The sequence below is a fragment of the Microbacterium sp. Be9 genome, assembly GCF_011754135.1.
Lineage (GTDB): Bacteria > Actinomycetota > Actinomycetes > Actinomycetales > Microbacteriaceae > Microbacterium > Microbacterium maritypicum_A.
Genome location: NZ_WNWT01000003.1, coordinates 225,782 through 282,116, shown reverse-complemented (window position 1 = coordinate 282,116; position 56,335 = coordinate 225,782). Strand labels below are relative to the sequence as shown.

Annotated in this window: 50 protein-coding genes and 1 pseudogene (2 of these 51 cut by a window edge); 24 read left to right on the top strand and 27 right to left on the bottom strand. The window is 68.8% G+C overall.

All coding sequences use genetic code 11. The features are described from left to right. Window positions 1-258: the end of a YaeQ family protein gene (locus GLO27_RS04160; RefSeq protein WP_029259835.1), read on the top strand. It extends 282 nt beyond the left edge of the window; 258 of the gene's 540 nt are visible here — the last part of the coding sequence; its start codon lies beyond the left edge, outside the window; it ends in the stop codon at window positions 256-258. 50 nt (window positions 259-308) lie between these two features. Here the strand turns inward: GLO27_RS04160 and GLO27_RS04155 are convergent, their stop codons facing one another. Both GLO27_RS04155 and GLO27_RS04150 read right to left on the bottom strand, forming a co-directional pair. Beyond that, on the bottom strand, window positions 309-539 hold the full coding sequence (locus GLO27_RS04155) for a hypothetical protein (RefSeq protein WP_031206749.1): 231 nt from the start codon (window positions 537-539) through the stop codon (window positions 309-311). A gap of 271 nt (window positions 540-810) precedes the next feature. Then, a complete protein-coding gene (locus tag GLO27_RS04150) occupies window positions 811-3,069 on the bottom strand; it encodes a DEAD/DEAH box helicase (protein WP_167253740.1) in 2,259 nt (752 codons plus the stop codon). A 282-nt stretch (window positions 3,070-3,351) separates the two neighbouring features. On the opposite strand from GLO27_RS04150, the gene GLO27_RS04145 reads away from it, so the two are divergent. Further along, window positions 3,352-4,248 (top strand): aldose 1-epimerase family protein, encoded by an 897-nt coding sequence (locus GLO27_RS04145; protein WP_167253738.1) that lies wholly within the window; start codon window positions 3,352-3,354, stop codon window positions 4,246-4,248. Window positions 4,249-4,379: 131 nt separating this feature from the next. Here the strand turns inward: GLO27_RS04145 and GLO27_RS04140 are convergent, their stop codons facing one another. The 9 genes from GLO27_RS04140 to GLO27_RS04100 form a co-directional block, all read right to left on the bottom strand. Continuing rightward, window positions 4,380-7,592 carry an efflux RND transporter permease subunit gene (locus GLO27_RS04140; protein WP_167253736.1) on the bottom strand — a complete coding sequence of 1,071 codons (3,213 nt, stop codon included), beginning with the start codon at window positions 7,590-7,592 and terminating at the stop codon, window positions 4,380-4,382. 16 nt (window positions 7,593-7,608) lie between these two features. Continuing rightward, the gene (locus GLO27_RS04135; protein WP_167253734.1) at window positions 7,609-8,196 is read right to left on the bottom strand and encodes a TetR family transcriptional regulator; all 588 of its coding nucleotides are present in this window, start codon (window positions 8,194-8,196) and stop codon (window positions 7,609-7,611) included. Window positions 8,197-8,407: 211 nt separating this feature from the next. Next, complete coding sequence (locus GLO27_RS04130) at window positions 8,408-9,589, bottom strand: Gfo/Idh/MocA family oxidoreductase (RefSeq protein ID WP_318387009.1); 1,182 nt, start codon at window positions 9,587-9,589, stop codon at window positions 8,408-8,410. A gap of 41 nt (window positions 9,590-9,630) precedes the next feature. After that, the gene (locus GLO27_RS04125) at window positions 9,631-10,689 is read right to left on the bottom strand and encodes a LacI family DNA-binding transcriptional regulator (RefSeq protein WP_029258393.1); all 1,059 of its coding nucleotides are present in this window, start codon (window positions 10,687-10,689) and stop codon (window positions 9,631-9,633) included. 3 nt (window positions 10,690-10,692) lie between these two features. Next, window positions 10,693-11,586, bottom strand: a complete 894-nt coding sequence (locus GLO27_RS04120; protein ID WP_029258392.1) for a carbohydrate ABC transporter permease — start codon at window positions 11,584-11,586, stop codon at window positions 10,693-10,695. Beyond that, window positions 11,579-12,538: a sugar ABC transporter permease gene (locus GLO27_RS04115; RefSeq protein WP_029258391.1), complete on the bottom strand. Its 960-nt coding sequence runs from the start codon at window positions 12,536-12,538 to the stop codon at window positions 11,579-11,581. Before GLO27_RS04115 ends, GLO27_RS04120 begins: the two co-directional genes overlap by 8 nt. Window positions 12,539-12,542: 4 nt before the next feature. Beyond that, window positions 12,543-13,814: a sugar ABC transporter substrate-binding protein gene (locus GLO27_RS04110; RefSeq protein ID WP_136023797.1), complete on the bottom strand. Its 1,272-nt coding sequence runs from the start codon at window positions 13,812-13,814 to the stop codon at window positions 12,543-12,545. Between the two features lie 109 nt (window positions 13,815-13,923). After that, on the bottom strand, window positions 13,924-14,283 hold the full coding sequence (locus tag GLO27_RS04105) for a CrcB family protein (RefSeq protein ID WP_167253733.1): 360 nt from the start codon (window positions 14,281-14,283) through the stop codon (window positions 13,924-13,926). Next, the gene (locus GLO27_RS04100) at window positions 14,280-14,654 is read right to left on the bottom strand and encodes a CrcB family protein (protein WP_036331090.1); all 375 of its coding nucleotides are present in this window, start codon (window positions 14,652-14,654) and stop codon (window positions 14,280-14,282) included. Before GLO27_RS04100 ends, GLO27_RS04105 begins: the two co-directional genes overlap by 4 nt. 106 nt (window positions 14,655-14,760) lie before the next feature. Between GLO27_RS04100 and GLO27_RS04095 the strand changes: the two genes are divergently transcribed. Next, a complete protein-coding gene (locus GLO27_RS04095; RefSeq protein WP_167253731.1) occupies window positions 14,761-16,287 on the top strand; it encodes an FAD-dependent oxidoreductase in 1,527 nt (508 codons plus the stop codon). Here the strand turns inward: GLO27_RS04095 and GLO27_RS04090 are convergent. The 3 genes from GLO27_RS04090 to GLO27_RS04080 all read right to left on the bottom strand — a co-directional run bounded on the left by GLO27_RS04090 (window position 16,256) and on the right by GLO27_RS04080 (window position 18,412). Next, a complete protein-coding gene (locus GLO27_RS04090; protein ID WP_029258386.1) occupies window positions 16,256-17,095 on the bottom strand; it encodes a nitroreductase family protein in 840 nt (279 codons plus the stop codon). The genes GLO27_RS04095 and GLO27_RS04090 overlap by 32 nt on opposite strands. Before the next feature lie 5 nt (window positions 17,096-17,100). Further along, a complete protein-coding gene (locus GLO27_RS04085; RefSeq protein ID WP_021201496.1) occupies window positions 17,101-17,475 on the bottom strand; it encodes a hypothetical protein in 375 nt (124 codons plus the stop codon). 139 nt (window positions 17,476-17,614) lie between these two features. Then, window positions 17,615-18,412 (bottom strand): MerR family transcriptional regulator, encoded by a 798-nt coding sequence (locus GLO27_RS04080; protein ID WP_167253729.1) that lies wholly within the window; start codon window positions 18,410-18,412, stop codon window positions 17,615-17,617. Window positions 18,413-18,589: 177 nt separating this feature from the next. Here GLO27_RS04080 and GLO27_RS04075 point away from each other — a divergent pair, with 177 nt between their 5' ends. Further along, complete coding sequence (locus GLO27_RS04075; protein WP_029259534.1) at window positions 18,590-19,429, top strand: DUF4097 family beta strand repeat-containing protein; 840 nt, start codon at window positions 18,590-18,592, stop codon at window positions 19,427-19,429. After that, window positions 19,426-20,052, top strand: a complete 627-nt coding sequence (locus tag GLO27_RS04070; RefSeq protein WP_167253727.1) for a PadR family transcriptional regulator — start codon at window positions 19,426-19,428, stop codon at window positions 20,050-20,052. Before GLO27_RS04075 ends, GLO27_RS04070 begins: the two co-directional genes overlap by 4 nt. Window positions 20,053-20,280: 228 nt before the next feature. On the opposite strand, the gene GLO27_RS04065 is transcribed toward GLO27_RS04070, so the two are convergent. Beyond that, window positions 20,281-20,826, bottom strand: a complete 546-nt coding sequence (locus GLO27_RS04065) for a universal stress protein (protein WP_029259536.1) — start codon at window positions 20,824-20,826, stop codon at window positions 20,281-20,283. A gap of 149 nt (window positions 20,827-20,975) precedes the next feature. On the opposite strand from GLO27_RS04065, the gene GLO27_RS04060 reads away from it, so the two are divergent. After that, the gene (locus tag GLO27_RS04060; RefSeq protein ID WP_029259537.1) at window positions 20,976-21,161 is read left to right on the top strand and encodes a DUF3073 domain-containing protein; all 186 of its coding nucleotides are present in this window, start codon (window positions 20,976-20,978) and stop codon (window positions 21,159-21,161) included. 128 nt (window positions 21,162-21,289) lie between these two features. Further along, window positions 21,290-22,117, top strand: a complete 828-nt coding sequence (locus GLO27_RS04055) for an MOSC N-terminal beta barrel domain-containing protein (RefSeq protein ID WP_167253725.1) — start codon at window positions 21,290-21,292, stop codon at window positions 22,115-22,117. A gap of 108 nt (window positions 22,118-22,225) precedes the next feature. Here GLO27_RS04055 and GLO27_RS04050 read toward each other — a convergent pair whose 3' ends face one another. Next, window positions 22,226-23,050: a TIM barrel protein gene (locus tag GLO27_RS04050; RefSeq protein WP_167253723.1), complete on the bottom strand. Its 825-nt coding sequence runs from the start codon at window positions 23,048-23,050 to the stop codon at window positions 22,226-22,228. Between the two features lie 235 nt (window positions 23,051-23,285). On the opposite strand from GLO27_RS04050, the gene GLO27_RS04045 reads away from it, so the two are divergent. The 4 genes from GLO27_RS04045 (at window position 23,286) to GLO27_RS04035 (ending at window position 26,583) form a co-directional block, all read left to right on the top strand. After that, window positions 23,286-24,413 (top strand): extracellular solute-binding protein, encoded by a 1,128-nt coding sequence (locus GLO27_RS04045; RefSeq protein ID WP_243844727.1) that lies wholly within the window; start codon window positions 23,286-23,288, stop codon window positions 24,411-24,413. Beyond that, window positions 24,410-24,598, top strand: a complete 189-nt coding sequence (locus GLO27_RS19730; RefSeq protein WP_243844726.1) for a hypothetical protein — start codon at window positions 24,410-24,412, stop codon at window positions 24,596-24,598. The genes GLO27_RS04045 and GLO27_RS19730 overlap by 4 nt, the downstream gene beginning before the upstream one ends. A gap of 90 nt (window positions 24,599-24,688) precedes the next feature. After that, window positions 24,689-25,666 (top strand): sugar ABC transporter permease, encoded by a 978-nt coding sequence (locus tag GLO27_RS04040; protein WP_029259541.1) that lies wholly within the window; start codon window positions 24,689-24,691, stop codon window positions 25,664-25,666. Continuing rightward, window positions 25,663-26,583, top strand: coding sequence for a carbohydrate ABC transporter permease (locus GLO27_RS04035; protein WP_029259542.1), 921 nt, complete (start codon window positions 25,663-25,665; stop codon window positions 26,581-26,583). The genes GLO27_RS04040 and GLO27_RS04035 overlap by 4 nt, the downstream gene beginning before the upstream one ends. A 390-nt stretch (window positions 26,584-26,973) precedes the next feature. Here GLO27_RS04035 and GLO27_RS04025 read toward each other — a convergent pair whose 3' ends face one another. Continuing rightward, window positions 26,974-32,157, bottom strand: a complete 5,184-nt coding sequence (locus tag GLO27_RS04025) for an endo-alpha-N-acetylgalactosaminidase family protein (protein WP_167253721.1) — start codon at window positions 32,155-32,157, stop codon at window positions 26,974-26,976. Between the two features lie 229 nt (window positions 32,158-32,386). Next, on the bottom strand, window positions 32,387-34,252 hold the full coding sequence (locus tag GLO27_RS04020; protein ID WP_208323524.1) for a beta-galactosidase family protein: 1,866 nt from the start codon (window positions 34,250-34,252) through the stop codon (window positions 32,387-32,389). Between the two features lie 94 nt (window positions 34,253-34,346). Here GLO27_RS04020 and GLO27_RS04015 point away from each other — a divergent pair, with 94 nt between their 5' ends. The 3 genes from GLO27_RS04015 to GLO27_RS04005 all read left to right on the top strand — a co-directional run bounded on the left by GLO27_RS04015 (window position 34,347) and on the right by GLO27_RS04005 (window position 37,426). Then, window positions 34,347-35,378, top strand: coding sequence for a substrate-binding domain-containing protein (locus tag GLO27_RS04015; RefSeq protein ID WP_167253719.1), 1,032 nt, complete (start codon window positions 34,347-34,349; stop codon window positions 35,376-35,378). Between the two features lie 76 nt (window positions 35,379-35,454). Next, complete coding sequence (locus GLO27_RS04010) at window positions 35,455-35,907, top strand: PH domain-containing protein (protein WP_167253717.1); 453 nt, start codon at window positions 35,455-35,457, stop codon at window positions 35,905-35,907. Continuing rightward, the gene (locus tag GLO27_RS04005) at window positions 35,885-37,426 is read left to right on the top strand and encodes a PH domain-containing protein (RefSeq protein WP_347878390.1); all 1,542 of its coding nucleotides are present in this window, start codon (window positions 35,885-35,887) and stop codon (window positions 37,424-37,426) included. Before GLO27_RS04010 ends, GLO27_RS04005 begins: the two co-directional genes overlap by 23 nt. On the opposite strand, the pseudogene GLO27_RS04000 reads toward GLO27_RS04005, so the two are convergent. Further along, a pseudogene (locus GLO27_RS04000) lies at window positions 37,389-37,856 on the bottom strand (DUF2231 domain-containing protein); the annotation flags it as partial. The gene GLO27_RS04005 and the pseudogene GLO27_RS04000 sit on opposite strands and share 38 nt — an antisense overlap. A gap of 70 nt (window positions 37,857-37,926) precedes the next feature. Between GLO27_RS04000 and GLO27_RS03995 the strand changes: the two are divergent. The 3 genes from GLO27_RS03995 to GLO27_RS03985 all read left to right on the top strand — a co-directional run bounded on the left by GLO27_RS03995 (window position 37,927) and on the right by GLO27_RS03985 (window position 39,706). Beyond that, a complete protein-coding gene (locus GLO27_RS03995) occupies window positions 37,927-38,433 on the top strand; it encodes a sigma-70 family RNA polymerase sigma factor (protein WP_167253713.1) in 507 nt (168 codons plus the stop codon). Continuing rightward, window positions 38,430-39,116 carry a zf-HC2 domain-containing protein gene (locus GLO27_RS03990; protein WP_167253711.1) on the top strand — a complete coding sequence of 229 codons (687 nt, stop codon included), beginning with the start codon at window positions 38,430-38,432 and terminating at the stop codon, window positions 39,114-39,116. The genes GLO27_RS03995 and GLO27_RS03990 overlap by 4 nt, the downstream gene beginning before the upstream one ends. 65 nt (window positions 39,117-39,181) lie before the next feature. Beyond that, window positions 39,182-39,706, top strand: coding sequence for a hypothetical protein (locus GLO27_RS03985; protein WP_021199187.1), 525 nt, complete (start codon window positions 39,182-39,184; stop codon window positions 39,704-39,706). Window positions 39,707-39,732: 26 nt separating this feature from the next. Here GLO27_RS03985 and GLO27_RS03980 read toward each other — a convergent pair whose 3' ends face one another. Genes GLO27_RS03980 through purM form a run of 3 tightly spaced genes read right to left on the bottom strand, consistent with a single transcriptional unit; the run spans window position 39,733 to window position 43,667 of the window. Further along, the gene (locus tag GLO27_RS03980; protein ID WP_167253709.1) at window positions 39,733-41,061 is read right to left on the bottom strand and encodes an MFS transporter; all 1,329 of its coding nucleotides are present in this window, start codon (window positions 41,059-41,061) and stop codon (window positions 39,733-39,735) included. Further along, window positions 41,058-42,530, bottom strand: coding sequence for an amidophosphoribosyltransferase (purF, locus tag GLO27_RS03975; RefSeq protein ID WP_021199189.1), 1,473 nt, complete (start codon window positions 42,528-42,530; stop codon window positions 41,058-41,060). The genes GLO27_RS03980 and purF overlap by 4 nt, the downstream gene beginning before the upstream one ends. A 6-nt stretch (window positions 42,531-42,536) precedes the next feature. Beyond that, window positions 42,537-43,667: a phosphoribosylformylglycinamidine cyclo-ligase gene (gene purM / locus GLO27_RS03970; RefSeq protein ID WP_167253708.1), complete on the bottom strand. Its 1,131-nt coding sequence runs from the start codon at window positions 43,665-43,667 to the stop codon at window positions 42,537-42,539. A gap of 86 nt (window positions 43,668-43,753) precedes the next feature. On the opposite strand from purM, the gene GLO27_RS03965 reads away from it, so the two are divergent. Continuing rightward, on the top strand, window positions 43,754-44,359 hold the full coding sequence (locus GLO27_RS03965; protein ID WP_167253707.1) for a zinc-binding alcohol dehydrogenase: 606 nt from the start codon (window positions 43,754-43,756) through the stop codon (window positions 44,357-44,359). Between the two features lie 144 nt (window positions 44,360-44,503). Here the strand turns inward: GLO27_RS03965 and GLO27_RS03960 are convergent, their stop codons facing one another. Further along, window positions 44,504-44,818, bottom strand: coding sequence for a hypothetical protein (locus GLO27_RS03960; RefSeq protein ID WP_021199192.1), 315 nt, complete (start codon window positions 44,816-44,818; stop codon window positions 44,504-44,506). A 105-nt stretch (window positions 44,819-44,923) separates the two neighbouring features. Next, window positions 44,924-49,123 carry an HtaA domain-containing protein gene (locus GLO27_RS20230; protein ID WP_167253706.1) on the bottom strand — a complete coding sequence of 1,400 codons (4,200 nt, stop codon included), beginning with the start codon at window positions 49,121-49,123 and terminating at the stop codon, window positions 44,924-44,926. Window positions 49,124-49,286: 163 nt separating this feature from the next. Between GLO27_RS20230 and GLO27_RS03950 the strand changes: the two genes are divergently transcribed. The 3 genes from GLO27_RS03950 to GLO27_RS03940 are packed head-to-tail and all read left to right on the top strand — an operon-like array spanning window position 49,287 to window position 52,233. Beyond that, entirely contained in the window at window positions 49,287-50,393 is a 1,107-nt protein-coding gene (locus tag GLO27_RS03950; protein WP_167253705.1) for an ABC transporter substrate-binding protein, read from the top strand. Continuing rightward, a complete protein-coding gene (locus GLO27_RS03945; protein ID WP_167253703.1) occupies window positions 50,390-51,463 on the top strand; it encodes an iron ABC transporter permease in 1,074 nt (357 codons plus the stop codon). Before GLO27_RS03950 ends, GLO27_RS03945 begins: the two co-directional genes overlap by 4 nt. Further along, on the top strand, window positions 51,460-52,233 hold the full coding sequence (locus tag GLO27_RS03940; RefSeq protein WP_167253701.1) for a heme ABC transporter ATP-binding protein: 774 nt from the start codon (window positions 51,460-51,462) through the stop codon (window positions 52,231-52,233). The genes GLO27_RS03945 and GLO27_RS03940 overlap by 4 nt, the downstream gene beginning before the upstream one ends. Window positions 52,234-52,244: 11 nt before the next feature. Here GLO27_RS03940 and GLO27_RS03935 read toward each other — a convergent pair whose 3' ends face one another. Then, window positions 52,245-52,694 (bottom strand): MarR family transcriptional regulator, encoded by a 450-nt coding sequence (locus GLO27_RS03935; RefSeq protein WP_029266907.1) that lies wholly within the window; start codon window positions 52,692-52,694, stop codon window positions 52,245-52,247. A gap of 63 nt (window positions 52,695-52,757) precedes the next feature. On the opposite strand from GLO27_RS03935, the gene GLO27_RS03930 reads away from it, so the two are divergent. The 3 genes from GLO27_RS03930 (at window position 52,758) to GLO27_RS03920 (ending at window position 54,542) form a co-directional block, all read left to right on the top strand. Next, window positions 52,758-53,126, top strand: a complete 369-nt coding sequence (locus GLO27_RS03930; RefSeq protein WP_021199198.1) for a VOC family protein — start codon at window positions 52,758-52,760, stop codon at window positions 53,124-53,126. A gap of 64 nt (window positions 53,127-53,190) precedes the next feature. After that, on the top strand, window positions 53,191-53,967 hold the full coding sequence (locus GLO27_RS03925) for an inositol monophosphatase (RefSeq protein WP_167253699.1): 777 nt from the start codon (window positions 53,191-53,193) through the stop codon (window positions 53,965-53,967). A gap of 122 nt (window positions 53,968-54,089) precedes the next feature. Continuing rightward, a complete protein-coding gene (locus GLO27_RS03920; RefSeq protein ID WP_029258779.1) occupies window positions 54,090-54,542 on the top strand; it encodes a hypothetical protein in 453 nt (150 codons plus the stop codon). A 13-nt stretch (window positions 54,543-54,555) separates the two neighbouring features. Here GLO27_RS03920 and GLO27_RS03915 read toward each other — a convergent pair whose 3' ends face one another. Both GLO27_RS03915 and GLO27_RS03910 read right to left on the bottom strand, forming a co-directional pair. Continuing rightward, window positions 54,556-56,256 carry a dihydroxyacetone kinase family protein gene (locus tag GLO27_RS03915; RefSeq protein ID WP_167253697.1) on the bottom strand — a complete coding sequence of 567 codons (1,701 nt, stop codon included), beginning with the start codon at window positions 56,254-56,256 and terminating at the stop codon, window positions 54,556-54,558. 1 nt (window position 56,257) lies between these two features. Further along, window positions 56,258-56,335, bottom strand: partial view of an aminopeptidase gene (locus GLO27_RS03910; RefSeq protein WP_051670959.1) — the 3' end only. It continues 996 nt past the right edge of the window; 78 of the gene's 1,074 nt are visible here — the last part of the coding sequence; the start codon falls outside the window, past its right edge — the gene reads right to left on this strand; the stop codon is at window positions 56,258-56,260.

Here is a 56,335-nt window from a genome sequence, read left to right as displayed (position 1 = left end):
GGCAGCAGGCTCGCCGAGCGCACCGTGGTGTACACCCACCGCGACCCCGCCAAGGTGATGGCGCCGTGGACCGACAAGCGCATCCACCGCCGCGAGGACATCCGCCTCCACAGCTTCGACCCCGGATTCATCGAGACCGCGTCAGCCCTGATCGAGCGCCGCAACACCATGACCCTCACCGTGACCGAGAACGTGATCTATCTCGACCTCAACGGCACGAACCTGACCTCCGCCGTGCACGTGCACGAGCTGTCCTGACCGACGCTCCGCGCCACCGCGCGCGATGAGACCGCACTCGTGGCTGCCCGTCAGGCCGATCCGTTCGGAGTGAATGGACTCGCGGGACCGTGGTGACGGCGGGTATCGGGGTCGACCCAGTTGCCCGACCCGGTCATCCGGTGCCAGCGCTTGTGGAACGCGAGATCGGTACCTTCGGCTTCGACGACAGCAGCACCGCACAAATCGCAGATACGAAGCATGATGATGTCACCGTCGGCGGTCGTGATCGAGAATGACTCCGCCGGGAATACGACGCCCATCGTGCTCTCCTCTCGCGCCCGCACCGACCGTCGAGGTCAGGTTCCGAGACCCTCTCAGGGTAGCTTCGCGCGACCCGGGCCGACACTGCGACACCATCCACCGTCATCACCCCGTGGAAGGCGTCATCTCGGCACGGAACCTCGGAGCGCTCGCTTCCGAACGTTCACAACTCCGGAGAGACGACGCCGAAGGGCCCCGGGAACGTGCTTCCCGGGGCACTTCTGCAGGATCGTCCTCGTTGTGCGCGGTCGCAGCCGGCGACCGACCGACTCAGGAGGTGAGGTCTGCCGCGGTCGGAACGCGACCGGCGATCTCCTCGATCACGTCGTCGTCGAGACGGGCGTTCTCGAACGGCGCATCGATCTCGGCGCGCTCGAGCAGCTCACTCATGCGGCGCTGACGCTGACGCGTGATCAGCGTGACGACTCGACCTGCGCGGCCGGCACGACCCGTACGGCCCGAGCGGTGCAGGTACGTCTTGTACTCGTCGGGCGCATCGGCCTGGACGACCAGATCGATATCGTCGACATGGATGCCCCGGGCGGCGACATCCGTGGCGACGAGCACGCTCACGCGCCCCGACGTCAGACGCTCGAGGTTGCGCGTGCGCTTGGCCTGGTTCAGGTCACCGTGCAGTGAGACGGCCGGGATGCCGGCGTCGTCGAACTGCTCCGCGAGCATGTCGGCGTAGGCGCGGGTACGGGCGAACACCAACGTCTTGCCGTCGCGGTCGACGAGCGAAGTGAGGATGTCGGCCTTGTCGCGGTGCTCGATCACGAGCACGCGGTGCTCGATCGTGCTGGAGTCCTGGTCTTCACCTGCGACCTCGTACACGGCCGGGTCGACGAGGAACTCGTCGACGAGTGCGGCGACCTCACGGTCGAGCGTGGCCGAGAACAGCAGCTTCTGGCTGCCGTCGGCGGTGTGACGCAGGATGCGCTGCACCGGTTCGACGAAGCCGAGCTCGCACATGTGGTCGGCCTCGTCGAGCACCGCGATGCGGCAGTCCGAGAGGTCGAGCTTGCCCTGGTTGATGAGGTCCTCGACACGACCGGGGGTGCCGATCACGATGTCGACGCCCTTCTTGAGCGCGCCCACCTGACGCCCCTGCGGCACGCCACCGTAGATCTGCGTGGTGAACAGCCCGACGCTGCGGGCGATCGGCTGGATGGTGCGGTCGATCTGCAGCGCGAGCTCACGCGTCGGAGCGAGGATGATCGCGCGCGGCGACCGCCCGAATTCACGGCGCTTGCCGGCCTGCGACTGCAGCACGCGCTCGACGAGCGGCGCGCCGAAGGCGATGGTCTTGCCGGAGCCGGTACGGCCGCGGGCGAGCACGTCGCGCCCGGCGAGGACGGCGGGGATGCTGGCAGCCTGGATCGGGAACGGCGTGGCCGCACCCATACCGACGAGGGTCTCGACGATGTTTGATCCGAGACCGAGGTCGCCGAAGGTCACACCGTCGACCTCGACCGCCGCGACGGACTTCGCCTCGAGGCGCTCGTGCACGACGTCATCGCCCGGCGTGAACTTCGCTCCGGTCGATGCAGGACGGCTGGTGGCGTTCCAGTCGTTGCGGCTCGGTCGCTCGTTGCGGGCCGGGCGCCCACGGGTGTCCGAGGTCAGCGGGCGCGGGCGCTCGGTGCGGTACGCGCCACCGGTCGACGGACGCGAACGCTCGTCGCGGCCGCCCTCGTACGAACGCTGTGTGCGGTCACGGTCGAAAGCGCGACGCGCGCGGTCGGCGTCGTATGAACGCTCGGGGCGCTCGGTGCCGCGATCGTTCGACCGGGTGCGGTCACCGGCGCGGTCATCGCGACGCGGGCGGTCGTCACGGTCGAACCGAGGACGCTCGGTGCCGCGGTCACGGTCGAACCGCGGACGCTCGGCACCACGCCGGTCGTCGCGACCCGGACGCCCGCCATCGCGGTGGTCGTTGTCACGGAAGCCCTGACGCTGGGTGCCGGCGCCGCGGTCATCGCGACGCGCACGGTCGTCGCGGTCGAACCGGGGGCGGTCGCCGCCGCGGTCGTCGCGGTACGTGCCGGGCCCGGTCGGGCGCTGTCCGGTCTGGCGCTGTCCGCCGCGGTCGTCGCGACGCGGACGGTCGTCGAAACGGCTTCCGGCGCTGGGGCGGTCGTTGTAGCGCGGGCGCTCGGAGCGCTCGTCGTTGCGGTGGTGCGGGGCCTCGCGGCGCCCGGACTCGGCGCGGTTGCGGATCCCGCGCGCCTCGTCGCGGCCGGCGCGCTCCGACGCACCCCAGCGCTGCTTGGGCGCACCCGACTCGGCTTCAGCCGAACGGTAGCCGCGGTGGCCGGCGCTGCGGCTGCCGGGGCGACGGTCGTACCCTCCCGCGGATGCAGCGGTGCGACGGTCGCCGGCATCCGCTCGTCCGCCGCGCTCATCGCGTGCGCCGTCACGGGCGGGGCCGCCGTTGTGACGGTCGTGGAAAGAGGTCTTCTTCGCGCCGTAGCGCGGTTCGAAGTTCGCGGACGGACGTCCGCCGCGGGGCTTCTTGTTCTTCGGCATTGCGGTGTCTTTCTGTGTTCTCGCACGAGAACAGCGCCGCGCGCACGCGCGAGCACCCTGCGCCTGGTCGAACTCGACCAGCGGGGTTCCGGACTGTCAGCGGCCGGGGCCATTCATGTGATGGTTGATTAGCGTCGAGCGACGCTCACCATCGGCCCCTGGACTCACACTTCACACACATAAAACGTCCGCGCCAACGCGCGGGTGTCCGAAGCCGACCGCTCAAGTGTAGCCGACGCTCCTGAGAGACCGCCGACCCGATCGTGGCCGTACGATGACGAGGTGAGTACCGCTTCCCCCACCGGCGCCCAGATCAGCCTTCGACGCGGCGGGGTGACCGCACAGATCGCACAGGTCGGCGCCTCCCTGCGTTCGCTGCGCATCGACGATGTCGACCTCGTACCGCCGTATCCTCTCGAGCTGCCCACGCCGGCCTGTTCCGGCGTGGTCCTCGTGCCCTGGCCGAACCGGGTGCGCGACGGAGAGTGGGACGACGACGGCACCGGACGGAGGCTCGCGATCACCGAGCCGAAGCTGAACAACGCGAGCCACGGCCTGTTGCGCTTCACCGCCTACGAGGTCTCGCACACCGAGGGCGAAGCCGTGCTGCGCGCGACCATCGTCCCGCAGACGGGATACCCGTACCTGATCGAGACGACAGTGGAGTACGCGCTCACGCCCGACGGCATCGACGTGTCGCACACGCTCACCAACCGGTCGACCACGTCCGCGCCCGTGGCCCTCGGCACCCACCCGTTCGTGACGATCGGCGACGTGGACCCGCATGACCTCGTGCTGCGGATCCCCGCGGAGACGGCGTTCGACACCGACGACAGGATGCTCCCCACCGGCACCCGACCGGCCGATGCCGCTCTGCGCGAGGGCGTCCGACTGGGAGACGTCACCCTCGACACCGGCTTCACGGATCTCGCCCGTGATCCCGACGGACGTGTGCACCATTCGCTCACCGCGCCGGACGGTCGCCGCGTGACGCTCTGGCAGGGCGAGGGTTTCGACTACGTGCAGGTGTACACGACACCCGCTTATCCCGGTCAGAGCCTCGCGGTCGCGATCGAGCCGATGACCGCACCGGCCGACGCCCTGAACAGCGGCCTCGGCATCCGCCGGCTCGCCCCCGATGAGACCTGGACCCTGCACTGGGGCATCACGCTGAGCTGACTCGACGCGCCGTGCCGCGAACTCCCCGACGAGAACAGAGAGCGAATGACGCCGCGCCGGCGAGTCGGATGGTGACTCGCCGGCCGCGGCGCACATGATCTCCGTTTCGGCCGGGCGACGCCGAGAAGGCGCTACTCCCCGCGCTCGCGCAGCTCGCGGCGGGTGAGCTGCGGCGCATGCGGCAGACCCGAGGCATCGATCAGCACCGGCTGAGCCGACACCACGGCGGCACCGGATGCATCCGGGCCGACAGGAGCATCCGGAGCCGAGGCTCCTCCGGCATCCGTTCCCCCCGCCTTGCGCGCCGCGCGTCGCTCCTTGGCCCCCTCGACGAGGTTGTAGAGCGTGGGCAGCACGATCAGCGTCAGCACCGTCGACGAGATCAGACCGCCGATCACGACGATCGCGAGCGGCTGCGAGATGAAGCCGCCGTGACCCGTGATGCCGAGGGCCATCGGAGTGAGGGCGAGGATGGTGGCGAGTGCGGTCATCAGGATCGGTCGCAGACGCTTCTCACCACCGGCCTTCACCGCCTCGATGGTCGACAGACCCTTCTCCCGGTACTGGTTCACGAGGTCGACGAGCACGATCGCATTCGTCACCACGATGCCGATGAGCATCAGCACGCCGATCAACGACGCGACGCCGAGCGGCACACCCGTGATGATCTGCAGCAGGATCGCCCCGGTCGCCGCGAACGGCACCGAGATGAGCAGCAGCAGCGGCTGGCGCAGCGACTTGAAGGTCGCGACCATGACCACATAGACGATCAGGATCGCCGCGAGCATCGCCAGCCCCAGCTGCGAGAACGAGTCGGCCTGCTGCGACGCGACACCGCCCACTTCGGCGGATGCACCGTCGGGCAGGTCGACCGCCGCGAGCGCGGTGTTCACGGACTGCGTGGCCGTGGCGAGGTTGTCGGACGCCGGCGGCACGGTGATCGTCGCGGTACGACGGCCCTGCTCCGTGGTGATCGAGGTGGGTCCGTTCTGCTGCTCGACGGTCGCGATGTCCTGCAGCTGCACGACGCCGGCGGGCGTCGGGATGGTGAGCTGCTTGAGCGCGTCGACCGTGGTCGGCGGGTTCGGGGTCACGATGTAGACCGTCAGCGCGGTGTCGTCGATCTCGACGGATCCCGCCTGCTGCGGGCGCATGGTGCCCGAGACGATGGCACCGACCGCGACCTCGGAGAGTCCACGCTGGGCGGCGGCTTCCCGGTCGACCACGACGGCGATGTACGGCAGCGACGCGGCGAGGTTGTCGCTCACCTGGCCGACGCCGTCCTTCCCGTCGAGTTCCTTGACCAGCGCGGTGGTCGCCGTCTGGAGGTCGTCCGAGCTCGAGGCGCTGACCGTGATCTCGATGTCGCTCGATCCGAAGCCGGCCGAGGCCGAGACCGCGACATCCCCGACATCGTCACCGAGGCCGTCGATCGCATCCTGCACATCCGCGCGGAGCTTCTCCTGATCGGCGTTCGAGTCGGTGAGCACCGAGTACGTGACGCCCGCACCGCCCGAGAAGGCGTCGCTGAGCGCCGAACCACTGGTGCCGATCGAGGCCTGTACGTGCTCGATGCCGTCGATGTCGAGCAGGGCGTCTTCGACCGCCACCGCCGCATCCGACTTGGCCTCGAGGCTCGCCGTCGGGCCGAGGTCCTGCGTGATCGTCATGGTGTTCTGGCCGGAGTCGCCGAGGAAGTTGACCTTCATCAGCGGCGCTGCGGCGAGCGTGGCGCCGAGCACGACGACCGCGAGGATCACCGTGACACCGGAGTGCTTGAGCGTCCAGCCCAGGATCGGCCGGTACTGGCGCTGCAGCCACGTCGGCGGCGCGTCCGGGTGCTCGGGGTCGATCGCATCGCCGTGCTCGTCGAGCAACGGCTTGCCCGGCTTGAGGAACCAGTAGGCGAGCACCGGCACGATCGTCAGGGCGACCAGGAGCGAGGCGACCATCGCGATCGTCACCGTCATCGCGAACGGCCGGAACAGCTCGCCGACCATGTCGCCGACGAAGACGATCGGCAGGAAGACCGCCACTGTCGTGATGGTGGACGCCGTGATCGCCATCGCGACCTCGCGCACCGCGAGGCGGATCGCATCGCCCTTGTCGGCATCGCCCACGTAGTGACGTTTGATGTTCTCGATCACGACGATGGAGTCGTCGACCACTCGACCGATCGCGATAGTGAGCGCACCGAGGGTGAGCACGTTCAGCGAGTAGCCGAACGCCTGCAGCCCGATGAAGGTGATGAGCACGCTGGTGGGGATCGAGATCGCGGTGACGAGGGTGGAGCGCACCGACATCAGGAAGACGAGGATCACGAGCACCGCGAACACCAGGCCGAGCATTCCCTCGGTGGCGAGCGTCTCGATCGACTGCACGATGAACGGCGCCTGGTCGAAGATCACGGTGAAGGTCGCGTCCGGGAAGGCGTCGCCGATCGTGTCGAGCGCGGCGATCACGCCGTTGGACACCTCCACGGTGTTCGCCGCGGGGAGCTTGGTGATGGAGATCGACAGCGCATCCTTGCCGTCGACACGGGAGATGGAGGTGACGGGGTCGGACTCCTGCACGACCGTCGCGACATCGCCGATCGTGACGTCGGTGCCGACCAGCGGAAGGGCGGCGATCTCCTCGACCGAGGTGATCTTCGCGCCCGTCTGCACCGTCAGCGTCTGACCGTTCTCGGTGATGTCGCCACCGGGGAACAGCGTGCCGTTCTGGTCGAGTGCGTCGTTGATCGCCGAGGTGCTCTGGCCGGCAGCGGCGAGCTTCGCCACGTCGGGCGTGATGCTGATGCGCTGCCCGACGCCACCCACGATCTCGGCCGCGTTGACGCCGTCGACGTCTTCGAGTTCGGGGATCGCGACCGATTCGAGCTGGGCCTGGGCGTTGTCGGCATCCTCGAATCCGGTGACGGCGACCTGGATCACCGGGAAGTCGTCGATGGAGACCGACAGCACCTGAGGGGTCACATCCTCCGGCAGCTGCGACGAGATGCGGTTGATCGCCTGCTGGATCTTCTGCTCGGCCGTGGCGAGATTCGTTCCGTAGGCGAACATCGCCTGCACGATCGAGGCGTTCGTGGTGCTGGTCGCCGTCGTCGACTCCAGACCGGGCACGCCCTGGATCGCCGCTTCGACCGGCGTGGATACGTCGTTCTCGACCACCTCGGGCGAGGCGCCGGGGTAGGTCGTCATGACGACGAGTGCCGGCAGCTCGAGCGAGGGGATGAGTTCCTGCTTGAGATTCGTGAGCGCGAGCCCGCCGAACACCGCCGCGACGATGGTGATGAGGGCGATGAGCGCGCGGTTCTTCAGGCTCAGGATGGCGAGTTTCGACAAGGCGGTTTCCTCGGTGTCAGGGTGTGGCTGTCGCTGCGGAAGGGGTGGAGACGTCGTCTCCGAGGATCCGCGCCAGTGCGGACTCGATGAAGGACTGGGTGAGACGGTCGTCGCGGATCTGCATGCTCCACATGACGCCGTCGATGAAGATCATCGCCGCTCTGGCACGGTCTTCGCCATAGGTCGGCGTGAGCAGGTCGACGAGGCGGTCCGACAGATGGCGGGCGAGATCCCGCAGGCGGGGGTCGTGCACGGCGGCGGTGACCACGGCGCGGTCGGCCTGCACGGCATGGTGGTCGTCCATGCTCTCGAACACGAGGGCGGCGATCACGTCGGGGCTGTCACCGCGTTCGGCGAGGGTCTGCCGCACGCCGTCGAGACGTGCGTCGACCTCTTCGGCGAGCGCGCGGAAGGCCGCGGCCCTGAGGTCGTCGAGGGTGTCGAAGTACTGCGTCGTCGCCCCGAGAGGCACCCCGGCACGCGCGGCCACCATGCGGTGTGTGACGGCGTCGGCGCCCACCTCGACGATGAGCTCGGCCGTCGCGGTCACGATCTCCCGACGGCGCGCCTCAGGGTCACGTCGCCGACGCTCCCCTTGCCTCATCCCGCCCCCTTGGACATCCGTACATGTACGTTTGTACATTTCAGGATTGTGAAGATGCTGGGAACGGACCTCGCCCTCGCTCCGCACGGAGTCGTGGACCTCCAAGGTGTCGGCGGCGAACGCAGGACCGGCGGTCAGGATGATGCGGTGCTGCACCAGGGAGGCGGGCACGTACATCCCCAACCCCAGCACCGCGAGGGCGGCGGTGCACTCATACCAGTGCGGCCTCGACCTGCCCGCGCTCGAAGTAGGCGACGAGATCGGGATCCAGCGGCGGGATCTCGATCGCGGAGCCGTCACCCCGCAGCGACGCGGTGGCGAGGATGCCGGCGGCGACGGCCTCGCGGGCCGCGACGGGCGACGTCTCGGTGAGTCCGCCGTGGCGCACGAAGCGCAGGAACTCCGCGACGAGCAGGGCGTCCGCACCGTCGTGCCCCGCGTCGGGCACCTCCGGGACGATGAAGGTCTCGTCGGCCGCCGCCGCTCCGGCATGACGCCGGTTCCACAGCTTGACCTCACTGCCGGCCACGTCGCCGAAGTTCTCGATGCGGCCCTCGGTGCCGATCACGGTGTAGTTGCGCCAGTAGTCGGGCGTGAAATGGCACTGCTGGTACGACGCGAAGATGCCGCCCTCCAGCTGCATGTTCACCATCGAGATGTCCTCGACGTCCACCACCGGGTGCAGACCGGTCAGCGCCGTCGGCGGCCAGTTGTCCATGCTGAACCAGTCGGGCATCCGCTCCCCCGCCCTGTCACGACGGTCGGTGATGTCGCCGTACACGCTCAGCGCCCCCATCCCGGAGACGCGCTCGCTGTAGGCGCCGGCGAGCCAGTGGATGATGTCGATGTCGTGGGCGCCCTTCTGCAGCAGCAGTCCCGTCGTGCGTCGGCGATCGGCGTGCCAGTCCTTGAAGTAGAAGTCGCCGCCGTGACCGACGAAGTGCCGCACCCAGACGGCCTTGACCTGACCGATGCGTCCGCTCTGGATCAGACCGCGCATCAGCGTGATCACGGGCATGTGCCGCATGTTGTGGCCGATGTAGAGCCCGGTGCCGGTGCGGCGTGCGGTCTCGAGCATCGCGTCGGCGTCGGCGAGGTCGATCGCCAGGGGCTTCTCACAGAACACCGGAACTCCGGCTTCGAGGGCCCGGATGCTGAGCGCGGCGTGCGTGTCGTCGGGGGTGAGCACCATGACGGCGTCGACGCCGGAGGCCAGCAGCTCGTCGAGAGAGTCGGTGACGAGCGCATCCGGCACGAGAGCGCGGGCGTCGTCGCGAGCGCGCGGTGCGAGGTCGCACACGGCGCTGATGCGCGAGCCGTGTCCCGGGCGATGCACCTCTTCCTGGAGGGTCGAGCGCGCGCCGAAGCCGATGATGCCGATCTGGAGATCCACGATGGTCCTTCTGTGTGATGAGTCTGTGCCGGATGCCGAGGTCAACGAGCCCGCGGTGCGGGGGCGTCGAGGTCGGTCGATCCGCCGGGGAAGAGCGCCCACGCGAAGTCATGCAGGCGCCCGGGGGTGGGTTCGGTCTCGAGGGCGCGGTCGACGATGATGCGCGCCTGCCGCTCGTAGAAGTCGGTGGGACCGACGGTCGTGAGCGTGGGCGCGATCAGGCGGGAGTCCGGGGTGTTGCCCACGCCCACCACCGCGACGTCGTGCGGCACCCGGAGGCCGAGCATGTGCGCGGCGTTGATCGCGGCGATCGCGGCGAAGTCGGTGGTGGCGTACACCGCTCGCGGTCGGTTCTCCCCCGACAGCAGCTCCACCGCGGCGGTGAAGGCGCTCGCTTGGGTGTCGGCATACGTCACCGTCCAGCTCGGGTCCGGTTCGATGCCGGCGGCCGCCATCTTCTCGACGTAGGGCGTGTAGCGCGTGATCTGCGTGCCGGCGAGGCGCACGGCTCCCTCCGCGGCGATGCATCCGATCGTGGTGTGCCGCTCCAGCAGATGGTCCATCGCGATCTCGCAGCCGGGGATCGCATCCGAGCGGATCACGTCGAAGCCCTCGGGTTCGAGATGTTCGGAGAACACCACGAGACGCTGACCGCGACGCACGAGGTCGTCGAGGTTCTGCCGCGCCTTGTCGTCGAGGCCCACGCCGTCGAGGTACGCCACGTCGCTCTCGACCCGGTCCAGGGCCGCGTGCCAATCACCGTCGGCGAGGATCAGCGTGGTGAGCCCGTGCTTGTTCGCCTCGGCGTTCACCGCGTCGGCGACCGCCAACGACCACGGGTCGCTCAGCATGTGCAGCGAGAGCTGCACCATGCCGCTGCGTCCGGTGCGGATCGCCCGCGCTGCACTGTTCGGGCGGTAGTTCAGCTCATCGGCTGCGGCCAGCACGCGTGCGGCCGTGGCTTCGGCGACGCCGGCACCCGACGCCGCCCCTGCGCGTCCGGAGAACACATACGACACGGTCGCCGTCGACACACCGGCCCGTTCGGCCACCATGCGCAGTGTCGGGCGCCGGGGCGCCTGGTGCTCGCTCTTCGCCATGTCTCAGCCCTTCGATCCGCTGAACGCGATGCCCTGGATGAACTGCCGCTGCAGGATCATGAAGGTCACCAGCATCGGCAGCGTCGCCAGCAGCGCGCCGGCCATCAGCACCGGGTAGTCGGTGCCGTGGATGCCGACCAGCTGCGAGAGCCCGACCGACAGCGGCATCTTCGCGGGGTCGGTCGTCACGATCAACGGCCAGAGCAGATCGTTCCAGGACCACAGCACGGTGAACACCACAAGTGCGATGATGCCAGGCTTCGCGAGCGGAACCATGATCCGCCAGAAGGTCTGCCACGGATTCGCTCCGTCGATGCGGGCGGCCTCTTCCAGCTCGGCGGGCATGGACATGAAGAACTGCCGCATCAGGAAGGTGCCGAAGGCGCTGAAGATGCCCGGCACGATGAGCGCCTGCAGCGTGTTGAGCCAGCCCAGCGACTGGATGATCTCGTACTGCGGCAGCAGGTACAGCTGCGACGGCACCATGAGCACCGAGAGGAACACGACGAACAGGGCGTTGCGGCCGGGGAACGGGATGCGTGCGAACGCGTAGCCCGCCATGGTGCACAGCACCACCTGGCCGACCGTGCGCCCGACCGTGAGCCACACGGAGTTCAGGAACATCTGTCCGAACGGCATCGAGTCGAACACCTCGGCGAAGTTCGTGAACACCCACTCGCGCGGCAGGAACGACGGCGGCACCTGCACCGAGTCGGACAGCGTCTTGAACGAGGTCAGCAGCTGCCAGACGAACGGGAAGACCATCAGCACCGCGCCGAGGATCAGCACGAGGTGCACGATCCAGAGGCCGCGGTTCCGCGGCTTCCCCGCCCGGGTTCCGGAGCGGCCCGCGGGGGCGCCGACCACGGCGCGTGTGTCGAGCGAGACGTCACTCATAGTGCACCCACTTCTTCTGCAGACGGAACTGCACGATCGTGAGGATCAGGATGATCACGAGCAGGAGGAAGGCGATGGCGGCCGCATAGCCGCGGTCGTTGTCGAGGAAGCCCGCCTCGTAGAAGAGATAGACGACGGTGCGGGTGTTCGGCATCGCGGGGTTGCTGCGGCCGAGCATCATGTAGATGAGGTCGAACACCTGCAGCGCGCCGATCACACTGATCACGCTGACGAAGAAGATCGACGGCGACAGCAGCGGGATCGTGATCGAGAAGAACTTGCGCACCGGGCCCGCGCCGTCGAGGTCGGCCGCCTCCATGATCGTGTCGGGGATGCCCTGGAGTCCGGCGAGGAAGATGACGATGTTGGTGCCGAGCCCCGCCCAGATGCCCACGACGGCGATCGCGACCAGCGCGGTGTTCGGGTCGGTGAGCCAGCTGCGGCCCTCGATCCCGACGGCACCGAGGGCCGCATTGAGCACTCCGTAGTCGCCGTTGTAGATCATGCGCCACACCAGCGCGATGGCTGCCGGCATGGTGACGACGGGGATGAAGTACAGCGTGCGGTAGGCGCTGCGCCCCTTGAGGCCGGCGGTGTTCAGCAGCGCGGCGATGCCGACCGCGAGGGGAATGCCGATGAGGGCGATGATCGTGTAAATCGCGGTGTTGCGGAGGGCTCCGATCAGCTCGGGGTCCTGGAACAGGCGCGTGTAGTTCTCGATTCCCACCCACTCGGCCCCGCCGAACGGGCCTGACTTGGTGAACGAGATGATGAGGGTGCGGACGGTCGGCCAGAGATAGAACGCGGCGATCCCGAGGGCGGTCGGGCCGAGGAAGACCAGCGCCCACCAGGGGGACGCTCCCGGACTCCGTCGGCGGCGGCGGGTGCCGGGGCTCTGCGGCTCCGGCACCCGCTCCGCCGTCTCGACCGCGCGCGGCGCGATGACGGTCATGCGGTCACTCCTGCTCGGCGTCCAGTGCCGCCTGCATCTGGTCGGCGAGATCCTGGAGGCCGTCCTTCGGGGACACCGCGCCCGACCACACCTGCGAGAGCACCTCGCTCTCGATGCTCGTCCAGGCGGAGGTGTTCTTCGAGGCCGGGTACGGCACGGCGTTCTCGAGCGCGTCGATGTAGACCTGAAGGTCGTACTGGGGCAGAGCGTCGACCCACGCCTGCTGCGTGCCCTCGAACGCGGGGATCACGGTGCCGGTCTCGGCCTGGATCTTCGCCGCCTGCTCTCCGGAGGCGAACTCGGCGAACGCCTTGGCCTCGGCGAGGTGTGCGCTCTTCGCGTTGGCGACGTTGCCGACACCGTGGATCACGCTCTGGTTGCCCTCTGCTCCGGCGGGGAGCGGGGCCACATCGACGCTGCCGCCGATGTCGGCGTTGTCCGCGTAAGCGATGGCCGCCCAGGATCCGTTCTGGAACATGGCGACCTTGCCGGAGAGGAAGAAGTCCTCGGGGTTGGTGTCGGTCATCTGCTGCGCCGTGGGCGAGGAGCCCGCCGCGATCAGGTCGGTCCACAGCTCGATGCCGGCGAGCGCTTCGGGCGAGCCGTATCCGCTCTTCGTCCCGTCGGCGGAGATCACCTCACCACCGGCCTGGGCGATCGAGTTGTAGAAGTTCTCCTGGCCGTACTGGCTGGCGGCGACCCCGAACTGGCCCTTCGCGGGATCGGTGAGCTTCGCGGCGGCCGCGGTGAAGTCGTCCCAGGTCCAGTCCGCGGAGGGGTACTCCACACCCGCCGCGTCGAAGAGCGCCTTGTTGTACCAGAGGGCGACGGTGTCGAAGTCCTTCGGGGCGCCGTAGAGCTTGCCGTCGTAGGTGTAGAGGTCGATGAGGCCCTGCGGATAGTCCGCGGCGTCGATGCCACCGTCATCGAGAGGAGCGAGCTGCCCGTTCGACGCGTAGAGCTGGAAGTTCGGGCCGTTCATCCAGAAGACGTCGGCCGCCGAACCGCCGGATGCCGCCGTCTGCAGCTTCGTGAAGTACTCCTTGTACGGCGTGACCTGGATGTCGATCGTGACGTTCGGGTTCTCCTTCGTGAAGGCAGCGGCGATGTCTTCCATCGCCGGTTTCTGGTTCTCGTCCCAGATGGCATAGCTGAGGGTGACCTCGCCGTCGGCGCTGCCGCCGCCCGTCGAGGAGGAGGAGCAGGCGCTGAGGGCGAGGACAGCGACCGCTGACGCGGCGAGGGCGCCGAGAGCGCGGCGGGTCGTACGGGGCATCGGTGTCTCCTTCGACAGGTGCACGAGTGCAGAAACGGATGTTAATCGTTTAGCGTTAATCGATTAGCAAGGAGAGTAGCCCGAGGGGGCCGCACCCCGCAACCCTCGATTACAGGGCTGAACCGAGGGCGAGACCGAGGCCCGCGGCGGGCAGACCGAGCAGCAGCATCCCGATCGCATTGAACGTCGACGCGGGGCGCTCGCCGTCGCGCCACAGGGCCACCGTGTCGAGCATCGCCGTGCTGAAGGTCGTGTAGCCGCCCAACAGCCCGGCGCCGAGAAGGAAGGCGGCATCCGGCAGGGCGGTGGTGACCAGTCCGAGCGCGAACGAGCCCGTGAGGTTCACCAGCAGGATGCCCCAGGGGAACCGACGACCCGCGAGACGGGCGACGCCGAGATCGGCGAGGTAGCGCAGCACCGCGCCGACCCCTCCGGCGAGCGCGGCACCGAGGAACAGCAGCGGGCTCATGATGCCCGTCCCGTCCGGGGCCGGCCGAGACGCAGCCCGAGAGCTGCCGCACCGAGCCCGAGAACGAGGCTGCCCACCGCGTAGGCGGCGGCGAGAGCAGGCACGTCAGCCCACAGGGCGACAGTGCCGGTCATGAACGCGCTGTAGGTCGTGAATCCGCCGAGCACTCCGGTGCCGAGCATCAGCCGCAGGTCGGCCGATGCGGGCAGGCGGGCCGCCAGCACGCCGATCAGCAGGGCCCCGACGACGTTGGCGATGAGCACCGCGACGGGGATTCCGCCCCCATCCGGGAGCGCGAGGCCGAGGCCGAGCCGCGCGGCCGTCCCCACCGTGCCGCCGGCGGCGACGAGCAGGATGCGGCGGAGGTTCACGTCCGCCACTGTAGTCGCCGAGCAGCGCGGCGTTCGCCGGATGGCAGCGGCCCCTGCGGATGTCAAGGCGGTGGATCCCAGGACGCGAAGGGCGTTGACTGACGACATGAATCCCCTGTGGAAGCTCGACCGCACCCTGCCCGTCGGATCCCCCTTCGAACCCGGCGCGCACCACGACGTCGTCATCGTCGGCGCCGGGATCACCGGTCTCTCCACGGCGGTGATGCTCACCAGAGCCGGGCTCGACGTGGCCGTGATCGAGGCGGGCGAGGTCGCCGAGCTCGCGACGGGGGCCAACACGGGCAAGCTCTCCCTGCTGCAGGGTGGCCAGCTCGCGACGATCCGGCGCCATCATCCGGCTGCGCTCGTGCGCGCCTACGTCGACGCCAACCGCTCGGGCATGGAATGGCTGCTCGCATTCGCCGAGCTCGCAGGAGTCCCCTTCACACGACACACCGACCACTCGTACGCGCAGGGCCCTTCCGGCATCGACACGGTCGACGAGCAGCACTCCGCGGCTCGGGAAGCCGGATTGCCGACGCGATTGGCGTCGCCCACCTCACTCCCCGCGACCCCGTTCCCGGTGGCCGCCGCCGTGGCGCTCGACGAGCAGGTCGCGATCGACCCCGTGGCCGTTTCCCTCGCCCTCACCGAGGAGCTTCTCACCGGCGGCGGCACGCTCCACACCGGCGTTCGCGCGACGGGAACCCACGCGTTGGCCGGTCGCGTCGACACCGCGCACGGGCCGCTCTTCGCCGACCACATCGTGCTCGCGACGGGCACCCCGATCACCGACCGAGGTCTGTACTTCGCCAAGACGCGGGGGCTCCGGTCGTACTGCGTGTCCTTCCGCGTGCCGGACGGCGTTCCGGAGGGGACGTTCCTCTCGGTCGACGGACCGACGCGCTCCATCCGCCCGGTGACCGTCGCGGACGGCCCCGGTGGCGGCGCCCGACTGATCGTGGGCGGCAACGGGCACCCGGTCGGCCGATCCGGCGGCGAGAGAGCCGCGGTGGAGGACCTCGTCGCCTGGACGCAGCTGCACTTCCCCGGCGCGGAGGAGACGCACCGCTGGTCGGCGCAGGACTACGAGTCGCACGACCTGATCCCGTTCGTGGGGGCGATGCCGCGCGGCCTCGGCCGCATCCGCTTCGCGACGGGCTACGGGAAGTGGGGCTTGTCGAACGCCCCCGCCGCCGCGCAGCGCCTCACCTCCGAGATCCTGGGCACGCCCCGACGCGACCGCCCGACCTGGATCACCACGATCGGCACGCGTCTGACCGTGCCCGCCGACCTCGTTCGCGGTGCGGTCGAGGGCGGCAAGGTCGCGACGGCGCTCGCCTCCGGCTGGGTGGAGGCGGAGACCCGCCGCACGCCGGTTCCGCAACCGGCCGAGGGCCAGGGCGCGGTGGCGAATCGCGCAGGGCGCCCGGTCGCGGTCTCCACCGTCGACGGTGTGACGCGCGCCGTGAGCGCGGTGTGCACGCACCTGGGCGGCGTGCTCGCCTGGAACGACGCCGAGTGTTCGTGGGACTGCCCGCTGCACGCCTCGCGCTTCGCGCCGGACGGCACCCGCCTCGAGGGTCCGGCGCTGCGAGACCTCACTCCCCTGACGCCGGCGGACCCGGAGTGATGTCGCCGGCGGGAGGCGCGCCGTCCCACCCCTGCTGCGGCGTCTCCCCGTTCTCGCGGAACACGTACTGCGACACGAGCTTGCGCTGGCTGCTCGACCAGTCGATCGCGGGGCGACGCTGTTCCGGCGGCAGGTAGCCCAGCCGGTAGACGGCCATGAGTTCGAGATCGTCCGGCACCCGCAACAGCTGCACGATCTCGTCCCAGCGGCCCGGCACCTCCATCGGGAACGAGATGAACTGGATGCCCATGCCGAGTTCGACCGTGGTGAGCCAGACGTTCTCCATCGCCGCCCCCATGCTGAACACCGAATAGAACGACGAGAGCTGCCCCGGCCGGTACTCGCTGCGGTCGAGCATCACGCCCAGCAGCAGCGGCGACCCCGCCACGAGCTTCCGGTTCTCGGCACCGAGGGTCTTCGGCACTCCGAAGGTGTTCATGAGCGTCTGCCCGCGCTTGGTGAACACCTGGCTCGTGAACGGGCGGAGCGCGGCGGGCAGCTTGTCGAACAGCATCCCGCTGCGCTTCTCCTCCATCTCGGCCTGACTGAAGCGGAAGTACGGTTTGTACCGCTCGAAGAACGTGCCGTTCGACATCGCCTCGGTCATGCTCTCGCCCGAGATGCGGGCGATCTGCTCGATCGTTTCGCGGCTCTCGATCACCACGAATCGCCAGGGCTGGCTGTTCAGCTGCGACGGAGCGCGGCCCGCGGCTTCGAGGAGGATGCGCTGATGGTCCTCGGAGACAGGGTCGGGCAGGAATGCGCCGTTGGTGGTCTTGCGGCGGCGGATGGCATCGAGCAGTTCCATGCGTTTCACTTCCGGTCGGCGGCGGATCGCGAGAGCACCAGCCCTGCGACGATGAAGGGGGCGGCGGCGAGCGCGACCAGCGGATGCCGCCGGCTGTGCGTGCCGAGGTACGGGATGGCCGCGAGCGGCACGGCGGCGGGGAGCAGCCCGACCGCAGCGCGACGGCCACCCGTGCGCGGCCCCCGCGACCAGCCCGCCACGACGGCGACAGCCGAGGTCGCACATGTCGCGATGTAGAGCGCGTGGTGCAGCCAGCGGAAGCGGCTGGTGTCGACCAGGCGCGCGGCGACGGATGCGCCGAGTGCGCAGTTCACGGCGTAGGCCGTGGCCGCAGCGGCGAACAGCGGCGCGTTGTTCGCGCGCTCACGGCGGTGGACCATGGCATGACCCTACGCCCGCGCCTGGGCCTCAGGCTCCCCCTTGCACGCGAGTGCGCCGGTCGGCTAGGCCGTGTGCCGGACGCGAACGACCCCCTCCTGCGCGGACATCGCTCAGGAGAGGGTCGGCTCGGTACGTGGCCTAGAGGTTGCCCTCCGCGTAGACGCGGAGCGCGTCGCGGACGAACTCCGCACCGTGCGTGCCGCCGGACGATGTCGCGTAGTTCGCGCCGAAGCGCGGATCCGCGACGTACATCTCGCCGAGCCCGATCACGTATGCCTTGACGTCTCCGCCGGGGACGGCGGCGGGTGTGCCCGGGATGCCCGTGAGCCACTCGACGTGGCGACGCGCGACCTCCTGGGCCGCGGGTGAAGCCGGATCGATGCCGCTCTCCGCGGCGGCGATCCAGTCGCGCCCGAGGTCGGACACGCGCTGCTGCCAGTCGGCGCGCGCGGCGTCCGTCATCCCGCGCCACCAGCTGTCGCTGTCGGCGTAGGCCTTCTTCCCCCAGCGTTCCTCGACTTCCTCCTTGTGCTGCGTGTGGTCGAAGCCGTCGAACATGTTCTCTGCCATGAGGTTCTCACCTCCTCTCAATGCCGTGATGGTGGATTCGACCGACGCGATCTGACGCGCCAGCCGGGTCTGCTCGTCGCGCAGCAGCGCGAGATGGGTTTCCAGGGCCGATGCCTCGCTCGCTGCGGCATCGCTGTCCGATGCGGATCCCAGCACGTCCGCGATCTGCGGGAGACCGAGCCCCAATTCCCGCAGCAGCAGGATGCGCTGCAGACGCACCAGCGCCGGGCCGTCGTAGTGCCGGTAGCCGTTGTGCGCGATGCGCGAGGGCGGCAGCAGGCCGATGTCGTCGTAGTGCCGCAGTGTGCGGCTCGTGGTTCCGGCGAGGCGGGCGATCTCCTGGATCGACCAGTCATCCGTCTCCATTCCGCCTCCTCTCGTTCGTGGTCGTGCGGTGATGTCTTGAACTCTAGAAGTTGACGTTGCGTCAAGGTCAACATCTTTCAGCGAATATTCGCGCTCCCTTCTTGACAGGATCGAGATATATCGTGTTATCGTGGCAACACACGATATATCGTGACCCTCAACCCAGGAGAAGCAGACATGACCGAGAAGTGGCTCATCGCCCCCGGCGAGGAACGCGTCATCGACATCGAATCCGTCACCCGCCTCAAGGTGGGCCTCGTCGGCGGACAGGTCGACATCATCGCCCATGACGAACCGGGCATCCGCATCGAGGTGCACGGCGTCACCACCAAGGACCTGCGCATCGAATCCCACGACGGCGAGGTCGAGATCGACCACCCGCAGTTGGGCTGGGACAACTTCCTCGAGGTGTTCCGCAACTTCGGCTCCGGCGGCCCCCGCGCCGAGGTGAGCGTCGCGGTCCCCCGCGCGATCGCCCTGAACCTCGGTGTCGTCAGCGCCGGGGCTCTGGTCTCCGGACTCCGCAACGACGCCCGCCTCAACACCGTGTCGGGCGACATCATCGTCGACACCCTGATCGGCGACCTCACGGTCAACTCCGTGTCGGGCGACGTGCAGGTGCGCGGCCTCACCGGCTCGATCAGCGCGAACAGCGTCTCGGGCGATGTGGCCGTCACCGGTGCCGTGCGCCGGGCGACCGTCGACATCGTCTCGGGCTCCACGCTGGTCGACGCCGCGGGCGACGTGAACACGATCAACGTCAACTCGGTCTCTGGCGGCACCACCGTGCGCCTCGACGAGTCGCTCGCCGCGAACTACGTCATCCGGTCACTGAGCGGACGCCTGCTGATCGACGGGGTCGAGCGCAGCACCTCGGGCCCCAGCAACTACACGGGCACGACCGGGGAGCTCGCCGGACGCTTCGTCGACCTGCGCGCGAACTCCGTCTCAGGGGGCGTGACGGTCCTCCGCCGCACCCCGGCATCGATCGCCGACGACCCGGAGTGGGAAGCATGAGCCCCGCGGTCTTCTCCCACGGCGACCTGCGCCTGTACCTGCTGTCGCTGCTCGCCGAGGCGCCGCAGCACGGCTACGGCATCATCCAGTCGCTCACCGATCGCACCGGCGGCACCTACACGCCGAGCGCCGGGACCATCTATCCCCGGCTCGCGAAGCTCGAGGAAGAGGGGCTGGTCACCAAGACCGTCGACGGCCGCACCACCATCTACGCCATCACCGAGGCCGGGCGGGCGGAGCTCGCGTCGCGCGAGGGCGACCTCGCCGGCATCGAAGCCGGCCTCACCGACTCGGTGCGGCTGATCGCGAGCGAAGTGCGGCAGAGCGTCCAGGACGCGATGAAGAGCCTTCGCGCCGATCTGGCAGCGGCCGAGAAGGGCGAGCGCACGGCGGCGAAGAACCGTCCCCGCACGGCGACCGACGACTCCCGGCTCGTCAGCCGCGAGGAGATGCACCGCGCCGATGCCGTGATCAACGCCTTCCGCGCACGGGTGCGCACCGATCTGCGCACCCACATCGCGAAGGGCGGCACCCTCTCCCCCTCGGTCGTCACCGAGCTCGAAGCGGCGCTCGACACCGCCGCACGCGGTGTCACGGTCGCCCTGAGCACGCCACGCCCGTGATCGGTTCCGAGCCGGGTGCGGCACGTCCGCGGCAGGACGACGCCCGCGCGCGGGTGGAACCTCGTCTGCCGGGGCACGCGCGACCACCGCAGCTCCCCACCGCACCCGTGCAGACGTCACCCTCCGCGCGACGTCACGGCATCGTCATCCACATGGGGTGACGCCGTACGAGAAGAGGCCCCACCGGCAATCGCCGACGGGGCCTCTTCTGCGTCCGGGGAACGGCCACTACTTCTCGGGCCAGATCTCCTTCTGCTCGTCCGGCACCGACTCTCCGAGCGGCACGACGAGGATCGAACGATGCTGCCGGTGCGCGAGGCGCGCGGCCACCGATCCGGTGAAGAACTCCCTGATCGACTCGCCGATGCCACGCTTGCGTGTACCGACGACGATCAGCTGCGCGTCGAGCTTGTTGGCGAGCTGCTTGATCGCCAGAGCCGGATCGCCGACCAGTTGCCGCGCCGTCCAGGTGACGTCGGTGCCCGCCAGCAGCGTGGCCGCAGCGGCCTCGACCGCCTCGAACTCCGCGGCTCCGGCGTCGAAGTTGATGTCGATCGGAGCTGAGTGGACGTAGCCGTCCGGGTCCTCGTACGTCACGAAGCGCGTGACGTCGACGTGGGCGACCACGAGCGGTGCGCTAAGAAGTCGCGCGTAGCGGACGGCCTCATCGATCACGTGTCGGTCCTGGTCCAGCTGCATGCCGACGATGACGGCTTTCTGCAGAGCCGCATTCTGTGCGGCCTCGTCGGACGGAGTGGAGGTGTTGTCGGTCATGATGATCGTTCCCTTCACCGGCCTGGCATCAGCCAGAGGGTCGTACCCGCGTGCTATTCTGAATGCTACTCTTACCGGCCTTCAGCCGGTGTCGTGAAATGCATCGGGCCTGAACAGCCCGCAGCTTAACTCGTGAGGGGGTCTCGCGCATGGGCCGTGGCCGTCAGAAGGCGAAACACACCAAGATCGCCCGCGAACTCAAGGCGTACAGTCCGTCGGTGAACTACTCCGCTCTCGAGCGCGAGTTGGGTCATCCGACCGACGAAGACGCGTATGTCGACAAGTGGGCCGATGACTATGCCGACGAAGACGAGGACGAACTAGAGAAGGCCTGACCGCCCCTCTGTTCGTCGCACCCGCACCACGTGCGGGTGTTTCGTCGTGCTCTGGCGCTGAGCTGATGTGCTCAGCGACAGAGCACCGTCTGTCATGCCCCGACGTCGCCAGCTGAGAGGATCTCCTCATGGCACACGTCGTCGCCCTCTACCGTCACCCGATCAAGGGACTCACCCCCGAGCGTCGGGACTCCCTGACCGTGCAGCCCGACGGCCGGATCACCGGCGATCGCGTGCTCGCCTTCCGGTTCGCGGATGCCGCCGAGCCGGAGGACCGCGACGGCTTCGACTACTGGCCCAAGGCCAAGGGGCTCGCCCTCCAGGACTTTCCCGCGCTCGCCGCCCTGCGCACGAGCTATGACGACGAGACCCGACGCATCCGCATCGAACACGCCGGCTCGGTGCTCGTCGAGGCGACCCTCGACGACGGCGGACGGCGCGAGCTGACCGATGCCGTCACCGACTTCGTCCTCGCGACCTCGGAGGGCCGTCGGCTGCGACGCCCCGGCCGCCTCCCGCTCGTGCTCGTCGGTGACGGGGAGACATCGCGCTTCCAGGACCGCCCGCGGGGCTACGTCTCGATTCACGGCCGAGCCAGCGTTCGCGCATTGGGGGAAGCCCTCGGGACGAACGTCGACGACCGACGCTTCCGCTCCAACGTGGTGATCGACGACGCCTCTTCCTGGAGCGAGCTCGAGTGGACCGGCCAGGTGCGCGTCGGCGACGTCGCCTTCCAGGCCGCCGGCCCCATCGTGCGCTGCCTCGCGACCCACGCGAACCCGGACACGGGCGTGCGGGATGCCAAGGTGCTCACCACCCTCACGAGCGCCTTCGCCCAGCAGGAGCCGACCCTCGGACGCCTGCTCCTGCCCGGCTGGGCGCCGTCGGACGACGGCCGACCCCAGGGTGGTGGCATGATCCGCGTCGGTGATGAGATCCACACCCACCGTGCATGATCGTCTCCCCGCGCGCACCGGATCGACCGTGGATGTCCTCACATGGGGCTTGTGAGCGCAAACATGCGCCGCTTCAGAGACTGGTCCAGACGGGCCCAGGGTTCGCGATCACTCGCCGGAGGCGTAGCGGGCACGAATCTGCCCGGTGATCCAGCGATTGAGTGCGGCGGGATCACCGAGCGGCAGACCCGTCCGCGGGTCCGGCGTCGCGTAGTCCGACGGTCCGAATTCCGCCAGGAAAGTCGGGCGACGGCCCTCGGAGCGCAGACGGTCGACGACGAGGTCCCACCATCCCCACTGCGCCTCGACAGCGGACGCCCACCGCGGAGATCGCGGGTCATCGATCTGGGGGGATTGCGCGTGTCCGAATCGCGCGTGGATATGGTCGGCGCGGTCGATAGCCAGCGCCATGGCCTCGGGCTGATCCTGCAACAGCGACTCGGCGGAGACCATCCAGTGGGAGACGTCGAGCGTCAGCCGAAGGCCCGGATGCCTCTCGAGCAATCGCGCCGAGGAGTGCGCGGAGGGGAGCATCCGCGCACGATGCGTCTCGACCAGGATGTCCATGCCGGTCCGCTCGCGCTCGGCGACGATCCAGCCGGCGAGCGCGTCCAGGTCCCGCTCCCTCCAGTGGTCCCGACCGGCGTGCAGGGTGATGTGCAGCGGGGCGATGCCCTCGGCACCGATGGCATCCAGTTGGAGCGCGAGCGCGCGGCGGTGCGCCTCAGGATCGGATTCGACGCTTCCGACGAGCAACGAGACCGGCGCACCGGTCTCGTCTATCGCCGCGACGAGCTCGCGCCGGGCGCTCGACTCCGAGGGAAGCCAGAGCTCCACCCCGTCGTAGCCTTCGCGGAGCGCGGTCTCGACCAACGCTCGCGGAGGCATCGCGGAGACCCAATCGTTCATCAGGACGAGCGGGCTTCGTGTCATCGGCAGATGTCCTCTCCGGTGGATCGGGGCATCGCCGCGAAACCGACGGTCGGCGTGTGCGTGTCAGAGCATGTCAGCGCTCCCTCGATGAGGCCGAGTATAAGCGTCACCGACTTCGTTTGTCGGTTGTGAGCGCAAACATTCTGTGGTTGGATGTGCTTGTGATCGACGGCGCCTCGGCGTCACCCCCGCCCAGGGCGATCCGCAGGAACATGACCTCAAAGAGGAGAACAGCATGGCAATCACCCCTCGCTTCACCCGCACCGCCGCGATCGTCGCGGTCGGCGCGGTGTCGGCCTTCGGCCTCGCAGCCTGCTCATCCGGCGACTCCGGTGACAGTGGCGCCAGCGGCGAGCCCATCACGATCGAGTACCTGCACCGCCTGCCCGACGGCGAGGGCATGACCCCCGCCTCCGAGATCGTCGACCGCTGGAACGCCGAACACCCCGACATCCAGGTGAAGGCGACGAAGTTCGACGGCAAGTCGAGCGACATGATCCTCAAGCTCGAGACCGACGTGAAGGCCGGCAACGGACCCTGCCTCGCGCAGACGGGCTACTCGGAGGTCCCTCAGCTGTTCGTCAAGGGACTGCTGCAGGACGTCGCGGACGAGGCGAAGAAGTACGAGGACGACTTCTCGGCCGGTGCGTTCAGCGGCATGAAGGTCGGCGACGCCATCGTGGGCCTCCCGCAGGACACCGGGCCCCTCGTCTACTTCTACAACGAGGCCGAGTTCACGGCGCTGGGCCTCGACGCCCCGAAGACGCTCGACGACCTCACGGCCGACTCCGCCGCAGCGGCCGCCGCCGGCAAGTACGTCACCGCGTTCACACCGGATGAGGCTCAGAACTGGCTCTCCGCCCAGTCGGCCGCGGCCGGCGACACCTGGTTCAGCACCGCCGGCGACGAGTGGAAGGTCGACGCCGAGGGCGCAGGCTCCGAGCGCGTCGCCGCGTTCTGGCAGGGCCTGCTCGACGGCAAGCAGACGTTGGCGACCGAGCGCTGGGGTGAGGGCTTCACCGCCGCGCTCAACGAAGGCAGCCTCATCGGCCACGTCGGAGCCGCGTGGGAGGCCGGGTTCCTCCTCGATTCGCTCGACGGCACACCGGCCGAAGGGCAGTGGCGCGTCGCCCAGCTTCCCGACTTCGGCGCGGGTGCCATGAGCGGCCCTGACGGCGGTTCCGGCGTCTCGGTGATGAAGGGCTGCGAATACCCCGCCGAAGCGATGGAGTTCAACGACTGGTTCAACACGCAGGTCGACGACCTCGCATCGCAGGGCCTCGTCGTCGCCGCCAAGGGCGACGTGGAGACCCCGAGAAGATGCTCCGCCAGTTCGGCGGTCAGAATGTGCTCGCCGAATTGAGCACGGCCACCGAGAATCTGAACCCCGACTTCCCCTACGCACCGGGCTTCTCGACGCTGTCGAAGATGAACGAGACCGCCGCTGCGGCCGTCGCCGGCACGGCATCGGTGGCCGACATCTTCACCACCGCGCAGGACACCGCCGTCTCCTCCCTGAAGGACCTCGGCCTCCCGGTCGCAGAGTGAGTCGACGAGAAGGCATCATCGGATGATCGACGGCGGAGTGCACGCGCAATCGTGCACTCCGCCGTCGTCTTGACCTCGAGAGGCGACACCATGGTCACAGTGACCGAAACGCGAGGTGCGGCACCGGCGCCGACATCGCGCATCCCCGCGGATCCCACCCGCCGGCGCCGGTTCGGGACCCGACGCGAAGGTCTCACCGGATGGCTGTTCATGGCGCCGTTCGCGGTGCTGTTCGTGCTGGTCTTCCTGGTGCCGATCATCGTGTCGATCCGCTCGTCGTTCTTCGCGCAGGTGCCGTCAGGAGACGGACTCTACGGCGGCGGCGAACTCGTCGACACGTTCGTCGGTCTCGAGAACTTCGTCACCGCCGCGACCAACGGCGCGTTCTGGACGGGCATGGGTCGCGTCGTCCTCTACGCCGCACTGCAGATCCCCGTGATGATCTTCGTCGCGCTCGGCCTCGCCCTGCTGCTGGACTCGTTCATCGTGCGCCGTCCCACGCTCTTCCGGCTCTCGTTCTTCCTCCCGTACGCGGTTCCCGGCATCATCGCGGCGATGATGTGGCTCTACCTCTACACGCCCGAGGTGTCGCCCTTCCTGCCCTTCCTCCCCGAAGGCACCGACTTCATGGCACCGGGCACGATCCTGTTCTCGATGGCGAACATGACGACGTGGACCTACACGGGCTACAACATGCTGATCTTCCTGTCGGCGCTGCAGGCTGTTCCGCGCGACCTCTATGAGGCGGCACGCCTCGACGGTGCATCCGGATTCCAGATCTCGATGCGCATCAAGGTACCGCTGGTGCGCGGGGCCGCATTGCTCGCCGTGCTCCTGTCGATCATCGGCACCATCCAACTGTTCAACGAGCCGGTGGTGCTGCAGGCCGCGAACTCGTGGATGGGCAAGGACTTCACCCCGATGATGCTCACCTACAACACGATGATGGGCGAGATCTCACCGTCCGGCAGCGGCCCGGCATCCGCTTACTCCCTGCTCATGGCTCTGATCGCGGGCGTGCTCGCGATCGTGTACGCGCTGCTGCAGCGCCGGAAGGGCGACGCATGACCACCACGCGCCTCATCACCACTGAGCCATCCACGCGCCGACGCCCCCGTCGCCCGCGCGACGTGGATGCTCCGCCGCCCTCGATCGCCCCGACCCCGGTCGCGCGCGCGTTCGGCATCATCGCGCTCGTGATCGCGACGCTGTACTTCCTGGTGCCGGTGTACTGGCTCATCGTCGCCTCCACGAAGAACAACACCGACCTCACCTCGACCTTCGGCTTCTGGTTCGCCGACTGGAACCTCGGCACCAACTACGACAGCCTGATGAACTGGACCCAGGGTCTGTTCTGGCGCTGGGTCGGCAACTCGATGCTCTACTCGGTGAGTGCGGGCGTCATCGGCACCCTGTTCGCCGTGATGGCCGGTTACGCGATCGCGAAGTTCGCGTTCCCCGGCAAGCGCATCGCCGTGGGCGTGATCATGGCCGGGCTCCTGCTCCCGGTGGCGCTGCTGACGGTGCCGCTGTACATCGAGTTCCAGGCGCTCGGACTGACCAACACCGTCTGGGCGATCATCATCCCCTCGGCGGTGTCTCCGTTCGGTGTCTTCCTCGGCATGGTCTACGCCCAGTCGTCGGTGCCGACCGAACTGCTCGAAGCAGCTCGCATCGACGGCGCCGGCGAGGCCCGCATCTTCTTCACGATCGTGATGCGCCTGCTGGGTCCGGCGATGGTGACGATCTTCCTGTTCATCTTCGTCGCGACGTGGAACAACTTCCTGCTTCCCCTCATGATGATCTCGAGTCAGGATCTGAAGCCCGTGACCCTCGGTCTCTACGGCATGGTGAGCTACTTCGCCCCGGACAAGGGTGCGGTCATGCTCGGCGCCCTGCTCGGCGTCATCCCGCTCGTGCTGCTGTTCTTCGCCCTGCAGAAGTACTGGCGTTCCGGTCTCGCCGCCGGCGCAGTCAAGGGCTGATCCCCCGTCTCATCCCTCACGTCCGCCCTCGGCCCATCGGCCGAGGGCGGACGTCTGCGCGCGGTGGATGTGCGGTGCTGCGTGGCTGCGGGGTGTGCGGGGGTTGCGGGGTGTGCGGGGGCTGCGGGGTGTGCGGCGTCGGAGGGCAAGCCGGGTCGGAGGCTCAGCGAGCGCACGGGAATCTGGCGAGCGCACGGAATCTCCACGCGTACAAGTCGTGCACTCGACAACGAGCCGTGCACTCGGCGGGGCGAGGGCGGGTGGGCGCGGGGCGGGCGGACGCGGGGCGGGCGGACGCGGGGCGGGGCGCGGGGCGGGCGGACGCGGGGTGGGGCGCGGTAGAGACGGCGAACGGCCCGGAGGAGCACTCCGGGCCGTTCGGGCGGTGCGTCAGCTCAGTCGGCGTCTCCGCAGCCAGAGGACGAGGCCGAGCGTGATCGCGGCCAGACCGGCGACCGCCGCCCCTGCCCAGATGGCTCCGTCTGCACCGGTCGTCGCGAGGCCACCGGCGCTAGCGGCAGCACCGGCCGTGACCGTGAGGTCCCCGCGCGCCAGCTCCACGCCCTGGGCGTCGGTCGCGACGAGAGCGTGGGCTCCAGCCGGCGTCGCTGCGGGAATCGAGACCGTGGCCACGGCGTCGCCGTCGGCGGACACCGTCACCTCGCCGATCCGCACCGGCTCGGAATGCAGCCACAGCTGCACCACCGCGTCCGGCTCGAACCCGCTCAGCTGCACGGTCAGACTCCCTCCCGCCACCACCGAGCCGATGGAGGCCGTGACGGTCGCCTTCTTCCCCGGCTTCGCCTTCTTGACCTTCAACGGAGCGCTGGCGAGTTCCGCACCGGACGCGTCCTGGACGATCACCCGGTGCTTCCCGAGCGAGGCGTCGGTGGGGATCAGCAGTCTCGTCGACAGCGCGCCCTTCTCATCGACCGTCGCATCCGTCAGCTTCGCGCCGTCGAGCCACACCGACACCGTCGAGCGCGGACCGAAGCCCGTGAGCGCGACACCCACCGTCTCCCCGGCGCGCACCGAGTCGGTGTCGAGACCGATCTTCGGATCGATAGCCGGGTTGCACGCGCTCAGGTCGTCGGCCGGACGCGTCGCGGGCGCATGGCCCGCCTGCGGAGCCGAGGAGCCGTAGACGGCCATCTCGGCCACCGAGGCGAACTGCGTCCCCGAGATCGATGAGGTCGCGGTGACCCGGATGTAGCGGGCTGTGGTCTCGGCGAAGTCCACGTCCTGCCAGTCGGCGAGGTTCTGCCACTCCCCCGACGTGACCGGCGTGTACGCCTGCCCGTCCGCGGAGACCGCGACCTCATAGCCCTTGATCGGCCCGTTCTGGTTCGCGTTGCGACGCAGGTACGAGATGCCGTCGATCTTCTCGGCGGCACCGAGATCGAAGGTCATCACGTGCGGATACGAGGTCGCGTCGACGCTCCACCGGCTGTGCCAGAAGGTGCCGGCGTTGCCGTCGATCATGTTGGCGGCGGCGCCGTCTTCACCGGCTGTCTCCTCGGAGCTCGCCGACACCGTGATCTGCGAGTTGGGGATGCGTGCCCGCGAGGACACCGACACCTCCTGCGTCGTGCGGACGGTGCGCACGTCGCAATCCGCGAGGTACGTCGCCGCGATCCCGATTCCGATGCCCGTACCGGCTGCGGCTGCCGGCGCGGTGATCAGCCACGTGGTGTCCACACTGTCCCCGGGAGCGACCGTCTCGAACAGGTTCGATGAGCCGTCGGCGACCTCAACCGCGTACCCCTCCGGCAGCTCGAGCTGCACGCCGATGTTCTCGACGGCGATGGACTCGCTGTTCGTGAAGGTGGTCGTGAACGCGGTCTGCGCACCGGGGCTCAGGACGCCCGCTTCGCCGGACACGGTCGCGCACGGGGTGCCGCCGGTGGTGGGACCGAGGTCGGTGACGGTGAAGTCGTCGAGCACGAAGTCCACTTCCGGCCCTCCCACCCGCTCGAGTCCCACCCAGGTGTAGTCGCCGCATCCGACGACGACGTCCTGCGAGAACTGTGCCGTCTCCAGCGCCTGGGTGATCCCCGTGCGGCTGAGCGTGGTCGACGTGACCTTGCCACCCGCCACGGAGTCGGTCCCGGTGAGCCAGCGATATGCGCCGCTCGCCCCGGCCTGGTAGTCGAAGCCGATCCGGTAGGAGTGCCCTGCCTGCAACGGCACGAGCGTCGGGTCGGTGCGATAGATCAGACCGCTGTACTCCGAGTTCGACATCAGCGAGTGATCCCCCGACAGGGTGGAGTCGACCGCGAGCCCGGCCAGTGCCCCCGAGTCGAACGGGATGGCGGTGTTCCGCCATTCGCTCGTCGTGTAGGGCTCGTTGCGGCGCGAGATGCTCGTGCGGATGCCGCCGGGGTCGCCTGCGAAGACGAACGGCCCCCAGCCGGCCTGGTTGCCCTCGAAGTCGTTCGAGTAGACGGTGCCCTCGGCACGAGGCGAAGTCGTATCGCGCATGATGCGCGCGTTGTCGACCCGCACCTTCGGCTCACCCGCCACGGCGGACACGGAGACATCCACCTGACCGGACGCCGGTGCCAGGAAGGAGACCGATCCTCGCTGGTACCCCAACCCGGCCTTCGAGTCCGACACCATGCGGTTCTCCGTCGGGGAGAGGTTCCAGGTGGCCGGAACGACCCCGTTCCCCGTGTCGACCGCCACCGTGACGTCTCTCGTCGCCGTCGGCTCGATCTGCACCTGGGCCGAGAACGAGTACCGCTCTCCCGGCTTCAGGCCGGTGACGGTCTGGGTGATGGACGATGCGGCAGCGCCGAGCACAGCGATGTTGTCGCCGCGGGACTCGGTCTTCGCCGTTCCCTGATCTGTGCGCTCGATCGTCACCTCGCCTCGCGGGTTCCAGACGTCGAGCGAACCGGAGTTGAAACCCGGGTCGTCGAGACCGGCGTCGTGGTAGTCGACGGCTGCGCGCTGCGCCCCGCCCTGCGGCACCACGACATAGGCCGTGCCCTTGTCTCCCGTGAGCGTGAGCTCACCGCCCGTCGCGTTGACCGTGCCGACCTTGACGCGTCCCTGGTCGCCGAGCTCGAAGACGTCGAAGGCCGTGTTGCCGCGGAAAGCGTCGGTGAGACCGAACGTCTTCTCGCCGCCGGATGCGGAGTAGAAGTACATCTTGTCGGCGTCGACGGGCGACCCGGCCTCCTCGTTCGACTCCAGCGACTGCCACGGCAGCAGGTACGAGTCGCCTCGCAGCACCGTCGCCCCGTCCATCGTGACGACCCTGGTGCTTCCGTCCATGCGCACGGCGACGTCATCCGTCAGCGTCGCCTCCGCACCCGCCTCGTACGTGAGCAGATCGAAGTGCTGCAGGAACTTCGTCGGCAGGCTCTGCGTCCAGATGTTGCCCATGAAGCCGTCCCAGTTGCGGTTGCCCTGCCATCCCTCGGCGTCGATCAGCCGCTGCTGGCCCAACAGGGCGTCGTCGTTCCAGATGTCGGCCTGTCCGTTCTGGATGAAGCGCACCATGGTGGAGTTGATGCCCTTGTTGTCCTTGCCGCCGTAGGCGAGGTCGTTCGGCCAGTGCGACCAGACCGTGTTGTCGACGAACTTGTCGCCCCATTCGGTCGCGACTTCGAGGTCCATGCCGTTCAGCTCGTCCGCGAGCTCTTCGGCGACCCAGCCGTTGGAGTAGTAGACGTCGATGTAGACGCCGCTGAGCCCCGGTACCTCGTCACGCAGCTGCTGGAAACGATCGAGCACACGACCGGTGCCGAGGTCTGCCTGCTGGTTGATGTAGTACGACTGGTCGAGCCATGCCCACCCCTTCTTGTACGGGGCGTCGCCGTCGAGGATCGCCGGGTCGAAGGCGTTGGCCTGGGGGTAGATCTCCGTGGCGTTGACGTGCACGCTCATGTCGGCGTTGAGCTTCGCGCCCTCGTCGACGAGGGTGTTCAGGTCGTCGAGACCACCGGCACGCTCATTGTAGTTTCCGCCGTAGTCGGTGTTCGCCGAGTCGTGGCCCTCGCTGCCATAGCCCTTGTTGAGCACCCACTGGCCGAGGCCGTCGGTCTGGTTCGCGATGCGCTTGGTGTTGTCGAGCACGAGGTCGAAGTAGTTCGTCGCACTGGACGCGAAATTGAAGGGGATGCGGCTGACGACACGCTCCGCGACCCGGTCGGCACCGAGACGCGGGGTGTCGACCTCGCGATAGCGGATCGCCGCGTCCTGCCAGTCGACGGTCGCGTCGCCGTTGCGGTCGGCGGCGAGGAGGACGGTGATCTGGGGCAGGGCGTAGGTGGTGACGCGGCTGTCGACGGCGGTGGTGGGGTGAACCAGCCAGGCGCTGGATCCGATCTCGGCCGTGCGCCCCGATGCCTCGGTCACGCGCGTGGTCAGGCGGGTGTTCCAGGAGGCGTTCCCCCCGGAGGCCTGGGTCGTCGCATTGGTGATCACGCTGCCGACCAGCGCTCCGTTGCCGAGGAACGCGAATGCCGCCCCTTTCTGGCCGGTCGCCGTGGATGCGTTCACCGCGATGTGCTCGTCGGCGTTCTTGGTGCTGTCAGGACTGATCACGGTGCGATCCAGCGTCGCCCCGCCGTCCGCAGCGCTCGCGGAGAGGAACGCGTTGTCCGGGAGCCCGAGCGTGGTCACGGTCGCCGAGCCTTCGACGGCTGTGACCTCGAACCCGACGGTGCCGTTCTTCGCGACGCGGATGCTGCTGCGCACCGTGACGTCGATGCCGGTGAGCTTCGACACGTAGTCGACTCCGGTCGCGGAGGAGGTCGAGGTGGTCTCCGACGGGTAGCTCGTCCCGTTCACGGACCAGGTCTTCGCGGAGGTGCGCTGCCCGGTGATGCTGTCGTCCCCCACCCGGTACTCGGCGATGCGGGGGAACTCGGTCGAGACGACCGCAGTCGTGCCGCCGTCGGCGATCTCGACCTTCTCGTCGGTGTCGGGGACCTCCGGCTCGGTGACGATGGGAGGCAGCTCCTGGTCCGACAGGATCTCGATCTCACCCCCACCGGCACCATTGCCGGTCATGTCCTGCGCATCGATGATCAGCAGCGCGACGTACCGACCCTCGACCGCGGTGTCGAGCGAGATGCGCTGCTTCTCACTGTTCGACGTCGGCGCGTGCAGGGTCGCCGTCGCGACCGCGGCCCCCCACCCGCCGTCCGCCGGCGAGAGGGTGGCAGCCTGGGCGTCGTCGGTCACGTAGACCTCGACATTCTTCGCGTCGATCCGCTGTCCGAGCTTGCCCGAGTAGTCGAGCGCCTTGACGGAGACGGAGCGCTGGAGGTCGATGGACAGCCAGTGCGGGAACGGCGCCTTCTCCGTGTAGCGCGAGACCCACTGCGTACCGAAATCACCATCGAAGGCGGCGAGCGCCGTGCCGTCGACCGATGGCGGAGCCGGGTAGGGGTCCGATTCGCTCGACACCCCGTGCAGGCGGTAGTCGGTCTTGGGGACGGGGATCAGATCGGCAGCCTGCGCAGCCGGCGCCTGGATGAGCACGCCGCCGAACGCGAGCGCCGTCGCCAGCAGGGAGCTGAGGGCAACGGCCGCGCGGGGCGGTCGGGAAGGTTTCGACACGTCTTGCCTCTCGGTCGGAGCGACGTCCGGGAGCACAGACGCCCCGATGCGTCGCAGATGATCATCGATGACACACCTCGATGTTTGCGCTATCACAATATGCAGACGGAGTCCGGTATATCAAGGCTCTGTTGTAAGCGAGCGCAAACATTGGCCAAAGGTCATCCGCCACAGACGAGAAGAGCCGCCCCGCGCACACGGTGCGAGGCGGCTCTTCTGACGTTCCGGCTCAGGAGCCGATGAACTCCTCGGTCTCTCCGAAGGAGGGCTCCTCACGGATCTCGACCTTCGCTCCAAGGCCATCGGTATCGAGCACCACGATCTCGTTGCGGCCGACCTTCCAGAGCGGTGCCGGCGCGTAGAGCGTCTCCTGCGGTCCGACTTTCCAGTACCGCCCCAGGAGGAACCCGTTCAGCCAGACCATCCCCTTCGATCCCGCGGGGAACGCCAGCCAGGCATCGAGCGGCTCGGCGACGTCGAACGAGGCGACGGCGAGGCCGTCGGAGGCGTCCGCCGGCAAGCCGGAAGCCGCCGAGCGGGGAGTCGCCAAGTGGGTAGTCGCCGAATGCGCGGTCACGGCAGGAGCATCCTGCGGGATGAGGCGATGCGTCCACCCGTTGACGAGCCGGCGGCCGATCATCACGCCGCGCATGATGCCCTTGCCCTCACCCGTGTACGGACCGTAATTGATGCGCCCGAGACTCTCGACCACGATCGTGAGCCGCCCGGCGCCGCCGCCTACGGGCAGGGAGAGCGAGGTATCGCCATCGCGCTCGAGCACGCCGAGCCGCAGCCCGTCGAGGGACACCACGGCACGGTCATGCAGTCCGTCGATCGTGAGCACGGCCTCGGCCGGAAAAGACACGTCCGCCTGATACGCGACCAGACCGTCTTCAGCACCGAGCTCTTCGAACGTGCGCGGTCGCGGCGAGACGTCCCCGGTCACGGGGAGAGTCGCGATCAGCTCCCCCAGCGAAACCCGTGGTTCGAGCGGTGCGGTCGCGGCGCTCTGCCGCTGCGGATCGGCGGGGATCGGAGGGAGCTCACCCGCATGGAACGGCGCGAACATCGACCGCAGCGCATGGAACTTCTCGTTCAGCGTGCCGTCTTCGCCGATCGGTGCATCCGAGTCGTAACTGGTGACCGTCGGCTGCAGCACCTGGTCATGGTTCGCCCCGTTCCAGAGGCCGAAGTTCGTGCCGCCGTGCGCCATGTAGAGGCTCACGGATCCGCCCGCAGCCAGCAACTCCGCGATCGTGCCGCCGGTGCTCGCGGCGGAGCGCACGTGGTGCCGTTCGCCCCAGTGGTCGAACCAGCCGCCCCACAGCTCGCTGCACATGAGCGCATCGCCCTCGCGACGCAGCTCGACCGCCCGCGCGACGCCGGTACCGAAGGTGAAGGTCGCCATCGCACCCGGAACACTGCCGTGCTCGATCATGTCGCCGGTGATGCCGTCGGCGGTCGTGAGCATCTCGACCATCCCGCGGCGACGGAGCCCATCGCGCAGGTGTGCGAGGTAGGCGGAATCGCTGCCGAACGAGCCGTACTCGTTCTCGATCTGGATCGCGACGATCGGTCCGCCGTGCGCCGCCTGCAGAGGGGCGAGGCGGGGGATCAGCGCGTCGTACCACGCGTCGACCGCCGCGAGGAAGTCGGCGTCGCTGGTGCGCAGTGCCGTGACCCGCCCCGACAGCCAGAACGGGATGCCGCCGTTGGACCACTCGGCGCAGATGTAGGGACTGGGCCGGAGGAAGACATCGAGTCCGACGTCTCCGGCGAGGCGGATGAAGCGCTCGATGTCGCGCCACCCGTCGAAGTGCGCATCGCCCTCGACGCGCTCATGGAAGTTCCAGGCGACATACGTGTCGACCGTGTTCGCGCCCATCGCGGCGAGCCGACGGAGGCGGTCCTCCCACTGGTCGGGATGGACGCGGAAGTAGTGGATCGAGCCCGCCAGGATGCGGTGGGCGACGCCGTCGCGGAGAATCTCCCCGTCACGCCAGGTCAAGGTGGGCGCGCCGATCGGCGACGCGGCGGCCGGGGCGTCGACGGCGACGGAAGAGTCGTCGAGAGCCGAGGCGAGAAGGTCAGGCATAGCGCTCCAAGCACGAGTGTTTGCGTTCACATTATCGCATCACACGACTCGCCGCCTCCTGGATTCACGCCGATTGATCGCTACCATTGAGCACATGTCACCTCGTCGCCCGAGAGACGACCGCGCCCCCAGCCAGGTCGATGTCGCCCAGCTCGCCGGAGTCTCCACGCAGACCGTCTCGCGCGTCATGTCCGGGCAGGACAACGTGCGCCCCGACACCGCCAGGCGCGTGCTCGCAGCGGTCGAAGAGCTCGGCTATCGCGTGCACGCCGCCGCCGCATCCCTCGCCTCCGGCCGCACCCGTGTGCTCGGTGTGATCGTCGTCTCGACCGACCGATACTCGTCAGCGGCCCTCGGTGTCGGCATCCAGCAGGCGGCTGCGGCGAACGGATACACCGTCTCGACGGCGGCCGTCGCCGACCATGCGTCGGCCGAGGCGTTCCTGGAGGCCTTCGACCGGCTGGAGCGTCAGGGCGCGGAAGGCATCATCCTCGGGGTGCCGGTCGAGCTCGAGAGTCCGGCCATGCGGGCGCGCACCGAACGCACCCCCGCAACCCGCAGCGAGCGCACCTCTCTCGACGAAGACGCCCCGCTCGCCGTCGACCAGCGCGCGATCGCGCGTCTCGCCGTCGAGCACCTGCTCGATCTCGGGCACAAGACCGTCTGGCACGTCTCCGGTGACGACTACTGGACCGAGACGCAGCAGCGCAGCGAGGCGTGGGAACAGACGCTCCGCGACCGCGGAATCGTTCCCCCGCCGCTGATCCCCGCCGACTGGACGCCCGAGTCGGGCTACCGCGCCGGTCGCACGATCGCGGCCATCCCCGAGGCCACGGCCGTGTTCGTCAGCAGCGACGAGATGGCGTTCGGACTGATCCGCGCGCTGCACGAGGCCGGTCGCAGCGTTCCCGACGACGTCTCGGTGGTGAGCGTCGACGACATCGCCCTCGCCGCCTACGCCTCCCCCGCGCTCACCACGGTCCGCCAACCCTTCGAGGCGATGGGCCGCGCGGCCGCGCTCCGGGTGATCGCTCAGATCGAGGGACACGATGCGGTCGGCGAGATGCCCTCCACCGCCCCTCAGCTCATCGTGCGCTCGTCCACCGCACCGCCGCGCTCCGCGTAGCGCCAGGCGCATCCGCGACCTCCTCCCACCCGCCTCATCGCGAGACAGAACTCATCGCGAGACCGAAAGCGAATTGATGCAACTGGCACCGAAGGCCGTGGTCGTCGCCGTTCTGCGGAGCGCAATACTCTGGGCGATACTCCTCATCGCTGCAGTCGGGCTCGTGCTCGGCATCCCTGCGATGCGGATCCCCATCGTCTTCGCGGTCCTCGGACTCGCCGTAGTCGTCGCGCTCATCGAGCTCACCTGGCTGACGCCGGCTGCTGCGCGGAGCTTTCGATACTCCGTCTCATCTGACGGGATCCATACCTCGGAGGGCGTCGTCTTCCAGCGAGAGAACTTCTTGCCGATGCAGCAGATCCTGATCGTCGAGCGGCGCCAGGGACCGATCATGCGGTCCGTCGGGCTCGTGAAGGTCCGATTGCGGGTTCCCGGGTCGTACGTCGACATCGACGGTGTCACCGACGACGCCTTCATCGATCTGCAACGCGAAGTCCGATCGGCCCATGCTCCCGATGCTCATGGTTAGAAGGAACAGCCGCGTCATGATCGCGATCGTCGGTGTTCGCGCCCTCCTCGGCGGCATCGTCGGCACCGCCGTCTCCCTTCTCATCAGCGCACTGGTCGGCAAGCCCGTGCCACTCGTGGTGTATCTGATCCTGCTCGTCGGGTTCGTCGTGCGACTCGTCTTCGCGGTTGCCGAGTGGCGGAGCACGACGTATCAGCCCCTCGAATCCGAGCTCACGTACCGGTCAGGTTATGTCAGCTCGAGTTCGCTGCAGGTGCCCTGGTCGAGTGTGCGGGGCGTCTATGTCGAAACCCCCTGGCTTCTGCGCCTGTTCGGGCGATCCGAACTCCGAGTCGCCCACGGTACGGGGCAGGCGAACGACATCCATTTCAGAGCACTCACCCCTGCGGCGATCGCAGAACTCCGCACCCATATCGAAAGCTCCCGCGAGACGGGCGCCCGCGATGTCGACTTCTTCGACGACAGGGAGGAGTTCACGGGCGCCGAGATCTGGCTGTACGCCTTCACGCATTCGCGGTGGTACGTCATCTTCCCCCTCGCCATCGCCGCGATCGGATTGCTCTCGCAGTTCTTGGAACGCGACATCATTCAGACTTCCCTCTTTCTCTGGGAACGACTGATCCGGTTGCCGGTCGCGATGATGGTGGTCGCCCTGGCAGGCACGTGTGCGCTGGCGATCGCGACAGGGGTCATCTCCAGGATGGTGGAGATGTCGAACTTCCGGATCCGGCGGACGGCGGAACTGATCGAGACCCGACAGGGACTGCTGTCGACCAGGACGCGCACGATCGATTGCGCTGACATCACCCTGCTCGATCTGCAGCAGCCCGTTCTGTTTCGTCTGGCTCATCGCAGCATCGTGCGCGTGTCGGGCGGATCGGGTGAGGGAGACCCACTGAACTTCTTGTCTCCTCATGCCACGGCCCGAGAAGCGACTTCAGCGATTCAGAGTGTCTTCCCGAATCATCGGCAGGGCACACTCATCGCGCGGTCGAGGCTCTTCGGCGTGATCGCCATCGGTGCGATCTGGATCGGGGCGATCATCATCGTCCAGTCGTTGATCGGAGCGGCGTGGTCGGTGGTAGCAGGCACAGCTCTGATCATCGTCATCGCGTTGTGGAGCGTGCGCGCACCGTCCCGGTTCTTCCTCTCACCCGACGGGGTCGTGGAGATCCATCGAGGAATCCTGTTCCGTAGGCGGCTTCTCTTCCGAGCTTCTTCGATCCTTCACTACGAATCCGTCGTCAGCCCCGTGGGCCGATGGCTCCCTGCGAACACGATGAAGGTCACCGTTGCCGACAGAGGCACACGAGAGATCTCGATGAGGGCTGTCCCACTGAGAGAGCTACGCGCGTTGGTCCAGGCGCTGACCCAGCTGAAGAGCGTGGGGACATATCGATACAGCCGGATTCCCGACGTGACCGAAGACACGACAGACGACGTCACCGCCGCCCCTCCGACGTCGACAGAAGCTGTTCTCACCCGCCCCACACCGCCCGGGCGCCGGCCTCGCCGATAAGCACGACCATGACCGTGCTCCCTGCGCCGCTCACCACGGCCAATGCGGCCAGAATCATGCGCGCTGTCCTGCGAGGCCCCTCGGTGAAGCGGTACCAGCACCACTGCACCGCGGCGACGACGAACATCGCCAGCGCCCATGGCCACAGGAGCCCGCCGAGAGCCGCATGATGGACGACGGCCGGCACCGGTCCCACCTGCTGCGCCAACGCCTCACCCGCGAGCATCGTGATGGGCACGAGCACCAGCACGGCCAGCGCGGCGATCGGTGTGACGACGCCGAGCCTCTTGCGCGCGGCGGGCAGGAAGGCGCCGAGGATCAGTGCCAGCGCCGTGAGCGGCACGAGGATGACCACCGCGTGGACGATGAGCGGATGCAGCGGGAGGCCGTCGATCTCGAAGAGGTCCATACTCAGGACACGGGATGACATCGCGCGAGGTTCAGATGAACTTCTCGCCCGGCTGTCTCGTGTCTTCGGAGAGGACCGAAGGAGGTGGCGGATGCCGAAGGATGATGCGGCGCGTCTCGGCGCGCTCTACGACGCGCATGCGGCACCGATCTGGCGCTATGTCGTGCACCTCACCGGGGATCGAGCGGGTGCCGACGACGTGGTCCAGGAGACGCTGCTGCGCGCCTGGCGCACTCCGCGGATCCTCGCCGAGGATCCGGAATCGACACGATCCTGGATGTACACGGTCGCCCGACACCTGGTCGTGGACGAGGTGCGCAGCGCCCACCACCGCCGGGAGATCACGACGGATGAACCCCCAGACTCCGCCATGCGAGACGCGACAGACGCCATCTTCGATGCGATCCTCATCGAAGAGGCGCTCTCGGCCCTCTCCGAGGCGCATCGCGAGGTCGTGATCCGCGCGTACTACCGAGGGCTCACCGTGTCGGAGATCTCCGACGAGCTGACGATCCCGGAGGGAACCGTGAAGTCGAGGCTGCACTACGGCCTGCGCGCGCTGCGTCTCGGGCTGCAGGAGAAGGGAGTGACGCGATGAACGCCGACCACGGGCGCTATGCCGACGGGGATGCCGCCTACGTACTCGGAGCTCTCAGCGCCGCCGATCGCGCCGAATACGAGGCGCACCTCTCGCAGTGCGCCGAGTGCCGCGCGGCCATCGCCGAGATCACGCCGATCCCCGGCCTGCTCTCCCGGGTACCCCCCGAGCGGGCGGAATCGCTGCTGCAGGCAGCGGGTGTCGAGACTCCGGCCCCGGAGCACCGCGCGCGCGTGCTGTCCCTGGCCACCGAGCGCGCCCGACGCCGTCGCCGTGCGCGGATCGTCGGCATCGCCGCAGCCGCCGCGATCGTGGTGGCCACCGTGGCGGTGCCCGTGATCTCTACTCTGCGTCCACCGTCGACCACGATCGCGCTCGAGCAGCTTCGAGACGCGCCGCTGACCGCATCCGTCAGCCTCACCGATGTCGCCTGGGGAACCCGACTCGACATGATCTGCGACTATGGCAGCGGCGACGCGCCCGCGGATGGATGGGCCTACGCGCTGGTGGTGGTGAGCGACGACGGCACCGAGAGCGTGCTGTCGACCTGGCGCGCGTACCCCGGAACCACGGCGCGCCTGAGCGCCGGCACCGAACTCCCGGCGTCCGACATCGCCGCCGTCGAGATCCGTGCCGTCGACTCCGGAACCGTGCTGATGCGATCGGCGCTCGACGGACCCTGAACCTTTCCCCGTCGCCTCTCGTGTACCCCATGACCGCACCCGCGGTCCTGCACAGGAGGTTCACCATGCTCTCGAGAGTCTCGAAGACCGCGGCCGTCGCCGCGCTGCTCATGACGTTCGTCGTCGCCGGCTGCACGTCGACCGGCGGAAGCTCCGGCGGTGGGGCGCAGGACACGGGCGGCGCCTACGGCCAGTCCTCCGGATCTAGCGCCCCCACCTCGGGATCGTCGTCCGGCTCAGGCACTCTGATGACCGCGGACTCGGATCTCGGCGAGATCGTCGTCGACGCCGACGGGAAGACGCTCTACATGTTCGACAACGACACGCAGGGCTCGGGGAAGAGCTCGTGCACCGGCGAGTGCCTGACGAACTGGCCGCCGCTGACCGTCGAGAGCGACGCGCCGGCCGTCGAAGGCGTGACCGGCGAAGTCGGCACCATCACCACGGCCGACGGCTCCACTCAGGTGACCCTCAACGGCTGGCCGCTTTACTACTTCGCCGGTGATGCCGCCGCAGGAGACGTCAACGGTCAGGGCGTCGGCGGCATCTGGTGGGTGCTCTCCCCCGCCGGGGAACGCATGGCCGAGTGACGTCGCGCAGGCGCCGGCCCACGGTGTCACCAGCGACCGTGCCGGTGCTCCCACTCGTCCTCGACCGTGCGGCGCCGCCCCGCGACGATGCCGGCGGGGATCGCGACGATCAGCACACCCGCGATGACGAGCAGCGGAATCCGCCAGCCCGCGGTCGTCTCGTGCAGCAGTCCGACCAGCAGGGGGAAAGTCGCCGCGATGGCGTAGCCGATGCTCTGCACGAAGCCGCTCAGCGCCACTGCGCTCTCCGGAGTGCGGGCGCGGATGCTGAGCAGCACCAGACTCAGAGGGAACATGATGGCTGTGAGGCCGAAGATGCTCACCCACAGCGGCAGGGCCACGGTCGGCGCGAACAGGAAGCCGGCGAGCCCCACCAGCCCTCCGCCGACCGCGACGAAGAAGAGCGGGCGCGTCGCCTGGAAGCGCACGACGAGGATCGGCACGAGCAGCGAGCACGGGAGACCGATCAGCGCGAAGAGGGAGAGCAGGAAGCCCGCGGTCGCCGGAGTGACGTCACCGATGTCCACGAGCATGGTCGGCATCCATGCGAACGAGACGTACGCCATGGTCGACGACGCCCCGAAGACGATCGCGAGCGCCCAGGCGAGCGGAAGCCGCCACAGCCGGGCGAAGTACCGGCGGTTCGCAGGGGTGGTCGAGATCGGACCGGTCGCGACGGCCACCGCATCCTGCACGTCGTCGACGCCGTCGGTCGGGTCGGGGGCCAGGAGCTCGTTCTTCACCGGATCGCGATTCACCGGCTCGACCGCCCGCGAGCCGTTCTTCAGCAGCAGTGCCACCCAGGGCACCAGCGCGATACCCGCGACGATGCCCCACATCCCCAGCGACACCCGCCAGCCGAGAGAGTCGGCCACCGGCACGGCGACCAGCGGAGGCAGGAACGTCGACACCGCCATCGTGGTCGAGTAGATGGTCATCATCACCCCGAGCCGATCCGGGAAGTACTTCTTCACCAGCGGCGGGAGGAGCACGTTGCCCGAGCCGACGCCCGCGAACACGACCGCGGTGGCCGCGAGCAGAGTCGTCGAATCGAACGCGAGGCCGCGCAGCAGCAGGCCCAGAGCCATGAGCGTGATCGCGGCGACCGCCATCCGCTCCAGGCCGAATCGACGCTCGAACAGCGGCGTGAGCAGACCGAAGATCGCGAAGCAGACCGGCGGTGCGGCACCGATGAGGCCGACGACGACCGGCGAGACCGAGAAGTCCTCGGCGACGTGGTCGATGACCGGAGACAGGGAGGCGACCGCCGAGCGCAGCGAGAACGCCACCAGGACGATCCCCACGAGTGCGAGAGCCCGACCCTGCCAGAGCGGTCGCGCACTCGGCATCGTCATGAGGTCTGTGACCCCTCCACCCAGGCCAGGTATTCATCCGAGACGGTGCCGGTCACGTACCGGCCGTCGAAGCAGCTCATGTCGAGATCGGTGAGCGCCGAGCCCTCGATGATCGCGGCCTTGAGGTCTTCGACCTCCTGGTAGACCAGGTGATCGCACCCGAGCTCCTCGGCGATCTCGGGGATCGTGCGCCCGTGCGCGATGAGCTCGTGGCGCGACGGCATGTTGATGCCGTACACGTGCGGGTGCCGCACGGGAGGCGCAGCAGAAGCGAAGGTCACCGAGGCGGCGCCGGCATCGCGCGCCATCTGGATGATCTCCTTGGAGGTGGTGCCCCGCACGATCGAGTCGTCGATCAGGAGCACGTTCTTGCCCTGGAACTCGGTCGACATGGCGTTGAGCTTCTGGCGCACGCTCTTCTTGCGCACCGCCTGTCCCGGCATGATGAAGGTGCGGCCGACGTAGCGGTTCTTGTAGAAGCCCTCGCGGTACTCGATGCCGAGCTTGCGGGCGACCTCCATCGCCGCAGGGCGCGACGAGTCGGGGATCGGCATGACCACGTCGATCTTGTCCATCGGCACGTGCTTGGCGATCGTGTCGGCGAGCCGGTCGCCCATGCGCAGACGAGACTCGTACACCGAGATGCCGTTCATGACGGAGTCGGGACGGGCGAGGTAGACGTACTCGAAGGCGCACGGTGCGAGAGTGGCGGCCGTGGCGCACTGCTTCGAGAACAGCTCTCCGTCGTTGGTGATGAAGATCGCCTCGCCCGGCTCGACCTCGCGCACGACGTCGTAGTCGCCGTTCTCGAGCACGAGCGACTCGCTCGCGACGACCCACTCGTCCTTGCCCTCGGCGCCGGGGACGGTCGAGGGACGACGACCCAGGATCAGCGGACGGATGCCGAACGGGTCACGGAAGGCGAGCAGTCCGTAGCCGGCGATGACGGCGATCACGGCGTAGGCGCCTTCGATGCGCTCGTGCGTGCGCGCCACGGCCTCGAACACCCGCTCGGGGTCGAGGTCGACGGTCGAGGTCGTGTTCTGCAGCTCGCCGGCGAGCACGTTGAGCAGCAGCTCGGTGTCGCTGGAGGAGTTGAGGTGGCGGCGATCGCGCTTGGCCATGTCGGCCGTGAGCTCACGCGTGTTGGTGAGGTTCCCGTTGTGGATGAGGATGATGCCGTACGGCGCGTTCACGTAGAACGGCTGCATCTCCTCTTCGTTCGAGGCCGTGCCCTTGGTGGCGTAGCGCACGTGGCCGAGACCCACGTTGCCGAGCAGGGCTCGCATGTCGCGGGTGCGGAACGCCTCGCGGACCATTCCCTGCGCCTTGGCGTTGTGCATCACGCCGTTCGCCTCGGCGGTGGCGATTCCCGTCGCATCCTGGCCGCGGTGCTGCAGCAGCAGGAGTGCGTCGTAGATGTCCTGATTGACCGGGGCAGAGCCCACCATTCCGACGATGCCGCACATGGGCTCTTACTTCGCTCCGTCCGCGTAGGCGCCGACCAGGCGCACTGCTCCACCGTCGACGCCCTTGGCGCCCTGTTCGAACTCGCCGGCCGGACGCGGCCCGAAGCCGACGGTCCCGACCTGCCACGAGGGCATGCCCTCGGCGTTCAGCGCCGCGATCGCGGCATCCTTCTTCTCCGCGGCGACCACGGCGAGGAAGCCGATGCCGAGGTTCCAGGTGCCCTCCGCCGACTCCAGCGTGGACCCGGCGATATCGCTGAGCACGCGGAAGACCGGGCTCGGCGACCAGCTGCTGCGGTCGACCTCGACCCAACTGCCCTGCGGGAGCACGCGCGCGAGGTTCGCCGCGATGCCTCCGCCGGTGACGTGGCTGAGGGCGTGCACGCCGCCGGTTCCCGTGGAGCCGCCGAGCTGCTCGATCAGACGAAGCAGCGGCAGCGTGTAGAGGCGGGTCGGCTCGAGGAGCGCTTCACCCCAGGTCGTGCCGAAGTCGGCGGCGTTGTCGCCGTAGCCGATGCCCGCGCGGGTCACGATGTGACGAACCAGGGAGTAGCCGTTGGAGTGCAGTCCGCTGGAGGCGACCGCGATCACCGTGTCGCCGTCCTGCACGAGTTCCGCGCCGAGGATCGCATCGGCCTCGACCACTCCGGTCGCGGCTCCCGCCACGTCGTAGTCGCGGGGGCCGAGCAGGCCCGGGTGCTCCGCGGTCTCTCCGCCGACCAGCGCGGTGCCGGTGGCCGAGCATGCCTGGGCGATGCCGCGGACGATGTCGGCGATCCGCTCCGGGACGACCTTGCCGCACGCGATGTAGTCGGTCATGAAGAGCGGCTTGGCGCCCACCACGACGATGTCGTCGACGACCATGCCGACCAGATCCTGCCCGATCGTGTCGTGCTTGTCGATCGCCTGCGCGATCGCGACCTTCGTGCCGACGCCGTCGGTGCTGGTCGCGAGCAGCGGGCGACGGAAGTCGCGCAGCGCGCTGGCATCGAACAGGCCGGCGAAACCGCCGACACCGCCGAGCACTTCGGGACCGTGCGTCGCGCGCACGGAAGACTTCATCAGCTCGACGGCGAGATCACCTGCAGCGGTGTCGACGCCGGCTTCGGAATAGGGATTGGTGGGGGAGGCAGCCACATCTCCAGCCTACCGCCCGCGGCCGGTCCGACTCTCCGCGAAGTCGGACCTCGGATCCGGAGCCCCGAGCCGCCTACGATGGGGCCATGGCCGACAAGCCGCAGTGGCTCATCCGCGAAGACGCGAGCGTACCCGTGCTCGTCGCGCTCGCACTGCGGCAGCGCCTCGGCATCCGGGTTCCGGAGGACCTGCCGAGCCTCCGCGAACTCGCCGTCCGCGCGCCGGATGCCGTCGACGTCTCCCCCACGATCGAGGCCCAGTGGCGCGACTACTGGGACATGACGGTCGAGCCGCGCGCGCATCCTTCCGACGTGCCACTCGAGCTCATCGACGGGTTCGACACCCTGGTCGCCCTGCCCGCCCACGGTGCGGAGGAGCTCACAGCGGCCATCGCCCCGCAGGCGACGTCGGCTCTGCTCTACGCGCGCGCCGCGCACGACCGCTACGTGAGTTCGATGAAGAGCCACACCGGAGGCGACGCATACCGCGCCTATGCGAGTGCGATCGCGGAGTTCGAGCGCGAAGTCGGCCGACGCGCGCACTCGTTCGAGCTCAACGTGCAGGTGCTGCCGTTCTCGCAGCGCGGCATCTGGTGGATCGGGGCGCTCACGGTGGCGGTGACCGACGGTCTGCGCCGCGACGTCGTGGCGTTCGACGCCGCGATCCGTCCGGTGATCGCCGAGCTGGCCTAGCCCCCGCAGCTTCCGGGATCCACCGTCCCCGCGAGTGCACGGATTGCTTGCGAGTGCACGGGATAGCTGCGCAAAGAAGCCGTGCACTCGGCGATACGCCGTGCACTCGGCGGTACGCCGTGCACTCGGCGGTAGGTGAAGGGGTCAGTCCTCGTCGACGACGGTTTCGCGGTCGACCCGGACGACGCGGTCGTGACGGCGGGCGATGCGCTCCAGGATCAGACCGGTGACGCCGCCGAGCGCGATGCCGATCGGCACCGTCCACAGCAGCAGGAAGCCGAACACCTGACCGGGCGGGTAGACGACGTCGAGGGCCTGCGACTCGTCGAAGCTGCCGGTCCAGGTGAGGATGCCGGCGGCGATCACGCCGACCACGACGCCGATGCCCATGAGCACGCCGTACCGCGGCACACGGCGCACGGTCGCTTCGACGGTCTGGTGGGAATCGGTGGGGGCCATGCATCCATTGTCCCACCGCCGACGCGTGTCGCGTACCCGGGGCGTCGCGGAAGGACGGCCCTCCCCGCGTCCGCTGCGGGGAGGGCCGTCCGTATCGCGTCTCGACTAGACCTCGGTCGTCGTCTGCGCGGTCTCTTCCGTGCGGTTGCGGCGGGCGATGAGCACACCACCGGTCGCCGCGAGGGCGACGACGATCAGGCCGCCCACGATCCACGGCCACACGGGGGCGCCGTCTGATGCCGCGGGCTCGGTCGCGGTGGTCACCGCGGCGGTGGCCTCGGAGTCGGAGGCGGGCTTCTCCTCCGCGACGCCGCAGGCCGCGCCCACCGGGATCACGGCGGTGACCGGGTCGAGCTGCTCGCCTGCGGCGTAGGTGCCGAATGCGGATGCTCCGGCCTCGGTCAGCGTGGTCGGGACTGCGTCGAGCGTCAGCACGCCGTCGACGACCGCCGCGTCGCCGAGCGCGAACTCCGCGAGGCGAACGCCCTTCTGGTCGATGCTCTCGCCGCCCTGCGTCGTACCGGTCACGTCGAAGACCAGGTAGCCCTTGTCCCCAGCGAGCTCGACGGCCGCATTCCCGAGCGTCGTGTTGAGCGCACCGTCGTGACCCGTGAAGGTGATGCTGCCGCCGTAGGTCACGAGGCCCGCGAGGGTCTTGTCGTCGAACGATCCGGTGCCGTTCTCCCACACGTAGTCGGGGTACTGGTAGGCCACGTCGGTCAGCGTCCACCCGCCCTTCGCGATGCCCTCGATGTAGGTGCGGAACGACTCCTTGTATCCCCACTTGAGAGTTGCGCCCTCGACCGTGCACACACCGATCGTGGTGTTCGCCCTGTTCAGGGTGAACACGAGACCGCGGTTCACCGAGCCCTGGAACGTGAGGGTGTGCTCGCCGTCCTCGAGGCTTGCCGGCAGCGAACCCGACCAGGTCGCGATGCCGTTCGCGTCGGCCGTCACCGTCTCGAGCAGCACAGGCGTCGAGTACACGACGACCTTGATGCCCTGCTCGTTCGCGCGGAACCCGGCTGCCGACACCGTGGCCGGCTGGCCCGCTCCGAGGGCTGCGAGGTTCTCGTCGTCTGCCTGGATGCCCTCGGTCGCCGGCGGGGCAGCAGGGAGGGTGGTCTTCGGCTTCACGACAGCGGCAGCAACCGTTCCGCTCGAACCGGCCGGCGCCGCCGCGACGGAGCCGATCGTGAATGTCACCGGGTTCAGCGCGGTGCCGTAGCCGGCGAGCACGCGGTCTCGACCGGCATCCGTCAGCGCCGCGGGCGCCGCCGTGTAGGTCACGGCACCGTTGGCCGCGATGCGCGCCGCGTTGGAGAGATCGAGCGTCGCGAACGGCACCTGTGCGCCGCCGCTCGTGACGTACAGCGTCGCCGCCGATGCCGAGGTGATGCGGATCTGCGGGTTCGACACGGTCACATCGAGCACGCCCTGGTGACCGGTGAAGCGCACCGAGCCGCGATAGACGACGCTGCCGAGGCCGGTGTTCACGTCGAAGTCGCCGCCGACGGTCTGACCGAACTGGAACTGCCCGCCCGAACGGGTCGCGCCGTCGGAGACCGCGATGGAGCCCTTCGCGATGTCACCCGTGATGTAGTTCGTGAACGACGACGAGATCGCCCAGCGGAGTGATCCGCCAGGGACGTTCGTGGGCGGAGTCGTCGGGGTGACGGGCTTCTCCGGCACCGTCACACCGAACAGGTCGTCCCACTGCTGCGGGGTGATCGTCACGGTCGAGCGGGCGTAGATCGTGCTCGCGTCGGGCATCGAATGCTGCTTCCACACGATGACCTCATACGACTTCGTGCGGTCGAGGTTCTTCGCCGCGGTCGTGAGATCGACCGCGAAGGCGCCGAACGTGACCTTCTGCACGTACTGCATCGCGAGGAACCCACCATCGGCACTCACGTTGCCCTCGGTGCCGGCTTCGATCAGGGCGACATAGGCTCCAGGGATCTCGCCGAGATTGGTGGCCGCTGCTGCGACGGTCAGGCCGTCCTTCGCGGTCGCAACCTTGACCGTCGTGCCCACAGTCGGCCCCGCCGGGAAGAGCGCGTCCCACTGCTCGTCACTGACTGTGATGGCGCCGCGAGCGTAGATCGTGTTCGCATCGGGCATCGAGTGCTGCTTCCAGACGATCACCTCATACGCCTTCGTGCGGTCGAGCTTGTCGGCCGCGGCCGTCAGGTCCACCGTGAACGCGCCGCCCGTGACCTTCTGCACGTACTGCATCGCGACGAACCCGCCGCCCGCGGTGACGCTCCCTTCGGCGCCCTTCTCGATCACAGCGACGTAGGCACCGGTGATCGCACCGAGCTTCGAAGCCGCAGCGGTGATGGTCAGGCCGTCCTTCATGCTCGCCGACTTCACCGTGGAGGTGATGACCGAGGTGTCGCCGTAGTTCAGGGCGACGCTGCGCTCCTGGTCGGCGTTGACCACGCCACCGGCGGCATACGTGTAGATCCCATAGGAACCGGGGGCCGCCGCGGCGTCCTTCAGCGTCAGCGTCGCCTGGAACGTGCCGTCGGCGGCGATGTCGACCCACTGCGCACGGATCGCGCTCTGGTACTGCTCGGGAACCTGGTTCAGCACCCCCTCGGCCAGAGCCCAGGCCTGCGCGCCCACCGATCGGGTCGACGATGCCGCACCCGTCGAAGGCTGCCATGTCGAGCCGAAGTTGCCGAAGACCACGTAGGTGCCCTGCGGAAGGTGCTGGGGGATCGGCATCCCGCGTCCACCGACATTCGCGGTCGGGTCATAGCCCGAGCCCTTCACGACGACCTTGTCACCGGCTTTGAGAGCCACACCTGCGGCCGGAGTCGTGCCGTCGGCGAGGAACACCTCGATCGCCGCCGAGACCGGAGCCGGCTGCAGGCTCTCCCACTGTGCGTCGGTGACGGCGATGGTCGAGCGTGCATAGATCGTGCTCGCATCGGGGTTCGAGTGCTGCTTCCACGCGATGACCTCGTAGGACTTCGTGCGGTCGAGCTTGTCGGCGGCGGCGGTCAGGTCCACCGTGAAGGCGCCGCCGGAGATCGGGCGCACGTACTGCATCGCCAGGAACCCGCCGCTGCCGGTGACGTTCGCCTCGGTGCCCTTCTCGATCAACGCGACGTACGCACCCGGGATCGCTCCGAGCTTGGTCCCGGAGGCCGTGACGGTCAGACCGTTCGTCGCCGTCGCCGTCTTCACGGCTGTGGAGACCGTCGGAGTCTCGGTGTAGTTCAGGGCGACACTGCGCTCCTGGTCGGCGTTGATCACGCCACCGGCGGCATACGTGTAGATCCCGTAAGACCCCGGCGTCGCCGCGGCATCCTTCAGGGTCACGGTCGCCTGGAACGTGCCGTCGGCCGCGATGTCGACCCACTGCGCGCGGATCGCGCTCTGGTACTGCGCGGGAACCTGGTTCAGCACGCCCTCGGCCAGAGCCCACGTCTGCGCACCGACGGAACGGCTCGAAGATACCGCACCCGTCGAGGGCTGCCATGCCGAAGCGAAATTGCCGAACACCACGTATGTGCCCTGCGGAAGGTGCTTCGGGATCGGCACACCACGGCCCTCGGTCCCGAGGTTCGCCGCCGGGTCGTAACCCGAGCCCTTCACGACGACCTTGTCGCCGGCTTTGAGCGCCACACCGGCGGCCGGAGTCGTGCCGTCGGCGAGGAACACCTCGATCGTCGCCGACTTCGGGGTCTCGCCCGGTTCCGTACCGGGATCGGTCCCCGGATCCGTACCGGGATCGGTCCCCGGATCCGTGCCAGGATCGGTCCCCGGATCCGTGCCAGGATCGGTCCCCGGATCGGTTCCGGGGTCGGTTCCCGGATCGGTGGGGGCGGCACCGAACACCGCGTCCCACTGCCCGGCCGAGATGCCGACGTCGCCGCGGCCGTAGATCGTGGTCTCGTTCGGGTTCGAGTGCTTCTGCCAGACGAGAACCTCATAGGTCTTCGTGCGGTCCAGCGAGCCGGCCGGTGCGTCGAGCGTGAACGTGCTCGCCCCTCCGGCGACGGTCGGCATCACGAAGGCGGCGTACCCGCCACCACCGGAGAGGCCCGCCTCCGTCCCCTTCACGATGAGCGCCGCGTATGCGCCCTCGACTTCGGGGAGACCGCTCGCCTGCACCTGCACACTCACTCCGGAGGCGCCTGCGGAGGCGACCGTGGCAGTGACCATCGCACCGGCGGCGTGCGCGGGTGGCACGATCACGGCGCCGGCGGCGATGAGGAGGAAGGAGACGAAAGCGGCGAGCAGCACGCGTATGCGTGCGCTCCCGGGGGATGCTGTGGCTGTGGCGTTCACGGTTCTCCATGGCTCCGGGCGCGCAGAAGCACACGCGCGCCGGCGGTGCCGCAATGCAGTCGGGCGAGGGTTAAATTTTGGTTAGGCTCAGCTAAGTAAGCCGCCGACCCTGAGCGTAGAGGGGGGAATCAGCGCGCGTCAAGTTTTAGGATAGCCTTGCCTAATGCGTCGCGCTTCCGCCCTTCTCCTCGTCGCCGCGTTGGCCGTCGGGCTCACGGCCTGCACCGAGCCGGGAGGCACGGCCGCACCGGCCGCCGTCGCCGACGACGACTGCCCCCAGGCATCCCTCCCGCTCGCCGCACTCGATCTGATCGACGACGTCCGCGCGCACACCGGCCCATCCACCGCCTGCCTCTCGACCCACGCGATCGCGCCCGTCGACGACGACAGCGCTCCGACGCTGCCTGTGACGGTGACCGACAGCGAAGGCCACGAGATCGAGATCACCGATATCGACCGGATCCTCCCGATCGACATCTCGGGCACGATCGCGTCGACCGTGTTCGCACTCGGGCTCGGCGATCAGGTCGTCGGTCGCGACGCCTCCACCGTCTTCGCCGGCACCGAAGACCTTCCCGTCGTGACCAAGACCGGCCACACGCTCAACGCCGAGGCGATCCTCGAGCTGGCCCCGACCGTCGTCCTCACCGACACCACGATCGGCCCGAAGGAGGTGCGTCAGCAGTTGCGCGACGCGGGCATCGCCGTCGTCGTGATCTCCAGCGACCGTCGGCTCGACACCACCGACGCACTCGTGACCGAGATCGCCACCGCGCTCGGCGTGCCTCGCCGCGGGGAAGCGCTCATCGATCGACTGGACGCCTCGGTCGACGAGACGCTCGCGGAGATCGCCGAGATCGTTCCCGCCGACGAAGCCGATCGCGCCCGGATGCTGTTCCTCTACGTCCGCGGCAGCGCGAACGTCTACTACATCTTCGGAGAGGACTCCGGAGCCGACTCGCTGATCGACGCGGTGGGCGGGGTCGATGTGGCGGCCGAGATCGGGTGGGAGGGCATGAAGCCGATGACCGCCGAGGCCCTCGTCGCCGCGCAGCCCGACGTGCTGGTGATGATGACCGACGGGCTCGAATCCGTGGGCGGCATCGACGGGCTGATCGAGCGGATCCCCGCCGTGGCGCAGACCCCCGCCGGTGCGAACCGTCGCGTGATCGACATGGCCGACAGCGAGATCCTGAGCTTCGGTCCGCGCACCGCCGACGTGATCGGCGCTCTGGCCCGCGCCCTGTACGCCCCCGAGCCCGCGAAGTGACCGGGGAGGTCGTCACCCCGACTCCGACGAGGCACCGGGGCCTGCGCTTCACCCTGGTGACGGTGGGCCTGGGGATCGCGCTCGCGATCACGTGCATCGTGTCGATCACGAGCGGGCAGTACAACCTCTCCCCCGCCTCCCTCATCGGCGTGCTCCTGCGCGGCGTCGGGGTCGACACCGCGTGGGCTCCGTCGGCATCCACCGACTACGGCGTGATCTTCACCCTGCGCATGCCGCGCATCGTGCTCGGCCTCCTCGTCGGCGCCGCCCTCGCGGTCTCGGGTGTGCTCATGCAGGCGATCTTCGGCAACCCGCTCGCCGACGCGGGCGTGGTCGGCGTCTCCTCGGGCGCGGCCCTCGGCGCAGCGGCGAGCATCACGTTCGGGCTCGCGACCTTCGGCATGTGGACCACGCCCGCGTTCGCATTCCTCGGGGGCCTGGTCGCGGTGTTCTCGGTGTACTTCATCAGTCGCTCCGGAGGTCGCACCGAGGTCGTGACCCTCCTGCTCACCGGTATCGCCATCAATGCGATCGCCGGTGCCGGCATGGCCTTCTTCACTTTCCTCGGCACCACATCCACCCGCGAGCAGATCGTGTTCTGGCAGCTCGGGTCGCTGAACGGCGCGCTGTGGTCGAACATTCAGCTCGTCGCACCGCTCGTGCTGATCGGTGCGGCGGTCGCGCTGATCGTCGCACCGAGCCTGGATCTCTTCGCGCTCGGCGAGCGCACCGCGCGACACCTCGGCGTCAATGTCGAGCTGCTGCGGATCGTGGTGATCGTGACGGTCGCGCTGCTGGTGTGCGCGGCGGTCGCCTTCGCCGGGATCATCGGATTCGCCGGTCTCGTCGTGCCACATCTGATGCGGATGATGATCGGCCCCGCCCACGTGCCGCTCGTGATCGCCTCGGCGCTCGGCGGCGCACTGCTCATCGCGGTCGCCGACCTCGTGGCCCGCACGGCCGTGCCGCTCGCCGATCTGCCCATCGGCATGATCACCTCGCTCGTGGGCGGCCCGTTCTTCCTGTGGCTTCTCGTGCGCACCCGTCGTCGCTCGGGAGGGTGGGCATGACCGTCAGGCTCCGCGGGTCGGGACTCACCGTGCGCGTCGGCGAAGGGCGGACGATCCTCGACGACGCGTCCATCGCGATCCGCTCCGGAGAGGTCCACGCTCTCGTCGGGCCGAACGGGGCGGGCAAATCCACCCTGTTCGGAGTGCTATCCGGCGACGTCGCCGCACAGGCGGGAAAGGTCGAGCTCGACGGCCGGCCGATCGACCGCGTGAAGCCGCGCGTGCTCGCCCAGCAGCGGGCCGTGCTGCTGCAGGAGAACACCGTCACGTTTCCGTTCAGCACTGAGCAGGTCGTGCGCATGGGGCGGACGCCCTGGGCACGCACCCCGGCGGCCGAGGACGACGACGAGCTGATGTCCGCAGCGATGGCGCAGACCGAGGTCACGGCACTCCGGGCCCGCGCGGTGCCGTCGCTGTCCGGCGGCGAGCGCGCCAGGGTCGCCCTCGCCCGCGTGCTCGCCCAGCACACCGGCCTCCTGCTGCTCGACGAACCGACCGCGGCTCTCGACCTGAAGCACCACGAAGACGTCATGCGGCTGATCCGCGGACGCGCGGATGCCGGGATCGCGGTCGCCATCGTGCTGCACGACCTCAATGCCGCCCTCGCGCATGCCGACCGCGTCACGCTGCTCGCCGAGGGCAGGGTCGCGGCGACGGGCACTCCGGCCGAGGTGCTGACCGCCGAGCGGATCGAGCAGGTCTACGGCCAGGCGGTCGACGTGTTCCCGCACCCCGTGACCGGGGTTCCATTGGTGGTCGCGCGACGCTGATCCGCCCGGGGCTAGGACTCCTCCCGCAGCGAGCGGATCATGCTCCGGAGGATCTTCAGCGCTCCCGCCTGCTCGTCCTCGGTCATCCCGGACAGCATCCGGACCTCCACCGAGCGGACGGCGGCAGTCGCCGTCGCGAGACTCTCACGACCGCGGTCGGTGAGGCGGGCGGGGAGAGCCTTACCGACCGGGGCCTCTGCCGGCCTGGTCACGAACCCGTCCCGCTCCAGCGCCTGCAGCAGCACGTTCATCGACTGTCGCGTGACGAATGCACCTCGTGCGAGCTCGGAGTTCGACAGGCCGGGTCGTTGCGCCAGCAGTTCGAGGCAGGAGTAGTGGGTGATGGTCATCCCGAGCGGGCGCAGCACCTCTTCCATCGCAGCGCGCAGGGCACTGGACGCCTCCTTGAGCAGGTAGCCCAACGAGGTGTCGAGGTCGATCCCGTCGTGGTCTTGACTCATGTCAGTATTCTGACATACGCTGACCCGTGTCAGAAAACTGACACAAATGGAAGGACTTGCCTCATGCCCGTCACCGGCCCCGACTTCATCTCCCTTCAGGCACGCGACCTCGACGCCTCGCAGGCGTTCTACGAGCAGTACCTCGGCCTCGTCCGCTCCCCGGCAGGACCGCCTCACGCTGTCGTCTTCGAGACGGCTCCGATCGCGTTCGCCCTCCGGGACATCGCCCCGGGCACCGACCTGACCGGTGTCGCCCAGCCCGGCATCGGCACCGCGATCTGGCTTCACGCCACTGATGTCCAGTCCATCCACGATGCGCTCCTCGCCGATGGCCACACCATCGTCGCGGATCCGATCGATGGCCCCTTCGGGCGCACCTTCACCTTCGCCGACCCGGACGGATACCGAATCACCCTCCACGACCGCGCCTGACCCCCTCCGCGTGAGCCGGCCGGCGCTACGCTGGAGGATCGCCCACCGGAGGACCGATATCGCCATGCCGTCTGCATCCGACCTGCTCGACATCGCCCTCTCCGCGGCCTCAGCCGGAGCCGCCGTGCTCGCCGAGGCGGCGAGGGATCGCGACGCCTCCTCCGATGGACTGGGACTCCGCACCAAGGGCGCATCCGGCGACGTGGTCACCGAGATCGATCTGCGGGCCGAACGCGCTATCCGCGCCGTGCTCGCCGAGCACCGCCCCGACGACGAGGTGTCGGGTGAGGAGTATGCGACCACCGGCGGCGGCTCCGCGCTCCGCTGGTCGATAGACCCGCTCGACGGCACATCGAACTTCGTGCGCGGGCTGCCGCACTACGGGTCGTCCGTCGCTGTGCATGACGTGGACTCCGGTGTCTGGCTCGCCGGCGTCGTGCATGCGCCCGAGCTCGATCACGTCTACTCCGCGGGGTCAGGACTCGGCGCGTACCGCGAGTCTGGCGGCATCCGGATACGGCTGCGCGGACCGGCGACCGACGCCACTCCCGTGCTGCTCGCCGTCGGGTTCTCCTACGACCCCGAGCAGCGGGCGCGGCAGCTCGCGGAGCTCCCGACGCGCATGTCGGCGTTCACGGATCTGCGCAGCATCGGGTCTGCCGCGCTCGGACTGTGCCTGGTCGCAGAGGGCAGCGTCGACGCCTTCATCGAAACCGACCTGTACGAGTTCGACTGGGCAGCGGGCGCGCTCATCGCCGAAGAGGCAGGGCTCATCGTGAAGCGTCCGGCGACGATGCGGGGCGGCATCGTCGCCCATCCACCGCACCTGCCGGTCGCGTAGACCGATCCGAAAGCCCGCGATCTCTCACCCGAACGGGGCTGGACGGGGACCGGCGCCCCTACAATCGCGGTGAGGCGAAGCGCCAGGCCGAGATCCGGGCACCGGCGCGAGGGAGGGCTCTGGTGTTCGGTTCGAAGAAGAGGAAGCAGAAGCTCGACGACCTGATGGAGCAGCTCCGTCCCGACCTGAGTCGGAAATCGCTCGGCGTCGGACCCGACTTCCCCGGCGTCGCCCCGAACCCGCTCCTGAGCGGTGAGGCACGCAGGCGCAATGCGGAACTGCGCACAGGCACGCTCGCGCTCGGCGTTCTCGTCGACTGGCGGGAGGTCAGCAGCGACGGCAGTCCCCGCGTGGTCCTGATGCTCGATGTGGAGACCGCCGACGGCATCTCGTTCCGCGGCATCGCGGACGAAGACCTCACGATCACCGCGCTCACCCGGCTCGCACCCGGGCAGACGATGCCGGTGCGCTACCGTCCGGCGGTCATGGACCACTACGTCGCCCTCGCCGAAGACGCCGACCCCGTCCGTGTTCAGGAGCTCGCCGACGAGATCGCGAGTCGCCGGCGGGGCTGACCCGCACCGCGCCCTAGACGCCGGTCTGACCTGTGCCCTGCTGCTCTCTCACGACCTCCTCGAGGAACCGTGCCACGGCGACCGAGCCGGGATCCGCGTGACCGACCGAGCGCTCCTGCTGCCAGCCCGCCCGACCACGCCGAGACTGCCATCCGCTGCTCTCGGTGACCGCGGCGAGCGCCGCCTCCGATGCTCCGGCCGCATCCGCTCCGGCCTCCAGCGCTTCCGCGACGGGGAGCAGCACGTCGATGACGGTCTTGTCGCCGCGCACGGCCCCGCCCTGCGCGCCGATCCTCGCCGCCACCGTCTGCACGATGTCGACGAGGCCAGCGCGATCGAGGTGGATCCCCTGCGGCACCTGCTCCGCAGCGGCGAGCAGGCCGCTTCCGAGCAGAGCCGCGAAGGTCGAGGGGTTCGCTGCGGCGAACGCATCACCCGCCGCGCGCAGGATGCTGCGGGCGTCGAGGTCATCCGGAAGTTGTCGCAGTGCATCGGCGACCGCCGCGCTGCCGACCGCGACCGTGACACCGAGGTCGCCGTCGCCGAGCGCGGCATCCAGGGTGCGGAGCTCTTCGCGGTGCCGCTCCATCTGCGGCAGCACGGTCAGGAGCAGGTCGCGCAGGTCGCTGTGGGATCCGGCCAGGGTCACCTCGACCGTGGCCGCGTCTTCGTCAACGGCGGTCTCGGCCATGAGCACGCGCCCCACCGGAGCCGCCCCCTGACGGAAGAACGGTGATCCCGCCGGGTCGTGCAGCAGCTCCTCCAACTCGTCGTCGAGCTGCATGATCGACAGCGAGGCTCCGGCCATCTCCAGGCTTGTGACGTACTCGCCGATGAGCCGGTAGCCGATGGTCACCCCGGCGTCCGCGAGCGTGTGATGCACCCGCCGATACATCACGTAGAGCTCTTCGAGCGGCGTCGAGCCCAACCCGTTCACGAGCACGGCCACTCGGCGCCCCTCGGTCAGGTCGAGCTCCGTCCCGATCTCAGCCAGGAACCGGTCGGTGATCGCATCTGCCGTCTCCAACGGGCCGCGGTGGGTGCCGCGCTCTCCGTGGATGCCGACACCGATCTCCATCTCGCCCTCATCGAGCGTGAAGGTCTCCTCCCCCGCTGCCGGGAGCACGGTCGGCGACAGGCCGACCCCCATGGTGCGGGTCGACTCCGACGCCTTGCGGGTCACCCGCTCGACCTCGTCGAGGGAGGCCCCGCGGTCGGCCATCGCCCCCGCGACCTTGTAGACGAGCACGAGCCCTGCCACACCACGGCGGGAGTCCGCGCGATCGGTCGGCGCGGACTGGATGTCGTCGGCACCGAGCACCGTGCGCACCTCGATGCCCTCGGCACGGCAGCGCTCGGCGGCGATGTCGAAGTTCAGCACGTCGCCGCCGTAGTTTCCGTAGAGGTAGAGGAGTCCGGCGTCGGAGTGCACGGCGACGGACGCGGCATGGATCTGGGCGGAGCTCGGCGAGGAGAAGACGTTCCCCACGGCGACCGCCGAGCACAGGCCGCGACCGACGTAGCCGAGGAAGAACGGCAGGTGCCCCGAACCGCCACCCGTGACGATGCCGACGCGCCCCGGTGCCGGAGCATCCGTCCGCGCCAGCGCACGTCGGTCCGCCGTGACCGCCCGCAGCTCGTCGGGGTGCGCGAGGAGGATGCCTTCGAGCGTCTCGTCTACGAACGTCTGAGGGTCGTTGATGATCTTGCGCATGTCAGTGCTCCTGCCCGGAGAGGATCGGATCGTAGGTCGTGCGGTCGATGAGCACCCGCCCGTCGGCCTCGAGCCTGCC

What these genes read in the sequence shown, in the direction of transcription:
- GLO27_RS04120 (WP_029258392.1), bottom strand. Translation starts at nt 11,586, where the DNA reads ATGAGTGACGTCTCGCTCGACACACGCGCCGTGGTCGGCGCCCCCGCG.
- GLO27_RS03935 (WP_029266907.1), bottom strand. Translation starts at nt 52,694, where the DNA reads ATGAGTCAAGACCACGACGGGATCGACCTCGACACCTCGTTGGGCTAC.
- GLO27_RS03960 (WP_021199192.1), bottom strand. Translation starts at nt 44,818, where the DNA reads ATGGCCCCCACCGATTCCCACCAGACCGTCGAAGCGACCGTGCGCCGT.
- GLO27_RS03995 (WP_167253713.1), top strand. Translation starts at nt 37,927, where the DNA reads ATGCCGAAGGATGATGCGGCGCGTCTCGGCGCGCTCTACGACGCGCAT.
- GLO27_RS03965 (WP_167253707.1), top strand. Translation starts at nt 43,754, where the DNA reads ATGGCCGACAAGCCGCAGTGGCTCATCCGCGAAGACGCGAGCGTACCC.
- GLO27_RS04045 (WP_243844727.1), top strand. Translation starts at nt 23,286, where the DNA reads ATGGCAATCACCCCTCGCTTCACCCGCACCGCCGCGATCGTCGCGGTC.
- GLO27_RS03990 (WP_167253711.1), top strand. Translation starts at nt 38,430, where the DNA reads ATGAACGCCGACCACGGGCGCTATGCCGACGGGGATGCCGCCTACGTA.
- GLO27_RS03980 (WP_167253709.1), bottom strand. Translation starts at nt 41,061, where the DNA reads ATGACGATGCCGAGTGCGCGACCGCTCTGGCAGGGTCGGGCTCTCGCA.
- GLO27_RS04070 (WP_167253727.1), top strand. Translation starts at nt 19,426, where the DNA reads ATGAGCCCCGCGGTCTTCTCCCACGGCGACCTGCGCCTGTACCTGCTG.
- GLO27_RS04150 (WP_167253740.1), bottom strand. Translation starts at nt 3,069, where the DNA reads ATGCCGAAGAACAAGAAGCCCCGCGGCGGACGTCCGTCCGCGAACTTC.
- GLO27_RS04035 (WP_029259542.1), top strand. Translation starts at nt 25,663, where the DNA reads ATGACCACCACGCGCCTCATCACCACTGAGCCATCCACGCGCCGACGC.
- GLO27_RS04135 (WP_167253734.1), bottom strand. Translation starts at nt 8,196, where the DNA reads ATGAGGCAAGGGGAGCGTCGGCGACGTGACCCTGAGGCGCGCCGTCGG.
- GLO27_RS04040 (WP_029259541.1), top strand. Translation starts at nt 24,689, where the DNA reads ATGGTCACAGTGACCGAAACGCGAGGTGCGGCACCGGCGCCGACATCG.
- GLO27_RS04015 (WP_167253719.1), top strand. Translation starts at nt 34,347, where the DNA reads ATGTCACCTCGTCGCCCGAGAGACGACCGCGCCCCCAGCCAGGTCGAT.
- GLO27_RS04075 (WP_029259534.1), top strand. Translation starts at nt 18,590, where the DNA reads ATGACCGAGAAGTGGCTCATCGCCCCCGGCGAGGAACGCGTCATCGAC.
- GLO27_RS04105 (WP_167253733.1), bottom strand. Translation starts at nt 14,283, where the DNA reads ATGAGCCCGCTGCTGTTCCTCGGTGCCGCGCTCGCCGGAGGGGTCGGC.
- GLO27_RS04080 (WP_167253729.1), bottom strand. Translation starts at nt 18,412, where the DNA reads ATGGAGACGGATGACTGGTCGATCCAGGAGATCGCCCGCCTCGCCGGA.
- GLO27_RS04125 (WP_029258393.1), bottom strand. Translation starts at nt 10,689, where the DNA reads ATGGCGAAGAGCGAGCACCAGGCGCCCCGGCGCCCGACACTGCGCATG.
- GLO27_RS04110 (WP_136023797.1), bottom strand. Translation starts at nt 13,814, where the DNA reads ATGCCCCGTACGACCCGCCGCGCTCTCGGCGCCCTCGCCGCGTCAGCG.
- GLO27_RS04050 (WP_167253723.1), bottom strand. Translation starts at nt 23,050, where the DNA reads ATGACACGAAGCCCGCTCGTCCTGATGAACGATTGGGTCTCCGCGATG.
- GLO27_RS04090 (WP_029258386.1), bottom strand. Translation starts at nt 17,095, where the DNA reads ATGGAACTGCTCGATGCCATCCGCCGCCGCAAGACCACCAACGGCGCA.
- GLO27_RS03940 (WP_167253701.1), top strand. Translation starts at nt 51,460, where the DNA reads ATGACCGTCAGGCTCCGCGGGTCGGGACTCACCGTGCGCGTCGGCGAA.
- GLO27_RS04020 (WP_208323524.1), bottom strand. Translation starts at nt 34,252, where the DNA reads ATGCCTGACCTTCTCGCCTCGGCTCTCGACGACTCTTCCGTCGCCGTC.
- GLO27_RS04005 (WP_347878390.1), top strand. Translation starts at nt 35,885, where the DNA reads ATGCTCCCGATGCTCATGGTTAGAAGGAACAGCCGCGTCATGATCGCG.
- GLO27_RS04155 (WP_031206749.1), bottom strand. Translation starts at nt 539, where the DNA reads ATGGGCGTCGTATTCCCGGCGGAGTCATTCTCGATCACGACCGCCGAC.
- GLO27_RS04055 (WP_167253725.1), top strand. Translation starts at nt 21,290, where the DNA reads ATGGCACACGTCGTCGCCCTCTACCGTCACCCGATCAAGGGACTCACC.
- GLO27_RS04065 (WP_029259536.1), bottom strand. Translation starts at nt 20,826, where the DNA reads ATGACCGACAACACCTCCACTCCGTCCGACGAGGCCGCACAGAATGCG.
- GLO27_RS03915 (WP_167253697.1), bottom strand. Translation starts at nt 56,256, where the DNA reads ATGCGCAAGATCATCAACGACCCTCAGACGTTCGTAGACGAGACGCTC.
- GLO27_RS03930 (WP_021199198.1), top strand. Translation starts at nt 52,758, where the DNA reads ATGCCCGTCACCGGCCCCGACTTCATCTCCCTTCAGGCACGCGACCTC.
- purF (WP_021199189.1), bottom strand. Translation starts at nt 42,530, where the DNA reads ATGTGCGGCATCGTCGGAATGGTGGGCTCTGCCCCGGTCAATCAGGAC.
- GLO27_RS04010 (WP_167253717.1), top strand. Translation starts at nt 35,455, where the DNA reads ATGCAACTGGCACCGAAGGCCGTGGTCGTCGCCGTTCTGCGGAGCGCA.
- GLO27_RS04095 (WP_167253731.1), top strand. Translation starts at nt 14,761, where the DNA reads ATGAATCCCCTGTGGAAGCTCGACCGCACCCTGCCCGTCGGATCCCCC.
- GLO27_RS04085 (WP_021201496.1), bottom strand. Translation starts at nt 17,475, where the DNA reads ATGGTCCACCGCCGTGAGCGCGCGAACAACGCGCCGCTGTTCGCCGCT.
- GLO27_RS03985 (WP_021199187.1), top strand. Translation starts at nt 39,182, where the DNA reads ATGCTCTCGAGAGTCTCGAAGACCGCGGCCGTCGCCGCGCTGCTCATG.
- GLO27_RS04060 (WP_029259537.1), top strand. Translation starts at nt 20,976, where the DNA reads ATGGGCCGTGGCCGTCAGAAGGCGAAACACACCAAGATCGCCCGCGAA.
- GLO27_RS03925 (WP_167253699.1), top strand. Translation starts at nt 53,191, where the DNA reads ATGCCGTCTGCATCCGACCTGCTCGACATCGCCCTCTCCGCGGCCTCA.
- GLO27_RS03950 (WP_167253705.1), top strand. Translation starts at nt 49,287, where the DNA reads ATGCGTCGCGCTTCCGCCCTTCTCCTCGTCGCCGCGTTGGCCGTCGGG.
- GLO27_RS04115 (WP_029258391.1), bottom strand. Translation starts at nt 12,538, where the DNA reads ATGACCGTCATCGCGCCGCGCGCGGTCGAGACGGCGGAGCGGGTGCCG.